53 protein-coding genes, 1 tRNA gene and 2 pseudogenes (2 of these 56 only partly in view) are annotated in these 56,810 nt (G+C 59.7%); 36 read left to right on the top strand and 20 right to left on the bottom strand.

Features of this window, described 5'->3' with window-relative positions:
* From cobT to J2046_RS17130, 3 genes are all read right to left on the bottom strand, one after another.
* A protein-coding gene (gene cobT, locus J2046_RS17140) for a cobaltochelatase subunit CobT (protein WP_210053820.1) crosses the window boundary here: on the bottom strand, positions 1–266 show its 5' end (the start). 1,633 nt of this gene lie to the left of the window's left edge; the window shows 266 of its 1,899 coding nt (coding positions 1–266); its start codon is at positions 264–266; the stop codon falls past the left edge of the window.
* Between the two features lie 18 nt (positions 267–284).
* Positions 285–1,277 carry a cobaltochelatase subunit CobS gene (gene cobS, locus J2046_RS17135; protein ID WP_210053818.1) on the bottom strand — a complete coding sequence of 331 codons (993 nt, stop codon included), beginning with the start codon at positions 1,275–1,277 and terminating at the stop codon, positions 285–287.
* 61 nt (positions 1,278–1,338) lie between these two features.
* The gene (locus J2046_RS17130; protein ID WP_210053816.1) at positions 1,339–1,962 is read right to left on the bottom strand and encodes a J domain-containing protein; all 624 of its coding nucleotides are present in this window, start codon (positions 1,960–1,962) and stop codon (positions 1,339–1,341) included.
* 121 nt (positions 1,963–2,083) lie between these two features.
* On the opposite strand from J2046_RS17130, the gene J2046_RS17125 reads away from it, so the two are divergent.
* Together J2046_RS17125 and J2046_RS17120 are read left to right on the top strand one after the other, a co-directional pair.
* Entirely contained in the window at positions 2,084–2,365 is a 282-nt protein-coding gene (locus J2046_RS17125; protein WP_037157335.1) for a BolA family protein, read from the top strand.
* A 384-nt stretch (positions 2,366–2,749) separates the two neighbouring features.
* Positions 2,750–3,499, top strand: coding sequence for an SDR family oxidoreductase (locus J2046_RS17120; protein ID WP_233469861.1), 750 nt, complete (start codon positions 2,750–2,752; stop codon positions 3,497–3,499).
* A gap of 95 nt (positions 3,500–3,594) precedes the next feature.
* Here the strand turns inward: J2046_RS17120 and J2046_RS17115 are convergent.
* The 3 genes and pseudogenes from J2046_RS17115 to J2046_RS17105 all read right to left on the bottom strand — a co-directional run.
* Positions 3,595–4,467, bottom strand: a pseudogene (locus J2046_RS17115) (HlyC/CorC family transporter); the annotation flags it as partial.
* Between the two features lie 11 nt (positions 4,468–4,478).
* Positions 4,479–5,621 carry a 3-dehydroquinate synthase gene (aroB, locus tag J2046_RS17110; protein ID WP_210053810.1) on the bottom strand — a complete coding sequence of 381 codons (1,143 nt, stop codon included), beginning with the start codon at positions 5,619–5,621 and terminating at the stop codon, positions 4,479–4,481.
* The gene (locus J2046_RS17105; protein WP_210053808.1) at positions 5,618–6,217 is read right to left on the bottom strand and encodes a shikimate kinase; all 600 of its coding nucleotides are present in this window, start codon (positions 6,215–6,217) and stop codon (positions 5,618–5,620) included. Before J2046_RS17105 ends, aroB begins: the two co-directional genes overlap by 4 nt.
* 146 nt (positions 6,218–6,363) lie before the next feature.
* Between J2046_RS17105 and J2046_RS17100 the strand changes: the two genes are divergently transcribed.
* The 5 genes from J2046_RS17100 (at position 6,364) to J2046_RS17080 (ending at position 10,193) form a co-directional block, all read left to right on the top strand.
* A complete protein-coding gene (locus J2046_RS17100; protein ID WP_037157047.1) occupies positions 6,364–6,522 on the top strand; it encodes a hypothetical protein in 159 nt (52 codons plus the stop codon).
* A gap of 12 nt (positions 6,523–6,534) precedes the next feature.
* On the top strand, positions 6,535–7,479 hold the full coding sequence (gene xerD, locus J2046_RS17095) for a site-specific tyrosine recombinase XerD (RefSeq protein WP_210053806.1): 945 nt from the start codon (positions 6,535–6,537) through the stop codon (positions 7,477–7,479).
* 63 nt (positions 7,480–7,542) lie between these two features.
* Positions 7,543–8,496 (top strand): acetyl-CoA carboxylase carboxyltransferase subunit alpha, encoded by a 954-nt coding sequence (locus J2046_RS17090; RefSeq protein ID WP_210053804.1) that lies wholly within the window; start codon positions 7,543–7,545, stop codon positions 8,494–8,496.
* Between the two features lie 180 nt (positions 8,497–8,676).
* On the top strand, positions 8,677–9,963 hold the full coding sequence (locus J2046_RS17085) for a L,D-transpeptidase family protein (protein ID WP_233469854.1): 1,287 nt from the start codon (positions 8,677–8,679) through the stop codon (positions 9,961–9,963).
* Positions 9,960–10,193 (top strand): sulfurtransferase TusA family protein, encoded by a 234-nt coding sequence (locus tag J2046_RS17080; protein WP_210053800.1) that lies wholly within the window; start codon positions 9,960–9,962, stop codon positions 10,191–10,193. The genes J2046_RS17085 and J2046_RS17080 overlap by 4 nt, the downstream gene beginning before the upstream one ends.
* Before the next feature lie 6 nt (positions 10,194–10,199).
* On the opposite strand, the gene J2046_RS17075 is transcribed toward J2046_RS17080, so the two are convergent.
* Both J2046_RS17075 and J2046_RS17070 read right to left on the bottom strand, forming a co-directional pair.
* On the bottom strand, positions 10,200–11,363 hold the full coding sequence (locus J2046_RS17075) for a CobW family GTP-binding protein (protein ID WP_210053798.1): 1,164 nt from the start codon (positions 11,361–11,363) through the stop codon (positions 10,200–10,202).
* Between the two features lie 13 nt (positions 11,364–11,376).
* The gene (locus J2046_RS17070) at positions 11,377–12,495 is read right to left on the bottom strand and encodes a serine hydrolase (protein ID WP_411828511.1); all 1,119 of its coding nucleotides are present in this window, start codon (positions 12,493–12,495) and stop codon (positions 11,377–11,379) included.
* Between the two features lie 156 nt (positions 12,496–12,651).
* Between J2046_RS17070 and J2046_RS17065 the strand changes: the two genes are divergently transcribed.
* Together J2046_RS17065 and J2046_RS17060 are read left to right on the top strand one after the other, a co-directional pair.
* A complete protein-coding gene (locus J2046_RS17065) occupies positions 12,652–13,815 on the top strand; it encodes a M20 aminoacylase family protein (RefSeq protein WP_210053793.1) in 1,164 nt (387 codons plus the stop codon).
* 56 nt (positions 13,816–13,871) lie between these two features.
* Positions 13,872–13,948 (top strand) — tRNA-Arg (locus tag J2046_RS17060).
* A 224-nt stretch (positions 13,949–14,172) separates the two neighbouring features.
* Here the strand turns inward: J2046_RS17060 and katG are convergent.
* The 3 genes and pseudogenes from katG to denD form a co-directional block, all read right to left on the bottom strand.
* Positions 14,173–16,359 carry a catalase/peroxidase HPI gene (gene katG, locus J2046_RS17055; protein WP_210053791.1) on the bottom strand — a complete coding sequence of 729 codons (2,187 nt, stop codon included), beginning with the start codon at positions 16,357–16,359 and terminating at the stop codon, positions 14,173–14,175.
* Positions 16,360–16,744: 385 nt separating this feature from the next.
* A pseudogene (locus tag J2046_RS33865) lies at positions 16,745–16,947 on the bottom strand (alpha-hydroxy-acid oxidizing protein); the annotation flags it as partial.
* A gap of 368 nt (positions 16,948–17,315) precedes the next feature.
* The gene (denD, locus tag J2046_RS17045) at positions 17,316–18,302 is read right to left on the bottom strand and encodes a D-erythronate dehydrogenase (protein WP_037156982.1); all 987 of its coding nucleotides are present in this window, start codon (positions 18,300–18,302) and stop codon (positions 17,316–17,318) included.
* A 174-nt stretch (positions 18,303–18,476) separates the two neighbouring features.
* On the opposite strand from denD, the gene J2046_RS17040 reads away from it, so the two are divergent.
* The 6 genes from J2046_RS17040 (at position 18,477) to J2046_RS17015 (ending at position 24,899) form a co-directional block, all read left to right on the top strand.
* The gene (locus J2046_RS17040) at positions 18,477–19,922 is read left to right on the top strand and encodes an FAD-binding oxidoreductase (RefSeq protein ID WP_210053786.1); all 1,446 of its coding nucleotides are present in this window, start codon (positions 18,477–18,479) and stop codon (positions 19,920–19,922) included.
* 27 nt (positions 19,923–19,949) lie between these two features.
* On the top strand, positions 19,950–20,666 hold the full coding sequence (locus J2046_RS17035; RefSeq protein ID WP_210053991.1) for a FadR/GntR family transcriptional regulator: 717 nt from the start codon (positions 19,950–19,952) through the stop codon (positions 20,664–20,666).
* 144 nt (positions 20,667–20,810) lie between these two features.
* Positions 20,811–22,016 carry a fumarylacetoacetate hydrolase family protein gene (locus J2046_RS17030; protein ID WP_210053784.1) on the top strand — a complete coding sequence of 402 codons (1,206 nt, stop codon included), beginning with the start codon at positions 20,811–20,813 and terminating at the stop codon, positions 22,014–22,016.
* Positions 22,017–22,033: 17 nt separating this feature from the next.
* Positions 22,034–22,567, top strand: coding sequence for a TRAP transporter small permease (locus J2046_RS17025; RefSeq protein WP_210053782.1), 534 nt, complete (start codon positions 22,034–22,036; stop codon positions 22,565–22,567).
* Positions 22,567–23,844: a TRAP transporter large permease gene (locus tag J2046_RS17020; protein ID WP_210053780.1), complete on the top strand. Its 1,278-nt coding sequence runs from the start codon at positions 22,567–22,569 to the stop codon at positions 23,842–23,844. Before J2046_RS17025 ends, J2046_RS17020 begins: the two co-directional genes overlap by 1 nt.
* Positions 23,845–23,891: 47 nt before the next feature.
* On the top strand, positions 23,892–24,899 hold the full coding sequence (locus J2046_RS17015; protein ID WP_210053778.1) for a TRAP transporter substrate-binding protein: 1,008 nt from the start codon (positions 23,892–23,894) through the stop codon (positions 24,897–24,899).
* Between the two features lie 58 nt (positions 24,900–24,957).
* On the opposite strand, the gene J2046_RS17010 is transcribed toward J2046_RS17015, so the two are convergent.
* The 4 genes from J2046_RS17010 to J2046_RS16995 form a co-directional block, all read right to left on the bottom strand.
* Positions 24,958–25,833: a DMT family transporter gene (locus tag J2046_RS17010; RefSeq protein WP_210053989.1), complete on the bottom strand. Its 876-nt coding sequence runs from the start codon at positions 25,831–25,833 to the stop codon at positions 24,958–24,960.
* A gap of 50 nt (positions 25,834–25,883) precedes the next feature.
* Positions 25,884–27,086, bottom strand: a complete 1,203-nt coding sequence (locus J2046_RS17005) for a mandelate racemase/muconate lactonizing enzyme family protein (protein ID WP_210053776.1) — start codon at positions 27,084–27,086, stop codon at positions 25,884–25,886.
* Between the two features lie 212 nt (positions 27,087–27,298).
* Positions 27,299–28,015, bottom strand: coding sequence for a response regulator transcription factor (locus tag J2046_RS17000; protein ID WP_210053774.1), 717 nt, complete (start codon positions 28,013–28,015; stop codon positions 27,299–27,301).
* On the bottom strand, positions 28,012–29,250 hold the full coding sequence (locus tag J2046_RS16995) for a GAF domain-containing sensor histidine kinase (protein WP_210053772.1): 1,239 nt from the start codon (positions 29,248–29,250) through the stop codon (positions 28,012–28,014). Before J2046_RS16995 ends, J2046_RS17000 begins: the two co-directional genes overlap by 4 nt.
* A 239-nt stretch (positions 29,251–29,489) precedes the next feature.
* Here J2046_RS16995 and J2046_RS16990 point away from each other — a divergent pair, with 239 nt between their 5' ends.
* From J2046_RS16990 to J2046_RS16970, 5 genes are all read left to right on the top strand, one after another.
* Positions 29,490–30,506 carry an ABC transporter substrate-binding protein gene (locus J2046_RS16990; RefSeq protein ID WP_210053770.1) on the top strand — a complete coding sequence of 339 codons (1,017 nt, stop codon included), beginning with the start codon at positions 29,490–29,492 and terminating at the stop codon, positions 30,504–30,506.
* Between the two features lie 93 nt (positions 30,507–30,599).
* Positions 30,600–32,063 carry a sugar ABC transporter ATP-binding protein gene (locus J2046_RS16985; RefSeq protein WP_210053768.1) on the top strand — a complete coding sequence of 488 codons (1,464 nt, stop codon included), beginning with the start codon at positions 30,600–30,602 and terminating at the stop codon, positions 32,061–32,063.
* Positions 32,060–33,001, top strand: coding sequence for an ABC transporter permease (locus J2046_RS16980; protein WP_210053766.1), 942 nt, complete (start codon positions 32,060–32,062; stop codon positions 32,999–33,001). The genes J2046_RS16985 and J2046_RS16980 overlap by 4 nt, the downstream gene beginning before the upstream one ends.
* Positions 32,998–33,945, top strand: a complete 948-nt coding sequence (locus J2046_RS16975; RefSeq protein WP_210053764.1) for an ABC transporter permease — start codon at positions 32,998–33,000, stop codon at positions 33,943–33,945. Before J2046_RS16980 ends, J2046_RS16975 begins: the two co-directional genes overlap by 4 nt.
* A gap of 25 nt (positions 33,946–33,970) precedes the next feature.
* Complete coding sequence (locus J2046_RS16970) at positions 33,971–34,888, top strand: SMP-30/gluconolactonase/LRE family protein (protein ID WP_411828510.1); 918 nt, start codon at positions 33,971–33,973, stop codon at positions 34,886–34,888.
* 78 nt (positions 34,889–34,966) lie between these two features.
* On the opposite strand, the gene kdgR is transcribed toward J2046_RS16970, so the two are convergent.
* A complete protein-coding gene (gene kdgR / locus J2046_RS16965; RefSeq protein ID WP_210053760.1) occupies positions 34,967–35,761 on the bottom strand; it encodes a DNA-binding transcriptional regulator KdgR in 795 nt (264 codons plus the stop codon).
* A gap of 191 nt (positions 35,762–35,952) precedes the next feature.
* Between kdgR and bglB the strand changes: the two genes are divergently transcribed.
* The 10 genes from bglB to J2046_RS16915 all read left to right on the top strand — a co-directional run bounded on the left by bglB (position 35,953) and on the right by J2046_RS16915 (position 47,245).
* Positions 35,953–37,071 (top strand): beta-galactosidase BglB, encoded by a 1,119-nt coding sequence (gene bglB, locus J2046_RS16960; protein ID WP_210053757.1) that lies wholly within the window; start codon positions 35,953–35,955, stop codon positions 37,069–37,071.
* Positions 37,072–37,190: 119 nt separating this feature from the next.
* Positions 37,191–38,471: an ABC transporter substrate-binding protein gene (locus J2046_RS16955; RefSeq protein ID WP_210053756.1), complete on the top strand. Its 1,281-nt coding sequence runs from the start codon at positions 37,191–37,193 to the stop codon at positions 38,469–38,471.
* A 68-nt stretch (positions 38,472–38,539) separates the two neighbouring features.
* Entirely contained in the window at positions 38,540–39,433 is an 894-nt protein-coding gene (locus J2046_RS16950) for a carbohydrate ABC transporter permease (RefSeq protein WP_210053754.1), read from the top strand.
* Between the two features lie 19 nt (positions 39,434–39,452).
* Positions 39,453–40,331, top strand: coding sequence for a carbohydrate ABC transporter permease (locus tag J2046_RS16945; RefSeq protein ID WP_411828513.1), 879 nt, complete (start codon positions 39,453–39,455; stop codon positions 40,329–40,331).
* 12 nt (positions 40,332–40,343) lie between these two features.
* Positions 40,344–41,438 (top strand): ABC transporter ATP-binding protein, encoded by a 1,095-nt coding sequence (locus J2046_RS16940; protein WP_210053750.1) that lies wholly within the window; start codon positions 40,344–40,346, stop codon positions 41,436–41,438.
* A gap of 35 nt (positions 41,439–41,473) precedes the next feature.
* Positions 41,474–42,730, top strand: coding sequence for a Gfo/Idh/MocA family protein (locus tag J2046_RS16935; protein ID WP_233469850.1), 1,257 nt, complete (start codon positions 41,474–41,476; stop codon positions 42,728–42,730).
* A gap of 4 nt (positions 42,731–42,734) precedes the next feature.
* Positions 42,735–43,757 (top strand): Gfo/Idh/MocA family protein, encoded by a 1,023-nt coding sequence (locus tag J2046_RS16930; protein ID WP_210053746.1) that lies wholly within the window; start codon positions 42,735–42,737, stop codon positions 43,755–43,757.
* A complete protein-coding gene (locus J2046_RS16925) occupies positions 43,754–44,824 on the top strand; it encodes a Gfo/Idh/MocA family protein (RefSeq protein ID WP_210053744.1) in 1,071 nt (356 codons plus the stop codon). Before J2046_RS16930 ends, J2046_RS16925 begins: the two co-directional genes overlap by 4 nt.
* 223 nt (positions 44,825–45,047) lie before the next feature.
* Positions 45,048–45,833: an SDR family NAD(P)-dependent oxidoreductase gene (locus J2046_RS16920; RefSeq protein ID WP_210053742.1), complete on the top strand. Its 786-nt coding sequence runs from the start codon at positions 45,048–45,050 to the stop codon at positions 45,831–45,833.
* 17 nt (positions 45,834–45,850) lie between these two features.
* On the top strand, positions 45,851–47,245 hold the full coding sequence (locus tag J2046_RS16915) for an FAD-dependent oxidoreductase (RefSeq protein WP_210053741.1): 1,395 nt from the start codon (positions 45,851–45,853) through the stop codon (positions 47,243–47,245).
* 44 nt (positions 47,246–47,289) lie between these two features.
* Here the strand turns inward: J2046_RS16915 and J2046_RS16910 are convergent, their stop codons facing one another.
* From J2046_RS16910 to J2046_RS16900, 3 genes are read right to left on the bottom strand one after another with little or no spacing between them, the layout of a single operon-like run.
* Entirely contained in the window at positions 47,290–47,625 is a 336-nt protein-coding gene (locus J2046_RS16910; protein WP_210053739.1) for a hypothetical protein, read from the bottom strand.
* The gene (locus J2046_RS16905) at positions 47,625–48,491 is read right to left on the bottom strand and encodes a DUF6772 family protein (RefSeq protein WP_210053987.1); all 867 of its coding nucleotides are present in this window, start codon (positions 48,489–48,491) and stop codon (positions 47,625–47,627) included. The genes J2046_RS16910 and J2046_RS16905 overlap by 1 nt, the downstream gene beginning before the upstream one ends.
* A gap of 57 nt (positions 48,492–48,548) precedes the next feature.
* Positions 48,549–49,694 (bottom strand): mandelate racemase/muconate lactonizing enzyme family protein, encoded by a 1,146-nt coding sequence (locus J2046_RS16900; protein WP_210053737.1) that lies wholly within the window; start codon positions 49,692–49,694, stop codon positions 48,549–48,551.
* A 142-nt stretch (positions 49,695–49,836) separates the two neighbouring features.
* On the opposite strand from J2046_RS16900, the gene J2046_RS16895 reads away from it, so the two are divergent.
* The 6 genes from J2046_RS16895 to J2046_RS16870 all read left to right on the top strand — a co-directional run bounded on the left by J2046_RS16895 (position 49,837) and on the right by J2046_RS16870 (position 55,633).
* On the top strand, positions 49,837–50,595 hold the full coding sequence (locus J2046_RS16895) for a FadR/GntR family transcriptional regulator (RefSeq protein WP_210053736.1): 759 nt from the start codon (positions 49,837–49,839) through the stop codon (positions 50,593–50,595).
* Positions 50,592–51,383, top strand: a complete 792-nt coding sequence (locus tag J2046_RS16890; protein ID WP_210053734.1) for an SDR family NAD(P)-dependent oxidoreductase — start codon at positions 50,592–50,594, stop codon at positions 51,381–51,383. The genes J2046_RS16895 and J2046_RS16890 overlap by 4 nt, the downstream gene beginning before the upstream one ends.
* A gap of 156 nt (positions 51,384–51,539) precedes the next feature.
* Entirely contained in the window at positions 51,540–52,787 is a 1,248-nt protein-coding gene (locus tag J2046_RS16885; RefSeq protein ID WP_210053732.1) for an ABC transporter substrate-binding protein, read from the top strand.
* An 11-nt stretch (positions 52,788–52,798) separates the two neighbouring features.
* Positions 52,799–53,728, top strand: coding sequence for a carbohydrate ABC transporter permease (locus tag J2046_RS16880; RefSeq protein ID WP_210053730.1), 930 nt, complete (start codon positions 52,799–52,801; stop codon positions 53,726–53,728).
* Positions 53,725–54,567, top strand: a complete 843-nt coding sequence (locus J2046_RS16875) for a carbohydrate ABC transporter permease (protein WP_210053728.1) — start codon at positions 53,725–53,727, stop codon at positions 54,565–54,567. The genes J2046_RS16880 and J2046_RS16875 overlap by 4 nt, the downstream gene beginning before the upstream one ends.
* Positions 54,568–54,580: 13 nt before the next feature.
* Entirely contained in the window at positions 54,581–55,633 is a 1,053-nt protein-coding gene (locus J2046_RS16870; protein ID WP_210053725.1) for an ABC transporter ATP-binding protein, read from the top strand.
* A 76-nt stretch (positions 55,634–55,709) separates the two neighbouring features.
* On the opposite strand, the gene J2046_RS16865 is transcribed toward J2046_RS16870, so the two are convergent.
* Positions 55,710–56,810: the 3' end of a nitrate reductase gene (locus J2046_RS16865; protein WP_210053723.1), read on the bottom strand. 1,554 nt of this gene lie beyond the right edge of the window; the window shows 1,101 of its 2,655 coding nt (coding positions 1,555–2,655); the start codon falls outside the window, past its right edge; the stop codon is at positions 55,710–55,712.

The following is a 56,810-nucleotide window of genomic DNA, read 5'->3' as shown; positions in this document are numbered from 1 at the left end:
ACATTCGTATCATGGCAGGCGAGCCGCAGCGCCATGGAGTCGCCGAGACCACGGGTCACCGCAAGTTCGTGCGCCGTCGGTCGCTTGGAAATTTCCGGCAGGCGGATACGCTCGCCGGCAAGACCGGGGCGCTCGTTCGCGAACGAAACCTCGACTTCGTTGTCGCCGGCAATCGAGCGAATGCAGCCGGTGATCGCCTGCCGCAACGGCTCGGTATCCACCGGCCCGCCGGTTTTGGCCTTCGAATTGTCTCCGCGCACTGCCATGATGCCGCCTCCGTGCGTTTATGCCCCGAGAACGATGTTGGCTGCGCTTTCCTTCAGCTCGACACCGAAGGCGCGCTGGTACTGCTCGGCGACCAGCGTGCGCTCCAGCTCGTCGCACTTGTTGAGGAAGGTGATGCGGAAGGCAAAGGCGATATCGCCGAAGATCTCGGCATTCTCCGCCCAGGTGATGACCGTGCGAGGACTCATGACGGTCGAAAGGTCGCCATTCATGAAGGCCGAGCGGGTAAGATCGGCAACGCGCACCATCTTGGAAACCGTCTCGCGGCCCTCGGCGGAAGCGCCGAAACTCTTCACCTTGGCGGCGACGATGTCGACTTCCTTCTCATGCGGCAGATAGTTCAGCGTGGTGACAATCGACCAGCGGTCCATCTGCGCCTGGTTGATCTGCTGCGTGCCGTGATAGAGGCCGGTCGTATCACCGAGGCCGACAGTGTTGGCGGTCGCGAAGATACGGAAGGCCGGGTGAGGGCGGATGACGCGGCTCTGGTCGAGCAGGGTCAGGCGGCCGGAGGATTCCAGCACGCGCTGGATGACGAACATGACGTCCGGGCGGCCGGCATCGTATTCGTCAAAGACGAGCGCAACATTATGCTGGTAGGCCCAGGGCAGGATGCCGTCCTTGAATTCGGTGACCTGCTTGCCGTCCTTCAGCACGATCGCGTCTTTGCCGACGAGATCGATACGGCTGACATGGCTATCGAGGTTGACGCGCACGCACGGCCAGTTGAGACGGGCTGCGACCTGCTCGATATGGGTGGATTTGCCGGTGCCATGGAAGCCGGACACCATGACACGTCGGTTATGTGCAAAGCCTGCAAGGATGGCGAGCGTCGTATCGCGGTCGAACAGGTAGTCCGGGTCGAGATCAGGAACATAGGGGTCGCCGTTGCTGTAGGCAGGAACCTGCCAATCCGTATCGATGCCGAAAACTTCCCGGACCGAAACAGTCGTATCGGGCAGATTGGAAATATCTAGATCAATCTTACTCATCATCTCTCCAAGGCACGGGCCGCCGCCCGTCCGTCATCCTCACTGACGCAATTTTTACGGCTTAGCAGAAACCCGCCTGCTTCAACAACTGATATGCTTGAACAACAGCGCGAAAACGTTCTTCCGAGCCGCGATCGCCGCCATTGGCATCGGGATGGTGCTTTTTGACCAGTTCCTTGTAGCGGCTCTTGATTTCAGTCGCTGTCGCATTCCCCGTCAACCCCATCGTGTCGAAGGCCTTTGCTTCCAGCGTCTTCAACTTGCGCTCCTGGGGTGGAAAGCGAGGGCCGCCGGCGCGCGCCTGCGAAACGAAGCCGAACGGATCCCTGAACCGTTGCGCGTGAGCACCGCCGGATCGCACGGTCGAATGAAGTGGAGCCTGCTTGGCCGATTTATTGACGCCGAGCGTCCAGGTCGGGCGATGGCCCGTCACCGCCTCCTTCTGGTACCGGGCGATCTCGCCGTCCGAAAGACCGGAAAAGTAGTTATAACCCTTGTTGTATTCCTTGACGTGTTCGAAACAGAACAGGAAGAACTGGCCTTCCGCGTTGCGGCCCACGGGAGCGCGGTGAGCGCCGGGCTTGTCGCACCCGTCCCACTGACAGGTCGGCGCCTGCGGAGCCGCTTCCTGCTGCCTGTTCCGGCGCGTCCGGATACGATCGAAATATTTGGAATCTAGCTTCATAAGGCCCTCATTATGGGATGGCCGGGAGGATGCGGCAAGAATTGACAAAGCGCTTTCTTACTGGTTTGTGGGATGCCCCTTTGAGGTCGCCGCCGCGACCTACGTTGTCATGGAGCCGAACATGTCCGTCAAAGCCCGGATCGAAGCCACGCTTACCGAAAACCTTGAGCCGGAACGGCTGGTCGTCATCGACGAAAGCCATCAGCATGCCGGTCATCAGCCGCACTTCACCGGCGCCGAGGGGACGCATATGCGTGTCCGTGTCGTCTCAGCCAAATTTTCCGGAATGAGCCGTATCGACCGGCATCGAATAGTGAACGCGCTCCTCAAGCCGGAACTCGACGCAGGCCTACATGCGCTGGCGGTGGAAACTGCAGCACCCGGTGAACCGACGAACTGGTAGCATCGGTTAGATAGGGATGATGAGGCGAGAGGCCAAGGGCCGAATCCTACTCGTTGTGCGATACCCTCTAGCTGGCCCACGTCACGCTTCCCGGCTGAATGACAGGGCAGTGGCCGGTTGACCAATGATTTCCCTTGGGCTAGTGATCAACCTGCAGTGGTCCAAAGCCCATGCCGTAGGCGTTACCGTCATCCAACGCGTCCTTTGTCGAGAAGGTCCCAGCAGGGAGAACTCGGATATGAAGGCGCGCGGTAGGGATTCACTTCGTTACCTGCAGCCTCGTTGTCATCCACCCGTTCCGGGCGGCTGAAGCGTTGTGCTACGTCCGTGACGAATCAGCCGTGGCCTTTCCCGAAACACCTTGGAAGGGTTCGAAAAATGAGAATGACCGACAATACCGTCCTGATCACCGGTGGCACGAGCGGCATCGGCCGCGCGCTTGCCGAAGCGTTCCACGATCGCGGCAACCGCGTCATTGTGACCGGGCGCCGGCAGGATATGCTCGACGAGATCACGCTTGGTCGGCCCGGTATCACCGGACTGTATCTCGATCTGAATGATGCGGTTTCGCTGGCTCGCGCTGCAAGCTCAGTACGCGCGCGATTTCCCCGCCTCAACGTGCTGATCGCCAATGCTGGTATCTCCCGGAACGAAGATATGACGACCGAAGACTGGGATACGGCCGAGGCGGAGGCGATGGTGCAGACCAACATCGTCGGCGTGCTGCGCGCTGTCGCCGCCTTTCTGCCGATCTTGAAGCAGCAGTCTCTGTCGACGATTATGGCGACGAGTTCCGCGCTCGCTTTCCTGCCTCGCGCCGATTTCCCCACCTATTGCGCCACCAAGTCTTTCCTGCATTCATGGTTAACATCGCTACGTCATCAATTGAGCAAAACGTCGGTCGACGTCCTCGAATTGTCGCCGCCCTATGTGCAGACAGAACTGACGGGCGCCGCGCAGGCCGTCGACTCACGTGCGATGCCTCTGGCCGCCTATATTTCGGCGGTGATGGCAATGCTTGAACAGGGCGATCACCCGCGGGGCGAATTGCTGCTCGAACGAGATCAAGCGCGCCGCTGGGCCGAGCGCGACGGAACCTATGACCGCATTTTCGCTACCTTGAACCCTGCCTGAGGAATGAGGTGACCCAACGGCTATGAAGGCGACATCGCCCATGGCCGCTTTGGGCCGAAAGCCAATAACCCGTGGGTTCCCGATTCAACCCAAGCCTACTCCGCCGGCAATGTAGCCTCGTCCGCCGGTCGTATCCGCAGCCGCGTAATGCGGTTCTTCTCGCGCTTCATGACGATGAAACGCTTGTCATAGAAGGTGAAGGCCTGCCGCTCTTCGGGGATGAGTTTCGATTCGTGAATGACAAGGCCGGCAATCGTCGTCGCTTCGGCATCCGGTAAGTTCCAGTCGAGCGCGCGGTTTAAATCGCGGATCGGCACGGATCCATCGACGACGATCGATCCGTCCGCCTCCTGGCGCACACCTTGAATCTCGATGTCGTGCTCGTCGGCAATATCGCCGACGATCTCTTCAAGGATGTCCTCCAGCGTCACGATGCCCTGTACCTCGCCATATTCGTCGACGACGACGGCAAAATGCACCTTGCGGCGCAGGAAGGCATTGAGCTGATCCTTGAGGCTGGTGCTGTCCGGCACGAACCACGGTTTTTGGGCGATCTTGACGATGTCGATGTTGTCCGGCTGCACATTCGGCTCGGCAAGCGCACGCAGCAGATCCTTGGCATGCACGATGCCGATGATGTTCTCCGTCGAATTGCGCCAGACGGGCATGCGCGTATAGGGGCTTTCCAGAACGGTGCGAACAGCCACGTCCGGCGGGTCGTCGGCGTTGACCGCCCGCATCACGGTGCGATGCTTCATGACATCGGAGACTTCCAGCTCTTCCAGCTCGAAGAGGCTGCTCAATCGATCCCGGTCCGGCTTGTCGAAATTGCCCTCGCGATGGAGCGCGTCGAGCGCAGCATGCAGGTCGTCGTGGTTCGAAAGAGCAAGCGTCTCATGAGAGAGCGAAACACCGAACAGCCGGAGAAGCCCGCGAATAAACGCGTTGACGGCACGCGACAGCAGCCCTCCCATCAACGTCATTTCGGTCGCTTTTCCTCCAGAAAACTCAAGACTTCGGACGATGGCACGTCGTTCGCGATAAAGGACTGGCCGATGCCATGCGTGAGGATGAAGGTGAGCTTGCCGCCCTGGACCTTCTTGTCCTGCGCGATCGCCTCGAGCAATTTTTCAGTCGGCGGCAGCTTGCCGGGGATGTCGCTCATCGAAGTCGGCAAACCGACGGCCTTTAGGTGGGCCTCGACCCGCCCGGCATCGTCCGGGCTTGCGAGATTAAGCCTCGCCGAGAACTGATGCGCCAACACCATGCCGATCGCAACACCCTCTCCATGCACGAGCCTCTTGCTATCATATTCGGTCGCCGCTTCCAGCGCATGGCCGAACGTGTGGCCGAGATTGAGAAGCGCCCGACGGCCCGTTTCCCGCTCGTCTTCGACGACGACATCGGCCTTCGCCTGACAGCTCACCGCGATCGCTTCGATCCGCTCCGGGCCGCCTTCGAAGACCTCTCTCCAGTGCTTTTCCAGCCAGGCGAAGAAATCCGGCTTGTCGATCAGCCCGTATTTCGCGACTTCCGCATAGCCGGCGCGGAACTCCCGCTCGGAAAGCGAGTCGAGCGCGGCGGTATCGGCAAGCACGAGGCTCGGCTGATGGAAAACACCGAGCAGGTTCTTGCCGTGATGGGTGTTGATGCCGGTCTTGCCACCGACGGAAGAATCGACCTGTGCCAGAAGCGTGGTCGGGATCTGCACGAAACGTACCCCGCGGCGAACGATACCGGCGGCAAAGCCGGCAAGATCGCCGATCACCCCGCCGCCAAGCGCAATCACGCAATCATTACGCTCTATACGGGCCGAAAGCACCATATCGGTGACGGTTGCAAGATGTTCGAGGCTCTTCGTCTTCTCACCCGCAGGCAGCGTCAGGGAGACCGCTTCGATACCGTCGGTCTGCAGGCTGTCCATCAGGGCTTCGAGATAAAGCGGGTCCACATGTTCGTCGGTGATGATCGCCGCCTTGCGGCCCTTGAGCCGCGACGTGATCTCGCCCCCGGCCCGCGCAATCAGGCCGGGACCGATCAGAATGTCGTAGGCGCGGTCGCCGAGCGGCACATGCACAAGGCGCTCCAGGGATCGCTCGGGAGATCGGGAAGATACGTTCATCGCAGTTCACTTTCACTGGAATGATCGGCCATGCCGACAATGGCGGACAGCACTTCGTTGACCATAACATCCTTGCGGACATTCCCCGACTGGACGGTCAGATCCGCATTGGCATACACCGGATAACGCTGGATCATCAGGTTTTCGAGCGTTTGCCTCGGATTCTCGGTCTTGAGCAACGGCCTATGGTCGCGTTTACTGACACGCTCCCACAAGACATCCAGATCGGCTTTCAGCCAGATGGAAATGCCGCCGTTCTTGATTCGCCTTCGCGTATTCTCGTTGATGAAGGCGCCCCCGCCGGTCGAAATCACGCGCGGTCCATTCCTTAGCAGGCGCTCGATGACGCGGGTCTCAAGTGAGCGGAACTCCGCCTCACCATAGGCCGCGAACAGCTCGCTGATGGTCATGCGGGAGACTTTCTCGATCTCCGCGTCCGTATCCACGAACGGGATGGAAAGGCTCTGCGCCACCAGCCGACCGATCACCGACTTGCCGGCGCCCATCAGACCGACGAAGACGAGATTGCGCTTGCCGAGAACGGCACGCGCCTTTTCGCTGAGGGTCGGTGCGGCGGAGGTTGCAGCTTCTGTCATCGTCAGGTCCGTTTCGAACACGGTATCGACAAATGCCGGGGCAGCGTCAAGCCGTCGCAATACCTAAAGACAGCGGAGGATTGTTTGTTCTTGTTCTTCCATAAACCTTTATCGATATAGTGCGACGCAACCTTGTGGAGTTCCGGATGCCCACCCTTTTTCGTTTCCTCTTCGTGCTGGCGGTGATCGCAGGCATCGTTTATGGAAGCATGGTGGCGCTCGTCATGCTGGTAGAGCCGCGGGAACGCGATGTGACGGTGCGCATCCCTTCTGAGCGGCTGAATCCGGCATCACCTCAACGATAACGGCAAACGGACATGGTCGATCTTTCCCGCGCCCATATCGAAGCCTTTCTCGAAATGATGAGCGCCGAGCGGGGCGCTGCCGGCAATACGCTCGCCTCCTACGAGCGCGACCTCGAAGACCTGCATTCCTTCCTTGCCTCGAGCCGAAAAACTCCGCTCGCCGCCGAAAGTGCCGATCTTGCGGCCTATCTCGCTCATCTGAGCAAACAGGGGTTTGCGGCCTCGTCCCAGGCGCGGCGGTTGTCGGCCATGCGGCAATTCTACAAGTTTCTCTATGCGGAAGGCCTGCGCGGCGACGATCCGACCGCAATCCTCGACGCGCCCAAAAAGGGCCGCCCGCTGCCCAAGACCATGAGCGAGGATGATGTGACCCGGCTGCTGGAACTTGCCGCGAAGGAGGCGGCGGAGCCTGGGCCGGACCAACTTTCCCGCCTCAGGATGCTAGCTTTGCTCGAACTTCTCTATGCCACCGGCATGCGCGTTAGCGAACTCGTTTCGCTGCCCATCAAGGTCCTCGACCAGGAAGGCCGTTTCCTGATGATCCGTGGCAAGGGAAACAAGGAACGGCTGGTACCGCTCTCCCGCTCGGCCATCGCCGCGCTGAAATCCTATGGCGAAGCCCGCGCCGCCATGGTTGCCAGAACCGGAGATAGCCCCTGGCTTTTCCCTTCGTCCGGCAAAGAGGGTTATCTTCCCCGGCAGGTCTTCGCGCGCGATTTGAAAAGCGTCGCCGCTCGGGCCGGTCTCAAAGCCACGACAATCTCGCCGCATGTGATGCGCCATGCGTTCGCAAGCCACCTCCTTCAGAACGGAGCGGACCTTCGCGTGGTGCAGGAATTGCTTGGCCATTCAGACATTTCCACCACGCAGATTTATACGCATGTTCTGGAAGAACGGCTGCGCGAGCTTGTTGAAATGCATCACCCTCTTGCAAAACAGGCCAAAAACCGGGATTAGAAGCCCGACCGCAACGGGGAACTCCGCGTTCCTGAGCTAAGAAGTAACGGGAAACCGGATCTCATGCAGACTTATCTCGATTTCGAAAAGCCAATCTCGGATCTCGAGGGGAAGATCCATGAGCTGAAAAAGCTCGCCTCGGAAGACGAGAGCATCGATACGTCCGAGGAGATCACGAGGCTCGAGGCCCGCGTCAGGGAAGCGACCAGGGAGGTTTACGCCAAGCTCGGAGCCTGGGAAAAGACGCAGGTCGCTCGGCATCCGCAGCGTCCGCATTTCATCGACTATTCGACCCGGCTTTTTACCGATTTCACGCCGCTCGCGGGCGACCGCAACTTCGGCGAGGACGCCGCGATCCAGGCGGGCCTTGCCCGCTTCAACGGCATGCCAGTCGCAATCATCGGCCAGGAAAAGGGCCATGATACGAAGACACGCCTCAAGCACAACTTCGGCAGCCCCCGTCCGGAAGGCTATCGCAAGGCGATCCGCGTCATGGAAATGGCCGGCCGCTTCGGCCTGCCGGTGATCACGCTGGTCGATACCGCAGGCGCCTATCCGGGCGTCGGCGCCGAAGAACGCGGCCAGGCGGAAGCCATCGCCCGTTCGACTGAAATGTGCCTGGCCTTGAAGGTGCCGATGGTTTCAGTCGTCATCGGTGAAGGCGGTTCCGGCGGGGCAATCGCGATCGCCACAGGTAACCGTGTCTACATGCTCGAGCATGCGATCTATTCGGTGATTTCGCCGGAAGGTGCTGCCTCCATCCTCTGGCGTGATTCGACCCGTGCCCGGGAAGCCGCCACGAACATGAAGATCACAGCGGACGACTTGAAGGCGCTTGGCATCATCGACGACATTATCCCCGAACCGATCGGCGGAGCCCACCGCGAACCGGATACCGTGATCGCGGCAACCGGCAAGGTGATTGCTTCAGCCCTTGAAGATCTGGGGCAACTGTCCGGCGACGAACTCAGGTCCGCGCGTCGGCAGAAGTTCCTCGATATTGGCCGCAATCTCTAATCCTTGGACGGCTGCCGCTGAAATTGCCAAATTTGGCCACATTGCTGTAAACAGTGATGTTGGGCGGTTTTGCTGGACAGACGGATAGAAGCGGTTAAGAAGATGTAAAGATTACCGCTTTATTGATCGAAGTCCCGTACCGATCCCGGTCGGCTTTCGAAATCCATGTGGTCCGTTCCGATGCGTCTGATGAAACACATCGCCTTCGCTCTTCTCGTGGCAACCGCGCTGACGGGCTGCAATGACACGCTCGATTCGGCAAGCACCGACCTCAAGAGCGTCAAGAACAAGGTCGAGCAGCCTCTGCCTTCCCGCATCCTTGCAGAGATGCAGAAGAAGAACATGCCGCGCAATTCGCCGATCATGGTCCGCATCCTCAAGGAAGAGGGTAAGCTGGAGGTCTGGAAGGCAAGGGCCGACAACCGCTTCGAGGTGATCAAGAGCTACGACATCTGCGCCTGGTCCGGAAAGCTCGGTCCGAAGGTCAAGGAAGGCGATCGCCAGGCTCCTGAAGGTTTCTATAACCTGACGCCGGCGCATCTGAACCCCTACTCAAAATACTATCTCGCCATCAATACCGGCTTCCCGAACCGCTACGACCAGGCGAATGGCCGCACCGGCTCCAACCTGATGATCCATGGAGCCTGCTCGTCATCCGGCTGTTATTCCATGACGGACGAACAGGTTCTGGAAATCTATGCTTTCGCCCGCGATGCCTTCAAGGGCGGCCAGACGGCCATTCAGCTCCAGGCTCTTCCCTTCCGCATGACCGCGGAGAACATGGTGCGCCACCGCGACAATTCGAACTATGACTTCTGGAAGATGTTGAAGGCTGGCTACGATAATTTCGAAGTCACCAAGCGGCCGCCGGAAGTGGCCGTCTGCGAAAAGAAATACGTCTTCAACCAGCAGGTGGAAGGCAACGGCACGTTCAACGCAGCGTCCGCCTGCCCGCCCATGTCGACCCCGCCGGCGCTGGTGGCTGCATTGGCCTCCTATGGAAAGACCTATGACCTCGCCTATCAAAAGGCCCTCGACAAGTTCGACGGCAAGGTCTGGTACGAGCCTTCCGAAGCGGAACGCAAGGCGGTTGTCGCCGAGAAACGCAAGGGCCGCGACCTAGCCTACGCGCCGACCGGTACCTCGCTTGAAGCCGGCAAACTGATGAGCCAATCGGAATTCAAGGCGATGATGGAGAAACGCATGGCTGCCCAGAACAAGCCAGCCAATACCATGCTCGCTTCCGCCGCTCCCTCGCCGCGTGCCTCCTCCGCCGCCGAGCGGATGAAACAGGACCGCCTGCCGACAGCCAGCACGCCGCCTCAGACACCGGCTCCCACCACAGCAACCGCTCAAGGGACGACAACCGTTCCGATCCCGGAGCAGAACCCGCTTGCCTATGCGGCACCGCAGCAGGTCACGGAAGTCAAAAAGAAGCCGTTCTGGAAATTCTGGAGCACGGAATGAACTCCACCGCTGACGGCCTCTACGACCTGAGAGGCCTGAAGTGTCCCCTGCCCGTGCTGAAAACGCGGCGGCGGCTGAAAAGCATGGAAAGCGGTGCCGAACTCCTGATCGAAACGACCGACCCGCTGGCCGGCATCGACATCCCGCATTTCTGCACCGAAGAAGGTCATGAGCTCATCCGCTCGGAAAAGACCGGAGCCGGCCACCGTTTCCTGATCCGTAAAGGATAGCCGGATTTACATCCGGAGCCCGGGAACGGAGAGCGGATTATCTTCCAGCGCCGCTCGATCCGGCCGGTCGATACGCGGTTGTCCGGTGAAAGCGGCGAACAGATCCGATACGAAAGCCTCCGGCAGGTCTTGGGTGATCAGCACCATGCGGGTGCGGCGATCCGAACCTTCCGGCCATTTCGGCAGCCGCTGCGGGGGATGGAATACGCTCTGTACCCCATGCAGCACCAGCGGCCGGTCGGGATTGTCCGAGAGCGCCACGACCGCCTTCATCCTGAGCAGCTTTTCCCCATGCGCCGAGCGCAGCAGATCGACGAACATCTCGATCGCCATCGGATCGATCGGCTTGTCGTGGCTGATCGAGAACGAGCGGATATTCTCGCCGTGGCGGGTCACGTCATGATGATGGTGGTGATGGTGCCCATGCCCATGATGATCGTGTCCGTGATGTTCATGGTCGTGATGGTGATCATGATGCTCTTCGGCATCGTTCGCCATCTCGTCGTGCAGCCAACGATCCACGTCAGCGATCTTGGTCGCCGGATCGTAGAGCCCGTTTTCCAGGATCGACGCAGTACCGGCTTCCGCGCCGTCGCCATCGACGACCGGCGCTCGCGGATTGAGGGTTGCGAGCCGGGATTTGAGGGCGGCAATCTGGGTTGCATCGGCCATCGAAAGTTTGGAAATGATGAGCCGGTCGGCGACCGCTGCCTGTTTCACCGCCTCCTGATGACGATCGAGCGTCGAGAGCCCGTTGACCGCGTCCACCACCGTGATCACGCCGTCAAGCTCGAAATTCTGCGCGATCACGGGATTGCCCATGACCGATTGCATGACAGGAGCGGGATCGGCAAGGCCGGTCGTCTCGATCACCACGCGGCGAAAGGGCTTTAGCCGGCCGGTCTGGATGCCATCCATCATATAGGCCAGCGAATCGACCAGTTCACCGCGGACGGTGCAGCAGAGGCAGCCGTTGGAAAGTTCCACCAGGGCGTCACCCGAAGCCTCGACCAGGAAATTGTCGATACCGACTTCGCCAAACTCGTTGATGATGACGGCCGTGTCGCTTGTCCCCGGATCCTTGAGGATGCGGTTGAGCAACGTCGATTTTCCCGCACCGAGAAAGCCGGTGAGGATGGAGACCGGAATCCGGCCGCGGAGAGAGGACATCAACTATTCCACTTCAGAATGTCGGGCGGGGCTGCGGAATCGGCACATTGGCGATCTCTTTCCTGCCCTTGGTGGAAGCGACCTTGTCTTTGGCGGGTGCAATGTCCTCGCCTCCGAACAGAACCCCCACGAAGCTGTAGACCGGCGGCCTGGTCATCTCGTGAATATAGGGCGAGTGCAGCACCATGCGGCCGGCATCGTCGCGATTTTCGCTGCGCACCTTGGCTGCCTTCGGATTGCAGATCTCCGCGCTGACATCGTTGACTGTGGCCGTGTCGCCATAAGGAGCCAGAGAGGCAAGCGGCACGCCCTGGCTCGGCGAAGATGTCAGCCCCTTTTGCAGAAGATTGGCCGTATCGTCCGCACGGCCGGCCAGGCTGTCCGATCCCAGCACGACGGAAATCACCGTGCGGCCGTCACGCGTCGCCGAGCCGACCTGGTTGAAGCCGGAGGCGCAGATGAAACCGGTCTTCATGCCGTCCGCGCCATCAAAACGGCCGATCAGCGTATTGAAGTTGGCATACTGCTTGTTGCCGGTATCGATGCCTTCCAGCGAGAAATAACCCTGGTATTCCGGAAAATCCTGTTTCAGCCGGAGAGACAGCAGTGCAAGGTCGCGGGCCGTCGTATACTGGCCCTTTCCCGGCAGGCCATGCGGGTTGATGAAATGCGTCGACGTCATGCCAAGGGCCTTGGCCTGCGCATTCATCATCGCCACGAACTGGTCGGCGGAACCGCCGACGGTCTCGGCAACCGCGACGGCCATGTCGTTGGCCGATTTCACAAGCAGGATCTTCAGCGCGCTGTCCATGGTGAGCCTGGAGCCGGGCTTGAAATACATCTTGCTTGCTGGCTGCTCGGTCGCCTTCTTGCTCATGATCACCGGCGTATCGAGCGTGAGCTTGCCGCTCTTCAGCGCCGTGAAGGTGACATAGGCCGTCATGAGTTTGGTCAGCGAGGCGGGATACCACTTGAGGAAGGCATCCTCGTGGGCAATCACCCTGCCCGTCCTCACGTCGACCACCATCTTCGGGTTGGCAGCGGCACTTCCAGCCGACAGGAGCAAGCCGAAGGCCGTGAAAGCGGAAATCAGCCGGGCAGTGGCCCCAGGTCGAACGGGTGAAATCGGCAAGGTCATCCCTCGTTGTTGCGGCTTAACGAGTGTGGCGCATATTCGGCCTATGTGGCCAAGCAATGGCAAAGAAGATTGATTGCGTCAATCAGGACAGGCACTATCTGCAGGGGAGGACGATTCATAACCGCGTGAGCAACAAAAACAGGGAACCCTATGCCAATCTTGAACCGGGCCGCCGAGCTTCAGACCGAAGTCAGCAGATGGCGACGATATCTTCACGAAAATCCCGAAATTCTTTACGACGTCGAGAACACCGCCTCTTTCGTTGAACAGAAGCTGAAAGAGTTCGGTGTCGACGAGGTAATCACCGGCATCGGCCGGACCGGCGTCGTCGGCATCATTCGCGGCAAAGGCCCGGCTAGCCGCACGATCGGGCTTCGTGCAGACATGGACGCTCTGCCGCTCGATGAAATCACCGGCAAGGCCTGGGCTTCGAAAACACCCGGCAAGATGCATGCCTGCGGCCATGACGGGCACACGTCCATGCTGTTGGGTGCGGCAAAATACCTCGCCGAAACCCGCAACTTCAACGGCAGCGTTGTCCTCATCTTCCAGCCTGCGGAGGAAGGTGGCGCCGGCGCACTCGCGATGATCGAGGACGGCATGATGGAGCGCTTCGGTATCGAGGAAGTCTATGGCATGCACAACATGCCGGGCATTCCGGTCGGCCAGTTCGCCATCCGCAAGGGAGGCATCATGGCCGCGCCCGACCGCTTCACCATCACCATCAAGGGCCGCGGCGGCCATGCAGCCCAGCCGCACAAGACGATCGACCCGATCTTCATCGGCTCGCAGCTCGTCGGCAGCCTGCAGGCGATCGCCGCCCGCAATGCAGATCCACTTCGCTCGGTCGTCATCTCCGTGACGCGATTCGATGCCGGTACGACGCACAACATCATCCCGGATGAGGCAACCCTCTGGGGTACAGTCAGGACGCTGAGCGAGGAGACGCGTGATCTTGCTGAAATGCGTATCCGCCAGATCGTGGAGGGTATCGTCAGTGCACATGGCGCGGAAGCGAACATCGAATATGAACGCAGATGTCCGGTCACCACGAATCATGATCAGGAGACGGAACATGCAATCAGTGTCGCGACCGGGGTTGTCGGCGTCTCCAACGTGGATACCAATGTCGATCCCGCAATGGCCGGCGAGGATTTTGCCTTCATGTTGAAACGGCGGCCCGGAGCCTTCATCTTCATTGGCAACGGCGATACGGCAGCTCTCCACAATCCGCATTACGACTTCGACGATGAGGCGATCCCTTACGGCATTTCCTATTGGGTGCGGCTCGCCGAGCAGCGATTGACGGAGTAAAGCTGCGGAAAAGACTTGGCTAAATCAGGCGGCTTTTGTATGGATGTCGCCTGAGTGGTCCCGTAGCTCAGCAGGATAGAGCACCAGATTCCTAATCTGGGGGTCGCGCGTTCGAATCGCGCCGGGATCACCAATCCAACCGGGGTGTTCCTATAGACGCTGAGCCACTTGGGCTCCCGGATACCTTCGTCCAAAACTGCCGATGATATGTGGGATGATTGACCATCATCTTCTTCACGTCGCGCCGCTTAATGCGCCGTACGATCCCGCGGCCAGCGAGATCCGGGGAGGAAATCCGATCCGGCGAGGGATGCCTGGGCGCGGCCGAGAAGCCGCGCCCAGGCAGGGCTTTTGTCATCAGATCAGATCAAAACGATCGGCGTTCATGACCTTGTTCCAGGCGGCAACGAAGTCCTTCACGAACTTTTCCTTGGCATCGGACTGCGCATAGACTTCGGCGATGGCCCGAAGCTGAGAATGCGAGCCAAAGATGAGGTCCACGCGCGTACCGGTCCACTTCGGCGCCTTCGTCTTCCGATCGTGCCCCTCGTAGACGCCGTCCTTGCCGGGAACCGGCGCCCATTCCGTATTCATGTCCAGCAGGTTGACGAAGAAGTCGTTCGTCAGGGCTTCGGGTTTGTCAGTGAAGACACCATGCTCCGGCTGTCCGGCCTTCAGCACACGCAGGCCGCCGACAAGCACCGTCATCTCCGGCGCAGTCAGTGTCAGCAGCTGGGCCCGGTCTACAAGAGCCTCTTCCTGCTGCATGAACTGGATCCTGCCGTTATTGACATAGTTGCGGAAACCGTCGGCACGCGGTTCGAGCGGTGCGAAGGAAACGGCGTCGGTCTGTTCCTGCGATGCATCCATGCGGCCCGGCGTGAACGGCACGGTGATGGCGTGTCCGGCGGCCTTGGCAGCCTTCTCGACACCCGCAGCGCCGGCAAGAACGATCAGGTCGGCGAGCGAGATCTTCTTAGCGCCGGTCTGGGCAGCGTTGAAGTCCCTCTGGATGCCTTCGAGGACGCCAAGAACCCTGGCGAGCTGTGCCGGCTGGTTCACTTCCCAGTCTTTCTGCGGGGCAAGGCGAATGCGTGCGCCATTCGCACCGCCACGCTTGTCGGAACCACGGAAGGTCGACGCCGAAGCCCAGGCGGTCGAGACCAGTTCCTGCACCGAAAGGCCCGTAGCAAGGACCTTGGCCTTCAAGTCGGCGATGTCCTTGTCGTCCACGGGCGGGTGGTCTGCGGCCGGAATCACGTCCTGCCAGATCAGGTCCTCGGCCGGCACTTCCGGGCCGAGGTAACGCACCTTCGGTCCCATGTCGCGGTGGGTCAACTTGAACCATGCGCGGGCGAAGGCATCCGCAAATTCGTCGGGGTTTTCGAGGAACCGCCGCGAGATCTTTTCATAGGCAGGATCGAAGCGCAGCGACAGGTCGGTGGTCAACATCGTGGGGAGATGTTTCTTCGACGCGTCATAGGCATCCGGGATGGACGCCTCCGCGTTCTTCGCCTTCCATTGATACGCACCGGCGGGGCTTTTCGTCAGTTCCCATTCGCAGTTGAACAGGTTCTCGAAGAAGTAGTTGCTCCACTTCGTCGGGGTCTGCGTCCAAGTCACTTCCGGACCGCCGGTGATGGCATCCTTGCCGACACCGGTGCCGAACGTGCTTTTCCAGCCGAGTCCCTGGTCTTCGATAGCACCGCCTTCCGGCTCGGCACCGATGAAGGACGGATCGCCGGCACCGTGTGTCTTGCCGAAGGTGTGACCGCCGGCAATCAATGCCACGGTCTCTTCGTCGTTCATCGCCATGCGGGCGAAGGTCTCGCGGATGTCGCGCGCGGCAGCAATCGGATCGGGATTGCCGTTCGGCCCTTCCGGATTGACATAGATGAGGCCCATCTGAACGGCCCCGAGCGGCTCTGAAAGCTGCCGTTCACCGCTATAGCGTTCATCGCCTAGCCAGGTGCCTTCCGGACCCCAGAAGAGCTCTTCCGGCTCCCAGGTATCGGCGCGACCGCCAGCGAAGCCAAAAGTCTTGAAGCCCATCGATTCCAGGGCAACATTGCCCGTGAGTATCATCAAGTCCGCCCAGGAAATCTTGTTGCCGTATTTCTGTTTGATCGGCCACAGCAGGCGGCGGGCTTTGTCGAGGTTGGCGTTGTCCGGCCAGCTGTTGAGCGGGGCGAAACGCTGCTGGCCGGCACCGGCACCGCCGCGGCCATCGGTGATGCGATAGGTGCCGGCACTATGCCAGGCCATGCGGATGAACAGGCCGCCGTAGTGGCCGAAATCTGCAGGCCACCAGTCCTGTGAATCCGTCATCAGCGCATGAAGGTCTTTCTTCACGGCGTCGAGATCGAGCGTCTTGAATTCTTCGGCATAGTTGAACGCCTTGCCCATGGGATCGGACAGGCCAGAATTCTGATGAAGAATCTGGACGTTCAGCTGGCTAGGCCACCAGTCGCGGTTGGATCTGCCGCGAGGCGTATGGCCATGTGCGACGGGACATTTGCCCGCGCTGTCGGTTTTGGTGTCCATCATTTCCTCCTTGATTTCTCAATGTCTGCATCCAGAGGGGAGTAGCGTCGCCGACCAATCGGTTAGCTTCAGCTCAATATCGACCTTTTGCGTGAACCTTCACACGTATAAGATTTTTGGCCTCCGCTCGGTTAAGCAAGAGACACCGGCGACCACCTTCCCTTGCCTTCCTTCATATCGGAAGCGACTGATAAATTTAAGTTGGATTTACTGATCGTTGCGATAAGAAGGCCTTATGAAAAATTATGCCATGCCGTCATGGCCAATCACCCGCCGGCAGCGAAAAACAATCGGATCTCGGTTCCGATTGAAAAGCAGGCCTCGGCGCTGCTTATGGTCTCTTGTCCTGCGCGCAATTCCACTGCGATCGGCAGCTATATCGGCCTCAACGGAACCTTAGGTTCTGGCGCGCAAGTTTTTCGACTGAGGAGCAGCATCAGCTTCATGTCGCGCTCGATTTCGATGTACGTCAGTTCCAAGGCGCGCTCGACGCCAGACTGCCCGGCCGCCGCGAGCGGGAACAGGTATAGCGGCCAAGCCCGGGGGCTCTTTGGCTCCCAGCGAGAGCGCCTTCGTCATGCCAATACCATGAACCGGGTAAGGCGGCACTTCGCATGCATTGGCATCATCGGCACTTCCTTCACCATCGGTGAAACATACGGCATAACATCACCGGGCGGTGCTGTGCCGGCGATCGTCAGATTGGTGATGAAAACCTCACCGAAATGCACCAAGTCGATGTGCACTCCGTCATGATCGGCAGCAACATGGGTGTCAGGAGGATGGCGCCGCCGATCCCTCGATCGCCGTACCGATGATAATCAGCACCATACTGATGAGCACCGGCATCGTCAGCGGATCGAACGTCTTCGCAGTCGTAGCCGATATGAGAATACGGCCATGCGGATCTTCATCTCTAAATGCCGGGCCCAATCGAAACAGCCGCATTCTCGCGTTCAACCGCCAATGGACACCAACTCGTCCTCGATGTGAACCCGGATGATTTCGTCGAAATTTTTCTCAGCCGTAAAGCCCAATGCCGTAGCCCGCTTCGCTTCGAACCCAGGCGCCCAACCCGCGACCATCTTCATGATCATCTCGTCCGGAACGCGCCGGATCAGTCGCACCGCCCTTTCGCCTGCCGCACGACGGAGCGCTTCGATCTGTTCGCCGACCGTGGCGCTGACACCGGGCATGGAAAGGTTGCGATGTGGTCCGACCTCATCAAGGTCCAGTTTTGCCGCGTGGATCAGATAGCCGACTGCCGATCGGGGCGATGTATGCCAGTGGCGTACATCTTCCGATACCGGCAGGATTGCCTCCTGTCCGATCAGCGGCTCGCGCAGAATATTGGAGAAGAAACCCGATGCAGCCTTGTTCGGCTTGCCCGGTCGAATGCAGACGGTTGGCAGGCGAATGCCGATGCCGTCGAAGAAACCGCGGCGCGTGTAGTCGGACAGAAGCAGTTCCGATATGGCCTTCTGCGTGCCGTAGCTGGTGAGCGGCGTAAGATGAAAATCATCGGGAATCGGGAAAGGTAGTGGCGCCCCCACAACCGCGATCGATGAGGTGAAGATGACGCGCGGCCTGTACCCATCCTGGTTATGCGCGACGCGGACAGCATCAAAGAGATAGCGCGTGCCGTCCAGATTCACCCGGTATCCCTTATCGAAATCGAGCTCGGCTTCCGCGGAAACGATCGCTGCAAGATGAAAGATCATGTCCGGCCTGGATTCGATGAGCTGCTCCGCCTCTCCGGGGGCCGAGAGATCGGCTTTCCGGGTCACGACGCTTCCGCCGAAACCTTCCGGATGTTCCGGTTCCACGACATCCACCAGTGTCAGCTTCTCGATGGGTTTTTCGCCGATGCCGCCATCTGCAATGAGGCGCGCCGCAAGTTTGCGACCCACCATACCGGCCGCTCCGATAATCAGGATATGCATGAAACCTCCCGTTTCCACTGGCGCCGCTCATCTTCGCAGCTTTGAGAAATTATCTTGTATGGTTGTCTGATAACCTTATATGCTTCATTTGGAAATAGGATAGTTGGACGTGCCGCGCATGACGCAGAACGAAATCGACCATCCTTGGGGCGGATGATCCAAAGGATTAAGAGCATGACAGTCGCGGAAACGGATGGGATTGGTGAGCACCGCCTCGCCCTGCAATCGGCGCTTGGGGATGATATTGTCCTGACTGATGCCGACGCGATGGCGCACTATTGCCGCGATTGGCACGGCGATGTGACAAGTGGTGCGGTCGCTGTCCTCAGGCCGCGGTCCACGGAAGATGTCGCCGCGTCCGTGAGGATTTGCCGTGCACTTGGGCTCGGGATCGTTCCGCAGGGGGGTAACACCGGCCTTGTTCTGGGTGCCATTCCCGATATGCCGGAACGGCATGTCGTCCTCAGCCTTGAACGCATGAATCGCATTCGAAAGATCGACGCGGACGACTTTTCAGCCGTGGTCGAGGCTGGCTGCATCCTTTGGGAAATGAAGGAGGCAATCGCCGAGAAAGGTATGTTCTTTCCTCTGGCGCTGGGCGCCCAGGGAAGTTGCCGGATCGGCGGCAATGTCTCCACCAATGCAGGCGGCATCAACGTGCTCAGGTACGGCATGACGCGCGAGCTCGTCCTCGGGCTGGAGGTCGTCCTGCCGGACGGTTCGATCTTTGACGGTCTTTCTACCCTTCGCAAGGATAACCGTGGTGTCGACCTCAAGCAGCTCTTCATCGGCGCAGAAGGCACGCTCGGCATTATCACAGCGGTTTCCATCAAGCTGATGCCTTATCCGGACAAGGTCGCAACCGCTCTCCTCGGCCTTGCTTCGCTGCAAGACGTAATCAGCCTGTATCGCCGTGCGCGGCGGGACTGCTGCGACTTGATGTCGGCCTTCGAATTCATGCCGCCGCTTGCCTTCACGCTGGCGCGCGAAGCCATGCCCGATCTGCCGATTCCGATTGCCCCCGATTATCCCGCTTATGTCCTGATGGAGATATCCGGTTCCGGCCTCGTCGACATTGACGATCTTATGCAGCGTTTCCTTGAGGGCGTCATGACGGATGGCCTGGTGGTCGACGGCACGATTGCCGCATCGCAGGCCCAGGCCCGGAACCTGTGGCTGATTCGTGAGGGCATGAATGAAGGACAAGCCAAGCGAGGATCGCATATGCGCAGCGATATTTCTGTCTCGCTTTCGCAGCTCGCATCGTTCGTCGCCGATGCGGAAGCGGCTATCCTTCAGGCGCTTCCCGATTGCATCAGCGTCTCCTACGGCCATGTGGGTGACGGCAATGTCCATCTGAATGTTCTGCCGCCCGTCGGCCTGACGCCAGGCGAACGGGCCGAACGCATCTACCAGGCAAAGACAGTGCTAAACGAGGTGGTTGACCGTTATCATGGCAGTATCAGCGCCGAACATGGCATCGGACGCCTCAAACGGCCTGATTTCGACGAACGGCTCCCCGAGACCCACCGGAAACTATTGACCGCGGTCAAGCACGCCATCGATCCGGGCCTGATGATGAACCCTGGATGCCAGTTGAATTTCCAGCCGAAGTCGTAGAAGACCTTTCGGGAAAGGAAGATGAAGGTGGCGGTGGCAGATTTCAGTCAGATCAGGCGAAGCGAACATCTCCCGGCGCGCATCGCCGCCGAGATAGGCAGAGAAATCAGCGAGGGCCGCATAGCGCCGGGGCAGAAACTTCCGACGGAACATTTGCTGGCAAAGACGTTCGGCGTCAGCCGCTCGGTGGTGCGTGAGGCAATCGCGCAGCTCCGCAATGAAGGCCTGGTCGAGACCCGACAAGGCATCGGGGCCTTCGCCACGGAGATCGAGCGGCGCCAGTCGATCCGAATCGAACAGGGCAACCTCTCCGACCCCGATAGCTTCCGCAGCCTCTTCCAGTTGCGCATGGCCCTGGAGGTGGAAGCTGCCGGATTGGCGGCAATCCATCATACGCCCGATGATCTCGCCAGGCTCGATGAAGCGCTGGCGCAGATGACGGGAGCCGAGAAATGGACCGAACAAGGCATCGTCGCCGATCTCGCCTTTCACCGTCTGGTCGCGTCCGCAACGCGGAATGAATATTTTCTCCAGTTCATCAGCTTCATTGCCGAGCGTATCCACGTCGCCATCAATGCCGCTCGCGCGACAGCCATCTTGGAAGAGATTGTGGAAATCACCATCGCCGAGCATGTCGCAATCCGTGATGCAATCGCCACGCGTGATCCTGCGAAGGCGAAAAAAGTCATGCGACACCATCTCGAGGGTGCTGCCAGCCGACTCAATCTGCAGCTGGAAATGTAATAGCATCCAGTCTTCGTTCGGACCTCGTCATCTCTTAGATCGATCTATAATTTCGGGGATGGTTTGGTACACGCGCTGGACACGGTGAAAAAGTCACACTAAAACCTAGCAGAGAATGTTGTCAGACATCCTGACAATAGATCGATGGAGTGGAGGCTCGGCATCGATCAAGTGAAGGAGGATCATCGCGTGAATATCGAACGGGCGCTGGCTCCTGAATCTATACTGCCCCTGGATGCGGCGGATGCGCTGCTTGTCGGCCGCGCCTGGTCCAAGGCCCTAGGCGGTCCCTGCCCTGTCCTTCTCTCCTCAGGTCATCTGTTCGACCTTTCTCCGGTCGCGCTGACAATGTCGGGGCTTCTGGAAATCGAGGACCTCGCAAGCAAGCTGAAAGATGCCTCGCGCTTCGCCGAACTTGGCAGCCTCGCATCGTTTCTCGACGGCACTGCGGGCGAACTCCTTGCGCCCGCTGATCTGCAAGCGGTCAAGGCGGCCGGCGTCACCTTTGCCGATAGCATGCTGGAACGCGTCATCGAGGAGCAGGCGAAGGGTGATCCGCTGCGCGCCCAGGATATCCGCAGCCGGCTGGCGCCAGTCCTTGGCGATAATCTGAAAGGTCTCGTTGCGGGTTCGGAAAAAGCTGCGAGCGTCAAGGCCCTGCTGCAGGAAATGGGACTCTGGTCTCAGTACCTCGAAGTGGGCATCGGCCCTGACGCGGAAATCTTCACGAAAGCACAGCCGATGTCGTCGGTGGGTTGCGGGGCGCTCATCGGCATCCATCCGAAGTCCGATTGGAACAATCCCGAACCGGAAGTGGTGCTCGCGGTTACTTCGAAGGGCATGATCGTTGGCGCAACACTTGGCAACGATGTCAATTTGCGCGACTTCGAAGGCCGTTCTGCTCTGCTTCTCAGCAAGGCCAAGGATAACAATGCCTCTTGCGCCATAGGCCCCTTCGTTCGCCTCTTCGATGGCAACTTCACCATCGATGACATCAAATCAGCGGAAATCTCACTGGCGGTCGAGGGTACGGACGGTTTCACCATGACCGGCATCAGCCCCATGCAGGCGATCAGCCGCTCGCCGGAAAATCTTGTCTCCCAACTTCTTAACCGCAACCATCAATATCCCGACGGCGTACTGTTCTTCCTTGGCACCATGTTTGCGCCCGTTAAGGACCGTCGTGGCAAAGGCCTTGGCTTCACCCATGAGATCGGTGATCGCGTGGAAATCTCGACGCCGAAGCTGGGGCGTCTAGTTAACTGGGTCGAACATAGCGACAACTGCCCCGAGTGGAATTTCGGTTTGACGGCATTGATGAAGAATCTTGCCGGACGCGGCCTCTTGTGAGGAAAAGGGAGGAGCGAATGCAAAAGACGATCGATCTTTTTTATAAGTTTCTGGAACTGCTGCTGATCTTCCTGTTGTCGGGCATGGCAATCATGGTTTTCGTGAACGTCGTGCTCCGCTACGCATTCAATTCCGGCCTGACGGTGTCGGATGAAATGTCCCGTTACTTCTTCGTCTGGCTGACCTTCATCGGTGCCGTCGTCGGCTTCAGGGAATACGGCCACATGGGCGTGGAGACGGTGGTTGCGCTGTTCGGCCGCAAAGGCCGCATCGTCTGCATGATCGTCAGCAATCTCGTGATCATCGGCTGTTCTGGCATTTTCTTTTGGGGAACATGGAAGCAACTGCCTATCAATGCCAGCATGAGCGCCCCGGTGACCGGCCTTTCCATGGCATGGGTCTATGGCATCGGCTTCTTTACAGGTGCCGGTTGCGTGATAATCGCGCTTGAACGCCTTGTTCGCCTTGTCACCGGTCGCGTAACCGAAAAGGAACTCGCCGCCTTCGCCGGCGAAGACATGTCCCTCGAACATCTTTCGGAGCGTGGCTGATGACCCTTCTTGTCTTCATCGCTTCACTGCTCGGAGCCATGGCGATCGGCGTTCCTGTCGCTTTTGCACTGATGTTCTGCGGTGTGATCCTCATGTGGTTCATGGGGATGTTCAACAGCCAGATCATAGCGCAGAACATGATCATCGGCGCGGACACGTTTACGCTTCTCGCCATTCCGTTCTTCATCCTCGCCGGCGAACTGATGAACTCCGGCGGCCTTTCAAAGCGCATCATCGAGTTCGCGATCGCCTGTGTGGGCCACATCCGCGGCGGTCTCGGTGTCGTCGCCATCATGGCGGCCATCATCATGGCCAGCATTTCCGGATCGGCAGCTGCCGACACGGCAGCCCTTGCCGCGATCCTGATCCCGATGATGGCCAAGGCCGGATACAACGTGCCCCGATCTGGCGGCCTGATTGCCTCGGGCGGGATTATCGCACCCGTCATCCCGCCCTCCATGGCCTTTATCGTCTTCGGTGTCGCCGCCAACGTTTCGATCACGCAGCTCTTCATGGCCGGCATCGTGCCGGGCCTCATCATGGGCCTCTCGCTTGTCGCCACGTGGCTGGTCGTCGTCCGCAAGGACAATGTCGCACCGCTGCCGAAGGCCTCCACCACTGACCGGCTCAGTGCCACCGGTCGCGCCCTCTGGGCACTTGGCATGCCGGTCATCATCCTCGGCGGTATCAAAGCGGGCGTGGTGACGCCTACCGAAGCTGCCGTCATCGCTGCGGCCTACGCCCTGTTCGTCGGGATGGTGGTCTACCGGGAGCTGAAACCGAAGGATCTCCCACGCGTCATCCTGCAAGCGGCAAAGACGACATCGATCATCATGTTCCTCGTCTGCGCGGCGCTCGTCTCCGCCTGGCTGATTACGGCTGCCAACATTCCGGCCGAGGTTACACGCTATATTGCGCCATTGATCGATCGGCCAAAACTTCTCATGTTCGTCATCATGCTGCTGATCCTCGTCGTCGGCACGGCACTCGATCTGACACCCACCATCCTGATCCTAACGCCGGTGTTGATGCCGATCATCAAGCAGGCGGGTATCGATCCGGTCTACTTCGGCGTTCTCTTCATTATGAATTGCTGTATCGGTCTCATCACGCCGCCCGTCGGCGTCGTGCTGAACGTCGTCAGCGGTGTGGGGCGCATTCCTCTGGGTAAGGTGGTAACCGGCATTCTGCCGTTCCTCGCAGCCCAGATCTGCGTACTTATGCTGCTCGTCCTGTTCCCAGACATCGTCATCGTGCCAGCACGCTGGCTGCATTGAGGGAATAAAGTCTCAACGTCTCAATCAACCATCCACGGGAGGATACCATGAGACAACTTTTACTTGCAACAACCGCAATCGCATTCGCCGTTTCGGCATCCGCTCCGGCTTTCGCCGAATTCAACGAGCGCAATATCCGCGTCTCGAACGGCATCAATGCCGACCACCCGGTCGGCAACGGCATCAACGCGATGCAGACATGCCTTGACGAGAAATCCGGCGGGAAGCTGAAGCTCACCGCCTTCTGGGGCGGCGCGCTGGGCGGCGACCTTCAGGCCACCCAGGCTCTCCGTTCCGGCGTGCAGGAGGCGGTTGTAACCTCGTCTTCGCCGCTTGTGGGGATCGTCCCGGCACTCGGCGTCTTTGACCTGCCATTCCTCTTTGCCAATTCCGAGGAAGCCTACAAGGTGCTCGACGGCAAGTTCGGCGACATGATGAACGAGAAGCTCGATGCCGCCGGCCTCGTCAATCTGGCATATTGGGAGAACGGCTTCCGGAACCTCTCCAACTCAGTCCGTCCGGTCAACAAATGGGAAGATCTGCAAGGCATGAAGGTTCGCGTCATGCAGAACAATATCTTCCTCGACACCTTCCAGAATCTCGGCGCCAATGCGACGCCGATGGCTTTTGGCGAGGTCTTTTCCGCACTTGAAACCAAGGCAATCGACGCACAGGAGAATCCCTACGTGACGATCGATACGTCGAAATTCTTCGAAGTGCAGAAATATGTGACCGAGACGAACCACGCCTATACGCCGTTCCTGTTCCTCTTCTCCAAGGCCATCTTCAACACCTACACGCCGGAAGAACAGACTGCCCTGCGTGAATGCGCGGTTGTCGGTCGCGATGAGGAGCGTAAGGTCATCCAGGAACTCAACAAGAAGTCGCTGGAGAAGATCAAGGCGGAAGGCCTCGAGGTCAATGCGCTCTCCCCCGAGGAGCAGGAGCGCATCCGTGAAAAGTCCATGGTCGTCTACGAAAAGCACAAGGCGGAGATCGGGGCGGATGTCGTCGACGGCATTCTCGCCGAATTGAAGCAGATTCGCGGCAAGTAAGCGACAAGCTGCTCGACAATCGGAAGCCTGCGGTTTCGCCACCGCAGGCTTCTTGCTTTTATTCGGGGATGGACGGCAGGACCGTCTCGCGCTTCTTGAGCATCTGCTCGCGAATGAAGATGAACAGACCTGAAGCGACGATCAGCGCCGCCCCGATCAGCATGCCGAAACGAGGCACATCGCCAAAGAAAATCCAACCGAAAACCACCGCCCAGAGCAGCAATGTATATTGAAGCGGCGCGACGGTTGCTGCGTCGGATATCTTGAGCGCCCGGTTCACCAGCATGTGTGCTGCCATGGCGACGATGCCGAGCAGTCCGAGAAGGACGAGATCACGGCTGGATGCGATCGGTGACCAGTCCACCGGCGCGAAAACAAGGCCTGCCAGACCTGCACCCGCGACCTGAAAGAAGACGAGGGTGCTGTCCGGCGTGCCCCGCAGGAAGCGGCCGGAAATCAGCATAAATGCAAAAGCCGCACTCCCGACAATCGAGATGATCGCCGGCATCGTGAACATGGCGCTCGAAGGCTCGAGCGTGATGATGACGCCGATGAAGCCGACGGCGATTGCCGTCCAGCGCCGCCAGCCGACCTTCTCTCCAAGCAGGAAGGGTGAGGCGGCCGCCACATAGATGGGCGCAGCCAGCCAATAGGTCATGACGTCTGCGAGCGGCAGATACATGACGGCGTAATAGAAGCAGAAGACTTCGGCTGTCGAGAACGCCACCCTGGCAAACTGCATAACCGGTCGGTCGACCCTGAGAAGATTGCTCAGACCGGCCATCCAGACCATGGGAACAAGGATGACAAGCGCAGCAAGACTGCGGATCAGGATGACCTGGCCGAGCCCGTAGCTCGCGACGAGCCACTTCCCCATCGCATCGTTGAGGGCGAACATGAGCATCCCGAGAAGCATGAGAAACGGGCCAGTCATGCTCGTGATCCTGAGCGCCGTCGCGGTCGAAGTATTCATTCGGATTCACCTTAGAGATCGGATGCGTCGGAGGTCCGGCGGCTGACAGTGAAGGCACGGTCGATCTCTGGATTGAGCTCCATGCCGAGACCAGGCCCCGGAGGCACGGTGATCATGCCGTTTTTCACCTCCGGCAGCGCCGTTACGAGATCGCGATACCAGGTGCGATAAAAGGCACGGACGCTCTCCTGCACCAGCGCATTCGGCGCATTGAGCGAAAGATGAGTCGAGGCGCAGAGAACGACCGGACCGGTGCAATCATGCGGAGCGACCGGCAGATGCCAGGCCTCTGCCATGGAAGCGATTTTGCGCGCCTCGGAGAGCCCGCCGCACCAGGAAATGTCGAGCATGACGATGCCCGCAGCGCCGGTTTCCAGATAGTCGCGGAAACCCCAGCGCGTGGCGAGTGTTTCGGAGGCCGAGATCGGCGCCGGCGACACTTCCGCATAACGCTTCAGGCTGGAAAGACTATCCATCTTGATCGGATCTTCGTGCCAAAAAGTCCTGTAAGGTGCCAGCTCCCTCGCAATCTGCATGGCCGGCAGCAGCTGCCACATCGAGTGGAATTCCACCATGATATCGATCCGGTCGCCGACTGCATTGCGGATCTTCTCGAACGGCTGCAGCGCAAGCTTCAGATCGGAAGCGGAGATATACTGGCCTTTGGTCTTCTCAGCGGCCGCATCGAAGGGCCAGATCTTCATTGCTGTGATGCCCTCTTCGAGCAGCGACTCCGCCAATTCGTCGGCGCGATGCAGGAAGCCGTTCAAATCGTCATAGGCCGTGCCGCCCGTCAGTCCGTAGTTGGCTGTCGCCTGGCCGGTGTTTTTCTTGATATATTCGGTGCCTGCGCAGGTATTGTAGGTGCGGATTTCATTCCGGGTGAAACCACCGAGAAGCTGCGCAATCGGCTGGCCTGTCGCCTTGCCAAAGATGTCCCAGAGCGCGATGTCGAAGGCGGAATTGCCGCGTACCTCGGCTCCGGATGACCGGAAGCCGACATAACCGACCAGTTCTTGCGCGAGGAGATCGATCTGCAGCGGATCGCGGCCAATCACGCGCGGCGCGACATATTCGTGGATATAGCTTTCAACCGTTTCCGCACCAAAGAAGGTTTCACCGAGACCTGTGATTCCCTCGTCAGTATGGACAAGAACCCAAAGCAGGTTCGAGCGCTCCGCCACCCGCACAGTCTCCAGTCTGGTGATCTTCATGGCTCTCCTCCTTGATGAAATTCACGCGCGACCTTGCTAGGGGAAGATCGCCGATACTGGAAGGCGATTTCCTTCGAAAATCCGTCGCAAAGCCCGGTCGCTACAAAATAGTGACGGCAGAACAACATCAATGCCGGTCGGCCGCAAACCAATCGACAGCCAACGGAGAAAACGAGGTACTGGATGCGAGATCTGCGCCGGCGCCTATCCGATCAGGACTGTACAAAATCTCGTAACTCGCGTTCCGCCCTTTCCAGTGCGCTTGTATTCAAGATCTTTCGAAGAAGCGCCACAGCGACGGCCCGCATTCTGAGATTGTACCAGCCTTCGGTCTGCGCATTCGGTATCTGATAGATTTCAAGCTTCTCATAAAGCTGCTGTAGCCGGTTCTGAACGCTTCGCAGCGAGAGCTTCTTCCGCCGGGCGATCGCCTTGTCGGTCAAACCAAGCGCCACATCCACCAGAATCTCATATTCCGCGTCGCTCAATCCGTGGGCGTTTCCGAGGCTTTTCTGCTGGATTCCCCTCACTTCGCGATCGATCACACATTGGGATTCCATAAAGACGCTTCTAAGGGCTAGCTTCAGCCGTTCATCCGATGCGGATTTCAGGACGTAGCCATAGGTCGCTCCTTCCGGAACGATCCTTGAAACACCCCGGACATAGGCCTCATCGGAATAGTTGGACCAGAACAGGATTTTGGTGTCAGGCCTCTCCCGCCAGATCGTTCTGGCCGCTTCGATGCCATTGCGTTCGCTCATCTGCAGGTCCATGATCACATGCTCCATGCGCGACTTTCGGGCCTGGATCTCACCGCTTAGACCGTTTTCCGCCTCCAGCACCATGTCGCATTCCGGCAGTGCGGCACGCACTGCCTCATGCAGGTAGGACCGATGCAGCGGATCATCCTCGACGATCAGCACTTTCATGGCAAGTTCTCCGAAATGTCGCTCTGATCGATCGGCAGCGTTACTCTAACCACTGTCCCCCGACCGCTGGTGTTCCGCCCGATTTCAAACCGCGCAGAAATCAAGCGTGCGCGCGTTTTCATGTTATCAATTCCGTGGCCTGCCCTGTCACGCAGCTTTTTTATCCCTACGCCATCGTCGATTACCTCGATCGATAACATCCGTTCGAATGTGCGCAGATGCACCAGGATTGATGTGGGTTGCCCGTGGCGAATCGCGTTGTTGACGGCTTCCTGGACGATCCGGAAAAGCGCCGTCGCCACCGTCTGCCCGATATTGAGAAGCGCCCCGTCGCTCTCATCGAGTATCCTCCACTCGACAGGCAGGCCGCTCTCCCGCACGGAACGATCGAGATGGTTTTCGATCGCCTCCGTCACTCCGAACAGCTGCAGAACCGACGGTTTCGCCTCTTCGATGATCTGGCGAAGGTCGTGAAGGCATTGCTGCAACATGCGACAGAGCGGTTCCAGCGTTTCACCCGATATTTCCGAAAGGCATGTCAGCCGTTCCATTCGTCGCGTCAGGCGCGTCAGGTCGGCAAGGGTCTGGTCATGCAGGTCCATGCCGATCCTCTGCCGTTCGATCTCCAGCGCCTCGGTCAGTTTCAAGGCGCCGTGTCTGAGCCCCTCTTCGCGGGCACGCGCTTCGGCCTCAACGATCGCCGAATGCTTGGCCTGCTCGGCGGCACGTAGGGCAAAGAAATAGGGGGCAAGTAGGTCAGCGATCGAACGAGCATTCTCGACATCCTGCATCGTATAGCTATCAGCCTCGTGGCAGGAGCAGCTCAACGCACCGATAATATCGCCCTGCACCCTTAGCGGCACATGCAGACGGCTGCGCAACGACAGTTCGATGATCGGGCTCGAAAAGGCTCCTTCGAAGTGGAACCGGGGGTCGGAGCAGGCGTCTGGCGACAGCAGGAAATCGACTTCGCCCGACAACAGGGTCCGGATCGGGCTACCGGTCAGCAGCGCCGGCGGCTGTCTGCTCCAGGCGGTTTCAAGGCCGCTTTCGTAGGCGATGTGATATTTGCCGTCCAACATCTTAATACAGACATCGAGATGGTCATGCGGAATGATGTGACTGATCTCGGCGGCGACCGCCTGTATGATGGAATGGAAATCGAGCTGACCCGCCAGCAGCCGCGAGATACCAAGATAGCGGTCGAAAAGCGTGCTTCGGGCCGGATCGAGCATGTCGGACCTCCTCCCAGTCCTCAACCTCATTAAGCGCTTTGCTGTCGGACTTGTCTTGCGGGAACCCGCAGATTCTGCGCGAATGCCCGCAAAAAGGTTGCTTGAATGCGCCTATACAACACCCGATTTCTCCTCCATGCTCGCTTTACTGGGCAAATGAAGCTCAGTGCAATCACTATCTCCGAAATACCGTTGAGGAGCGGAACGGAGAAGATCTCGTGGGTGCTAGGGAGGAAATCATGATCATCAGAAAGATGCTTTTTGCATCTGTCGCCGTCGCTTGCGTCGTTGGGCCGATTTCTGCCCTCGCCGACACCGCCGACAAGAAAATCGCCCTGTCCAACAATTATGCCGGCAATTCCTGGCGACAGGCCATGCTGACAAGCTGGGACAAGATCACCAAGGATGCCGTCGCCAAGGGCGTCGTCGCGGCAGCTGATCCGTTCACCACCGCAGAAAACCAGGCGACCGAACAAGCCGCGCAAATCCAGAACCTCATTCTGCAGGGCTATGACGCGATCGTCGTCAATGCCGCGTCCCCGACCGCTCTCAATGGCGCGATCAAGGAAGCGTGCGACGCCGGCATCATCGTCGTTTCCTTCGACGGCATTGTGACCGAGCCCTGCGCTTGGCGGATCGCCGTCGATTTCAAGGCGATGGGCGAGAGCCAGCTGGACTATCTCGCAAAGAAACTCCCGAAGGGCGGCAACCTTCTCGAAATACGCGGTCTGGCCGGCGTTTCGGTCGATGACGAAATACATGCAGGCATCGAAGCGGGCGTCGAGAAGAACCCGCAGTTCAAGATCGTGGGGTCAGTCAACGGAGACTGGGCGCAGGACGTTGCGCAGCGCGCAGTCGCCGGCATTCTGCCGAGCCTGCCGGAAATTGCGGCCGTCGTGACTCAGGGCGGAGACGGTTATGGCGCCGCTCAGGCCTTTGCCGCAGCCAACCGTCCCACTCCAACCATCGTGATGGGCAATCGCGAGGACGAACTCGTCTGGTGGAAGCAGCAGAAGGACAAGAACGGCTACGAGACGATGTCCGTATCGATCGCGCCGGGCGTCTCGACGCTTGCGTTCTGGGTCGCTCAGCAGATCCTCGACGGAAAGGAAGTCAAGAAGGATCTCGTCGTTCCCTTCCTGCGCATCGATCAGGATAACCTCGAAACCAACCTTGCCGGCACCCAGAAGGGCGGCGTGGCGAATGTCGAGTATTCGCTGGAAGACGCCCAGAAGGTGATTGCGAGCGCTAAATAGGGCCACTCGCCCCATAGGCTGGACGCGGTGCAGTTCGAAGCCGCGTCCGGTATTTCATCGGCCTGCCAACCAACCCTCTATGACGAACACCACATGACTGACGGAATGCCGAAAACAGAGGTGGTTGCAGCTCGAGGCATCAAGGTGACGTTCGGCGCCGTCAAAGCATTGGACGGCGTGGACCTCACCATCCATGCAGGCGAGTGTGTAGGTCTGGTCGGGCACAACGGCGCAGGCAAGTCGACCATCGTCAATGTGATTAACGGAAGCCTCACCCCGCATGCCGGCACCGTCAGCTATGGCGGCAATGCCGGGCAGCACGGGATTTCGGTGGCGCGTGCCAACGGGATACGATGCGTATTCCAAGAGTTGTCGCTTTGCCCCAACTTGACGGTCAGCGAGAACGTCAGGATCATGCATGGAGACTTGAAAGGCTGGAACTGGCGCAGTCGGGCGCTCGCCCTCATCAAGGCGCAACTCAAGGAGATCTTTCCCGGTCACAACATCGATTGCGACAGCACGATCGATGATCTCTCGATCGCCGAGCGGCAAATGGTAGAGATCGCCATCAGCTTCGCCGGCATCGGCCAACGACCGAAGCTCATTATTCTCGACGAACCCACGTCGTCGCTGGATGCCGGGCTTGCGGCTCAGCTCATGGCCTATGTCCGCCGTTTCGTCGCCGAAGGCGGCTCAGTCCTGCTGATCTCGCATATCCTGGGCGAAATCCTTTCGACCTCCGACCGGATCGTGGTGATGAAGGATGGACGCGTTGTCGCTGATCGCATGGCCTTCGAATTCAATAGCCGCAGCCTCGTCGAAGCCATGGGCAGCGTGGTGCGCGAGCGGGAGTGGCAACGTTCAACCGCCATGAAAGCAGGCTCGCCGGTTCTTTCGATGTCGCCCCGGCGCGGCCATGGCCTGGCCTTCGAAGCCTATCGCGGCGAGATCGTCGGTCTTGCGGGCCTCGGCGGCCACGGACAGACGGAGGCGCTTCTCGAGCTCTATCTCTCTCGCAACAGCAACTGGTGGGCGGCCCGTCGACGCGAAACTGCGTTCGTGGCGGGCGACCGCAGTCTCAACGGTGCGTTTGCGCTGTGGAGCATCCTGAAAAACCTCAGCATCACCTCGCTTGGAGAGCTCTCCTCCCGCGGCATGATCGACCGCGGTCGTGAGGACAGGCTCGGGGAAGACTGGAAGAAACGTATCGAGATCCGCACCCCCGACATGCAAAACCGCATCTTGTCGCTTTCAGGCGGCAACCAGCAAAAAGTCCTGTTTGCCCGGGCACTGGCGACCGCGGCAGGAATCGTGCTGATGGACGACCCTATGCGCGGAGTCGATGTCGGCACCAAACAGGAAGTCTACGAAATCCTGCGCACCGAGGCGACGTCAGGCCGAACCTTCGTCTGGTACTCGACCGAAATGGACGAAATACGCCTCTGCGATCGGGTCTATGTTTTCCGCGAAGGTGCAATCGTCGCTGAACTTGTTGGTGATGACATCACCGAAAAGCACATACTGGCGGCGTCCTTTAGCGAAGGGAAAGCTGCATGAAGCTTTCCTCCGGCACCCTCCGCCTGATCATCCCCGCGGTGTCGCTTGCACTGTTGTTGGCAGCCGTCTTCTATATGCAGCCACGCGCGATGAGCTATACGGGTCTCAATCTGCTCTTCAATCTCGCCGTGCCGATCGCGCTCGCGACCGTGGCGCAGATGCTGATCATGGCGGTCAATGACCTCGACCTGTCGATGGGTACATTCGTCAGCTTCTGTGCCTGCGTCACGGCGACCTTCCTGCAAGCTTCGCCCGCGATGGGCGTCCTGATCTTCCTGGGTGCGATCGCCGCCTATGCGGCCATGGGTATGATCATCCATGTCCGGGAACTCCCCTCGATTGTTGTGACTCTCGGCATGAGCTTCTTCTGGGGCGGCCTTGCCGTGCTGATGCTACCGTCTCCGGGCGGTGAAGCTCCGGGCTGGGTGCGTTGGCTGATGACCTCGAAGCCGCCCTTCGTGCCGATGGCAATCGTTGCTAGCGTCGTGATCGCAGCCGTCACCCATTTCCTCATCATGCGCTCTTCCTTCGGCGTACTGATCCGTGGCGTGGGCGGTAATTTCCGCTCTGTCGAGCGTGCGGGCTGGTCGGTGATCCGCATCCGGGCCGCGACCTATGCCCTGGCGGCTCTCTTCGCCGTGCTCTCGGGCATCGCGCTCGTCGGCCTGACAACCTCGGCCGACGCCAACATTGCTCTCCGCTACACATTGCTGTCGATCGCCGGGGTGATCCTCGGCGGCGGAGAGTTCGTCGGTGGCAGGGTCTCGCCGATCGGGGCCGTCATCGGTGCGCTGACTCTGGCGCTGGCCGGCTCCTTCCTGTCCTTCATGCGCATTTCGCCGGACTGGCAGATCGGCGCGCAGGGCGCGATCCTGATCGTCGTGCTGGCGCTGCGCCTCTTTCTGAACCGTTTGGAGCGGCGGGAGAAAATTCAATGAACGCGCCCCGCCTCCTTCTCTCCAAGCCCTGGATCTGGTCTTTCGTCGCCACAATCACGGTCTGGATCATTACGGTGCTCTTCACCGGCGGCGCAAGCTCGCTCGGCCTGTCTCAAGCGGCCCTAACCTTTGCCGCCTTCTCGGTCATCGTCGGCATCGGTCAGATGTTCGTCATCACGCTTGGTCCCGGCAATATCGACCTTTCGGTGCCCGCCACCATGACACTCTCCGGTACGCTGGCACTGAAGCTGATGGATGTTCAGGATAGCATGATCGTCGTCGGCCTGTTGCTCTCCGTTCTGCTCGGCACCGTGCTCGGCATCGGCAACTACGCACTTATAAAGCTGCTTCGCATCCCGCCGATCATCGCGACGCTCTCCATGAGCTTCATCGTTCAGTCGACAGCGATCTGGGCGAACCGCGGCCTGCGCATCAAGCCCCCGGAAGTTCTTGCAAGCTTCACCACATCCAGCCTCTTCGGCATCCCGAACGTGGCAATCGTCGCCCTTGCCCTTTCCGCTATCGCATGGTTGCTGCTGGAAAAGAGCATCTACGGCCGCTGGATATCGGCGATCGGACAGAGCACGTTCGCGGCCCGGATGACCGGCATTCCCGTCGATGGCACACGGCTTGTGACCTATATGCTCTGCGCCGTGCTCGCCTCGATCTGCGGTTATCTGCTCGCCAGCTTCTCGGGCGGTGCCGCGCTTAACATGGGAGCGGAATACCTGTTGATGTCGATTGCGGTCGTCGTTATTGGCGGTACTGCGGTCGCTGGCGGCAATTCCAACATTCCGGGCATCTGGGGCGCCTCGCTTTTCATGTTCCTGGTGGTATCGATGCTGAACACCTATGGTTTCGGCGCGGGGTTCCGCCTTATCCTCACCGGCCTCATCATCATTGCCGTCATCCTCATGGCCGGCGGCCGCCAATCCACCCGATGAAACACCTCCCGATCGGATGACAACCATGCCGCAAACGCCTTCCATTTACGAAATCCATGACGAACGTTTCCGACAGCTGATCGTCTCCAGCGCGCGCCTCGAAGAGCTTTATTCAGGGTGCCGCTGGGCCGAGGGACCGGTCTGGTTTTCCGATCTCAACTGCCTGATCTGGAGCGACATTCCCAACCAGCGCATGCTGCGCTGGACGCCGGATGGCGGGGTTTCGATCTTCCGCTCGCCCTCCAATTTCGTGAACGGCAATACTCGGGATCGGCAGGGTCGGCTCATTTCCTGCGAGCATGGGGGCCGCCGCGTCGTGCGCACGGAGATCGACGGGACGCTCACCGTGTTGGCCGACCTGTATCAGGACAAACGGCTGAATTCACCAAACGACGTGGTCGTGCGCTCGGATGGCAGCATCTGGTTCACCGACCCAACTTACGGCATCAAGTCGGACTACGAGGGCTATCGGTCGGAGCCCGAACAGGCGACGCGCAATGTTTACCGGCTCGATCCTGAGACGGGAGAACTGGAAGCTGTAGTGACCGATTTCGGCCAGCCGAACGGCCTCGCTTTTTCGCCCGATGAGTCGAAGCTATACATCGCGGATTCTGCTTCGAGCCATGACGTCAAGGCACCCCGCCATATCCGTGTCTTTGATGTCATCGAAGGCAAGCGGCTCAACAATAGCAGGGTCTTCTGCAGTCTCGACAATGGTCTGCCGGATGGTTTCCGGGTGGACGTCGAAGGCAATGTCTGGACGAGCGCTGGAGATGGCGTGCACTGCTTCTCACCGGAAGGCAGGCTTCTCGGCAAGATTCTGGTGCCGCAGACGGTGGCGAACCTCACCTTTGGCGGGCAGCGGAAGAACCGCTTGTTCATCACCGCCACTACCTCCCTTTACTCCGTTTACGTGGCGACCAACGGGGTAGCTCTTGGCTGAACTGCGCGGGTTCGCGATGACCTGGAGCGAGCGAAAGAGGACCGGGCTGGATATCTTACCCAGTCAGGCGATCCTTCGTCAGCCCTTCTCCGGCCGGTAGCCCAAGGCGCTGGAAGCTGTCATGCCCGCTGTTGTGAGCAGGCTCACATATTCCGACTTCCTTCCTTCATCGAAGCGAAAGAGGGGAAAGGAAATCGACATGGCGGCGATCGGCTTGCCCATGTAATTGAAGATTGGCGCCGCCATGCAGCGCACGCCCGCCTCGCTCTCTTCCACTTCTTCGGCAAAGCCTCGGTCGCGGGTGAGTCGCAACTGGGCGAACAGTTCTTCCCGATCCGTGATGGTCCGAGGCGCCAGTTTGGTGAGTTCCATCTTGCCCACCCGCTCGCGGAGCTCATCGTCGTCTCGCCAGGCAAGCAACGCCTTTCCGAGCGAGGTACTGTGCAGTGGATTGCGAAGTCCAAGCGTCGACTTCATCGAAAGACTGTAGGCGGAATCGTATTTATGGATGTAGACGACCTTCTGGTCCCGATCATCCAGAATGCCGAGGTTGATGGATTCGCCCGTGGCTCGGGAGAGCTTGCCCATTGCCTTGTCGGCCGCCCGCAACAGGTCTGCCTGTTCGTTCAAGGATCTGGCTCCGAGACTGAACAGTTTCAGTGTCAGACCATATTTCTCCGTCTCCGGATCCTGCTCCACATAACCGAGGTCTACCATCGTCTGCAGCAAGCGATGCGCGGTCGTCTTGGATGTCATCGCCCGCTGAGCGAGGTCAGCAAGACTTATCCTCTTTTCCTCGACGAGAGCCTCCACAACGGCGAAGACCTTGAGGACAGCGGCAACATTTTCCGTTTTGGAGCCAGCGTCTGACATTTTAAGTGTTCTGAATTTTTCGAAATCATATTCTGAAATTTGAGCTCGCCTATGTCAAGACGTGGTCGGGCAGGCCCATGTGCCTTTTGCAGCATCGCATCAAGCAGTAAAAACAAGGTTGAAAAGCCTTTAGGAGTATGGTTTCCTAATTTCCGGAATAGCATTCCGAAATATTGGGGAGAAAATCAGACATGCACCCGCTGCTGAGGCAGAAGCAACCCCTTATCCAGCGCGATCATGTGTGCGATCTCATCGATCGGCTGACCGACAACCTCATCCATATCGAGGATCGTACGGGCGAATTTCTCCTGCACCTCAATGACGGACGTGTCATCGATACGAAGGGCTGGGCCGGATGGGAATGGACCCACGGCATCGGCCTTTATGGCCTGTTCAAGTATTGGCAATTGACCGGTAACCAGGACGCGATGGGCATCATCACGGACTGGTTCGACGCCCGGCTGGAAGAGGGCACGCCCACCAAGAATGTCAACACCATGGCCCCCTTCCTGACACTGGCTTATCTTTACGAACTCAAACCGGCCCCGCACTGGCGGCCTTATCTGGAGACCTGGGCCGAGTGGGTGATGCATGACATGCCGCGGACCCGCGAAGGCGGCCTTCAGCACATTGTCTACAACAACGTCAACGACCAGCAGATGTGGGACGACACGCTGATGATGAGCGTTCTGCCGCTCGCCAAGATCGGCCTTATCCTTGATCGCCCGGAATTCGTCGAGGAGGCGAAATACCAGTTCCTGGTCCATGCCCAATATCTCTGCGACACGGAGACCGGCCTCTGGTTCCACGGCTGGACCTTCGACGGCAATCACAATTTCGCCCGCGCCCGCTGGGCCCGCGGCAATAGCTGGATCACAATCGCCATTCCCGAGTTCATCGAGTTGTTGGACCTGAAGGAGAGCGATCCTCTGCGTCGTTATCTCGTGTCGCTGCTTCGGCGTCAGGCAACATCCCTGCAGCAATACCAGCACGCGTCAGGCCTCTGGCATACGCTGATTGACGACCCATCGAGCTATCTGGAGGCATCGGCGACGGCCGGATTCGCATACGGCCTCATGAAAGGTGTGCGTAAGCGATATCTTACCGAGGATTATCTGGAAACCGCCGAACGCGCCATGAAAGGGGTTATCGACAACATCGGTCCCGACGGCGAATTGCAGCAGGTGTCCTTCGGCACGGCCATGGGCCACGACCTCGATTTCTACCGGCAGATCAAGCTGACTTCCATGCCTTATGGACAGGCGATGGCCATGCTCTGCCTGACCGAACTTCTGCGCAGTTACATCTAGGCGCTGCCCGAAGGAAGATTGGAGCGTTTCCGCCAGGAGGGGCCGGAACGCGAGAAGTCTCGAGTGATACCGAACATCTGGTGCGAAAGAGGCACGTCGGATTAGAGGAGGAGGATGACATGACCAAACTGAGAAGAAGAGCCCTCTTGGGCGCGATAGGCGCGGCAACCGCCGCTGCTGCATTTCCGATGCCAGTGATCGCCGCAGATCGGTCGATCCGACACTACTGGTGGGGGAATCCCGAACGTGACAAACGCACCTTTGCCGTAATCGACACCTTCCAAAAGAAGAACCCCGGAATCGAAGTTTCCGGTGAGACGATAGGCTGGGGCGATTATTGGACCAAGATGGCGACCCAGACCGCCGGCCGGAACATGGCCGATCTGGTGCAGATGGATTACCGGTTCCTGTTCGAATATGTCCATCGCGGCGCGCTCAAGCCGCTTGACGAATTCGCCGGCAAGAACCTCATGATCGCAGATTTCGATCAGGGGCCACTCGACGGCGGCAAGGTCGATGGCAAGCTCTATGCACTCAACATCGGCTCCAACAGCCAGGTCATGGTGCACAATACCCGCGCCTTCCAGGAAGCCAGTGTCGATGTCGACCTGATCAACTGGACCTGGGACGACTTTTCCAAGGCCTGCGAAGCGATCACCTCCAAGTCCGGCGGCAAGATGAAGGGCTCGGACGATCTTTCCCTGATGATCGAAGCCTTCGAAGCCTGGGTGCGCCAGAACGGCCGAGAATTCTATGGGCCGGACGGGAAGGTCACCGCGACGGCCAAGGACGTGTCCGGATGGTGGCAGTTCTGGGCCGACCTGCGCAAGGCCGACGTCGTGCGCGACAAGAACAAAACCGTCATTCTCGATCCGCCGATTGCCGAGTCGGGCGTCCCCGTCGGCGACACCGCCATGTCGCATTTCTGGTCCAACCAGCTTGTCGGAATTCAGGCGGTATCGAAGGACAAGATCGGCGCCGCGATGATCCCCCACAAGCCTGGCGGCAAGCCGGGCCAATTCATCAAGCCGTCCATGTTCCTGTCGCTCACTCGTGACGCAAAGGACACGGAAACTGCGATCGCCTATATGAACGCCTGGGTCAACGATCCGGAAATCACCAGCATTCTGGGCCTGGAGCGCGGCATCCCCTGCTCGCCGAAGGTCCGCGCCGCACTGGCGCCGAAACTCACCGAAGTCGAAAAACTGTCGGTCGATTATTTCGATGCGATCCAGAGCAAGGTCGGGCCGCTCCCCCTCCCCGCGCCCAAGGGTGCCGGCGAGGTTCGAGACGCCTTCATGCGCACCGGCACCGACGTAGTGCTCGGCAAGATGGAGGTCGCGGAAGCCGCTGGCATGTTCATCCAGGATGCACAGGATATCGTCGACCGCGCCCAGTAGTGACCGCCTGAACCGAGGCTCCGGCTGTTCCATCCGGGGCCTTCCCTTCCGACAGCAAGGTTGTCTCGATGAAGCGTTTCTTTGCCCGCAATGCGCCGGCCTATGTTTTTCTTCTGCCCTGGCTGGTCGGGTTTTTCCTACTTGCCTTGGGGCCTATCCTGGCGTCGCTTTATCTCTCGTTCACCCGCTATGACATGGTGAGCGACCCACGCTGGATAGGTTTGGGTAATTACGAATATATGTTCACGCGGGACCGGCGCTTCTGGAAGGCACTGGATGTGACCTTCACCTATGTGGTGTTGGCGGTGCCGGCGCGCCTGATCGTGGCGCTCGGCGTCGCCATGCTGCTGGACCGCGGGCTGCGCACCATCGGCCTCTATCGGGCGATCTTCTACCTGCCGTCCCTGCTCGGCGCCTCGATCGCGATCGCCATATTGTGGCGCCAGCTCTTCGCCGAGGATGGCGTCGTCAACCAGGTTCTGGCCCTCGTCGGAATTCAAGGTGCCGCCTGGATCACCGATCCCGACACCTCGCTTTACACTCTGGTGATCCTCGCCATGTGGCAGTTCGGCTCGCCGATGCTGATCTTTCTGGCCGGCCTCAGAGGCATACCGCGCGACCTCTATGAGGCAGCGGAGATAGACGGAACGCCGCGCTGGCGCCAGTTCACGCGGATCACCCTGCCCCTCCTCGCGCCGGTCATCTTCTTCAACCTGGTGCTGCAGACGATCGAAGCCTTCAAGACCTTTTCGAGTGCCTTCATCATCTCCAACGGCACCGGAGCGCCGGCCGACAGCCTGCTGTTCTACACAGTCTATCTCTTCAACGAAGCCTTCAAGTTCTTCCGCATGGGCTATGCATCTGCGCTTGCCTGGGTGCTTCTCGTCATCATCGCGATCTTTACGGCGATCGCCTTCTTCACCTCGAAATACTGGGTGCATTATGAGAACGAGCGCGATTGACATGGAGGTGTCTGTCGAGATGGAGGAAGCCGCCAAGATTGCGCATGAAATGCGCTTGCGCCGCGACAAGCGGGCGCGCAACGGACGCATCCTGAAGCACATCTTTCTGATCGGCGTTTCCTGTGTGATGCTCTATCCGCTGTTCTGGCTGCTCGCTTCTTCCTTCAAGCCGGAGAACGAGATTTTCGGGAGCCTGACGCTCTGGCCGTCGGAGTTCCGCTTCGACAACTACACCGAGGGTTGGAACGCGCTGCCGCAGTCCTTCACACTCTTCTACGTCAACTCGGCGATCGTCACTGCCCTCTCGGTGATCGGCAACCTGATCTCCTGCTCCTTCGCGGCCTATGCCTTCGCCAGGTTGAGCTTCACGGGCCGCCGTTTCCTCTTTGCGCTGATGATGATGACCTTGATGATCCCCTATCATGTGGTCCTCATTCCCCAATATGTGCAGTTCCTCCGGCTTGGCTGGGTGGATACCTATCTACCGCTGGTCGTGCCCCGCTTCCTGGCCTCGGACGCCTTCTTCATCTTCCTGATGGTGCAGTTTTTCCGTCAATTGCCCCGAGAGCTGGACGAGGCCGCGATGATCGACGGCTGTTCGCCCTTCAAGATTTACCGGGCGATTATCCTGCCGCTTTCCCTGCCCGCGATGGGCACGGCCGCTATCTTTTCACTGATCTGGGTGTGGGAGGACTTCCTCGCACCGCTGATCTACCTCAACGACATCAAGAGCTATACCGTGCCGCTGGCGCTGCGCCTCTTCCTCGATCAGGAAGGCAAGTCGGCCTACGGCCAGATGTTCGCGATGTCTGTGCTTTCACTGGTGCCGGTCGTGATCTTCTTCGTCCTGTTCCAGAAACTCATCGTTCGTGGCATCGCCACCTCCGGCATGAAATAGGAAACAAGACGCATGGCAGGATTGACGCTTCGAAACGTCGGCAAGCGCTACGGGGCGCTGTCCATCATCCAGGGTTTGAACCTCGATATTCGCGACGGCGAATTTCTTGTCCTCGTCGGCCCTTCGGGCTGCGGGAAATCCACCCTTCTTCGCATGATCGCCGGCCTGGAGGACATCAGCGAAGGAACAATCGCCATCGGCGGACGGATCGTTAACGACCTGCCCGCCTCCAAACGCGAGCTGTCGATGGTGTTTCAGAGCTATGCGCTCTACCCCCACATGAACGTCAGGAAAAACCTTGCTTTCGGCCTGCAGAATTTCAACGTTCCGCGCCAGCAAGTGGAACACCGGGTGGCCGAGGCAGCTCGCATCCTGCAGATCGAGCAGTTGATGGACCGCAAGCCGCGCCAGCTTTCCGGCGGGCAGAAGCAACGCGTGGCGATCGGCCGGGCGATCGTGCGCGAGCCGCAGCTTTTCCTCTTCGACGAACCGCTTTCCAACCTCGATGCCGAGCTGCGTGTGCAGATGCGGGCCGAACTGGCTTCCCTCTATACGCGTCTCGGAACGACAATGATTTATGTGACGCATGACCAGGTGGAGGCCATGACCATGGCAAGCCGCATCGTGGTGCTGAGGGGCGGCAAGATCGAGCAGGTCGGAACGCCACAGGAGCTCTACACCCGGCCCCAGAACCTTTTCGTTGCCGGCTTCATCGGCTCGCCCAAGATCAACATGCTGCAGGCAAAGGTGTTACATGAGGCGGGCCGGACCTTCGTCGACATTGCCGGCCTGCCCCGGTTCGCCATTCCTGCTCTTAGAGCGACGAGCGAAGCCATGACCTTGTGCGTGCGCCCTTCGTCATTGCAGGTGGGCGACGGCGATGTCACGACCGAGGGAACGATCCGGCTTGTGGAATATCTTGGTAGCGAGACGTTACTGCATGTGGCCCTGCCTTCGGGCCAGGTGCTGCTTGTCAGCGATAGCGGCCGCAATCCCTATCGCATGGGCGATCCGGTGACGATCGGCTTCGACCTCTTCGACCTCCATTATTTCGACAGCGCCGGTCAGCGCGTCGAGCCCACTCAGAACGAAAGCCTGGTCCAGTGAAGATTGCCATTGTCGGATGTGGTTCGCGGCATCAGATGTTCCGCGATTCCGTGATCGAAGATTACGCAGACAAGCACGAGATTGTCGCGCTCTGCGACAGCAATGCCCATCGATTGGGAGAAGCAGCCAAGGCAGTCCCCAAGCCGGGAACGAACGGCGTCGCGACCTATCTTGCTTCCGATTTCGACCGCCTGATTGCGGAACAGAAGCCGGATACGGTGGTCGTGGCAACGCCCGACTTCCTGCATGCCGACTATATCGTCCGCGCTTTCGAAGCCGGCTGCGATGTCATCTGTGAAAAACCGCTGACGATCGACCTCACCCGCCTGAAGCAGATTATCGATGCCCAGAGGCGGACCGGCCGGAAGGTCACAGTCACCTTCAACTACCGGTATTCTCCCGCCCGCACCCAGATCAAGGAGCTTATAGCCTCCGGCACGATCGGGACGGTGACGGTCGTCGACTTCCGCTGGCATCTCGACCGCGTTCATGGCGCCGACTACTTCCGACGCTGGCACCGGCAGAAGGAAAATTCCGGTGGGCTGCTGGTCCATAAGTCCACGCATCATTTCGACCTGCTCAATTGGTGGCTCGGCTCGGCGCCGACCGAGGTTCTGGCATCCGGCAAGCGGGTTTTTTATCGCCCGGAAATGGCGGCCGAACTGGGACTTGCAGGCCGCGGTCCGCGTTGCACAGGCTGTCCCGTGGCCGACAGATGCGATTTCGAGCTCGATCTGTCGGCGGACGAAAATCTGCGCGCGCTCTACGTCGAGGCAGAAAGCGAAGACGGCTATTTCCGCGACCGCTGCGTCTTCGACGAGGAGATCGGCATCGAGGATACGATGCAGGCGCATATTCGCTATGCGTCCGGCGTCACCGCCAACTACACCCTGACCGCCTATTCGCCTTGGGAAGGGCTGGAGATCAAATTCCAGGGAACCAAGGGCGACATCACCCATCGCCATGTCGAGGTCCACGGCGTGTTCGGCGGCAAACGCGCGCATGCGAACGAAGATGCGATCACCACCGAACTGCATCTGGCCGGCGAGCCGCCACGCCTGGTCCAGGTTCCAATGGCGAAGGGCGACCACGGCGGTGCCGATCCGGTCATGCTCGGATATATCTTCGATCCGGAAAGCATGGAGCCGGACCGCTATGGCCGCGCTTCCGACCATGTCGCCGGCGCATGGTCCATTCTCACCGGCATCGCCGCCAACGCCTCCATCGAGACCGGCTCGCTCGTCAACATCCAGTCGATGCTGCGGGCCCGCGGCATCCACCTCAAAGGATAGTCCCATGGCCTTCGACCTCCGCATCGGCGTCATCGATATAGACCATGGGCACATCTACGGCATGATCGAAGGCATGCGGGAGGCCAATGCCACGCTCGTTGCATGGACAACGGGCGATGAGACCCCTAATGAGGCACGCAAGACCTTCCGGGACACCTATCCGGATGTACCGCTTCGATCGACGCAGGCCATTCTGGAAGAGGCGAGTATCGATCTCATTCTCTCCGCGGGCATCAACAGCGAACGCGCCGGGGTTGCGATTTCCGCCATGTTGCACGGTAAGGATGTGCTGGTCGATAAACCCGGCTGCACGAGCCTGAAGCAGCTTGCGGATATCCGCACGACTGTGGCGGAGACCGGACGTCGTTGGCTTGTCTCTTTCTCCGAGCGTGTGTCCGTTGAAAGCGCCACTTTGGCGGACCGCCTGATTGCCGAAGGCCGGATCGGAACGGTGGTCCAGACGGTGGGGCTCGGGCCGCACCGTCTCAATGCCCATCTCCGGCCGGGCTGGTTCTGGGACCGGACGCGATGCGGCGGCATCCTGACCGATATCTGCGCCCATCAATTCGACCAGTTCCTGCATTTCACCGGGTCCACCGAAGCTCGGGTGATCTCGGCTCACGTTGCCAATGTTGCGAATCCGGATCGGCCGGATTTCCAGGACTTTGGCGAAGCGCTGCTGGAAGGCAGTGGGGGCCGTGGTTATGCACGGGTGGATTGGCTGACGCCACATGGCCTTCCCGTCTGGGGAGACGGGCGAATGACAATTCTCGGGACCGACGGCTATATCGAACTGCGCAAGTATATCGACATTGCGGGCCAACCCGGTGGGGATCACGTCTTTCTCGCCGACAAATCCGGCGTCCAGCGGTTCGATGCCAAAGGCGCGGGCAAGCCTTTCTTCGGAAGACTTGCCGCCGATGTGAAAAACCGAACCGAGACCGCCATGTCTCAATCCCATGCGTTCCTTGCGACCGAACTTGCGCTGCAGGCACAGTTTTTGGCGGAAGGCGGCGCAACTCGATGAGCGATCGCATCCGCGTGGCAGTCGTCGGGGCAGGCATCGGCAAAGCCCACGTGGCCGCTTATGCGACGCTGCCGGAATTATTTGCGGTGCGCTATGTCTGCGATCTCAACCTAGCCCGCGCGGAAGAGGCGGCCGGGCAAGCACCTGGCAGCCGGGCCATAGGAGACATAAACCAGGTTCTCTCAGATCCCGAAGTGGATCTCGTCGACATCTGCCTGCCACCCCAACTGCATGCCACAATGACTATGGTCGCGCTGGAGGCCGGGAAGCACGTGGTCTGCGAAAAACCGTTGGCGGGCTCGATCGCCGACGTTCGGCGCATTGCTGACCTCGCGGCGAAGATGCGCAGACAGGTCTTCCCGGTATTTCAGTATCGCTATGGAGCCGGCTATCGTGCAGCGCACGAGTTGAAGATACGCGGCTTGTTGGGAAAGCCCTATTTGGTGGCCTTGGAGACCCATTGGCAGCGTGGCCCCACCTATTATGAGGAGCGGTGGCGAGGCACCTGGAAGGGAGAGCTCGGTGGAGTCCTCGTCAGCCACGCTTGCCATATCCATAATCTTATGACCCACCTTGTCGGCGATGTCACCGAAATAGCAGCCTTTCTGGACACGCGCGTCAATCCCGTGGAGACCGAAGATTGCGCCGCCCTTTCCATGCGCACCAGCGAGGGAGCCCTGGTCACCTCCTCGGTCACATTAGGTGCCGCGGGAAACAGCTCACGACTTCGGATGTGCTTCGAGCATGTTACTGTAACCTCGGGCACGGAACCTTACCAGATCGGCGCGGGTCCCTGGATTTTCACGTCAACCGATCCGTCACGACAGGCCGAGATCGATGCGGCCGTCTCCGATATTCCGGGGATGCTTTCGAGATTCCCCGGCCTGTTTGCCGACATCCACGCCTGCCTCACGGGCCAGCCCGACCTCTATCTGCCGACGCTTCAGGAGAGCTATCACTCGATTGAGCTCATTACCGCGATCTACGCCTCGGCTCGCCAAAATCAAATCGTGCGGCTGCCCCTTGGCTTGGATCATCCCTTGGCGGCGGGATGGATGCCGCAATAAAAGCAGGCACTCAAGCTTCAATCGCAGGCCGATTTGCGGCTCATAGGTATCCGCGGCAGTGGCGCCGGATCACGCGTGGCAAAAAACCGCGGAAAGCACTCTTTACAACTAGAAAACATAGTTGCTAAGTTATCTCCCAGGTTAGACGGCATCACCCCTGGATCGGTGCTGTTCATCCACCCCTGTCTTTCCCAGCCGCGCTTCCAATCAAGGACATTTACCGATGACCCAAGCCTATACGCCCTTTGCCGATGACAGTTACGCCGGGCGAACCATACTGATCACCGGCGCCGCGAGCGGCATGGGGCTGGAAACTGCCCGCGCTTTTGCCGCCAAGGGAGCAGAAGTGGTGATGGCCGATCGCGACGAGGCGGGGCTCGAGCGCTATGGTTCGGAGTTGCGAAAAGGCGGAGCCAGGATTCATACCGTGAAGGTGGATGTCAGCAATCCCGAGAGCATTGCTGAGGCTTTCGCCTATTGCGATGCTCATCTCGGGCGACTGGACAATATCGTCACCTGCGCCGCAATCATCACCGCCAAGCGCCTCTTCGAACAGGACTGGGGCCATTGGCAGCGCGTGCTGAACGTCAATCTGCTTGGGACCTTCTTTACGGTGCAGGCCGGCGTGAAGCGCATGCTCGAAAATCCTGCGGGCGGCAACATCGTCTGCGTGGCCTCGGATGCCGGCGTTCACGGAGGCGGGGGACTGATCGCCGACACCGCCTATGCAGCATCGAAGGCTGCGACACTGTCGCTGGTCAAGTCCGTAGCGCGTGAACTTGCCGGCAAGAAGGTCAGGATCAATGCCCTCAACCCCGGACCAACCGATTCCCCCATGCATGCTCATATCGATCCTTCGCTGAAGGAGCGCATCGCTGCAAATCTGCCCATGCGGCGGATGGGCAGGCCGGAAGATATGGCCGCCGCCATCCTGTTCCTCTGCTCGGATGCGTCCAGCTTCGTCTACGGCGCGGCGCTCGACGTCGACGGCGGCTCGATGTTTCGCTGATACCGGAGGGCAATGGGATGGAGGAGATTGAGCAGCGCTACGCCTATTCGGCCGATATTCCCGAATTCGATGACGTCGACGTGCTCGTCATCGGAGGCGGACCTTCGGGAATATCGGCCGCCGTGGCGGCGGCACGCCTCAATGTGCGAGTTCGCCTGATCGAACGCTACGGCTTTCTCGGAGGAAACCTGACAGCGGGTCTCGTCGGCCCTTGCATGACATCCTATTCGCTCGACGGGAGCCAGCAACTCATCCGCGGCGTATACGAGGAATTCGTGCAGCGCATGATGGCGATTGGGGGTGCCCTGCATCCGAGCACCATTCCGGCCGGATCCGCCTACAGCGGCTTCATCGTCTACGGCCATGACAAGGTCACGCCCTTCGAGCCGGAGGCAGCAAAGGTGGTGGCTCAGCGTATGTGCCTGGAAGCCGGTGTCGATCTACTGCTGCATACGATGGTCGTTGATGCCATTGTCGACGACTACGAGGCGATCAACCCGCGGATATTGGGTGTCGTCTGCGCGGGCAAAGGCGGCCTGAGGGCCGCCCGCGCGAAGGTCGTGGTGGATTGCTCCGCCGATGGCGATGTCGCCCATTTCGCAGGCGTGCATACGCGACAGGGGCGAGACAGCGACGGCCTTGCCCAGCCGCAGACCCTGTTCTTCCGCGTCCAGAACGTCAACGATCAGGTGGTTGAGGAATACGTCCGGTCTCACCCGGAGGACTACCGGCCTTATGCCTCGATTGTCGCGAAGGCGACCGCGGAAGGCCGCTTCCCGGCCCCACGGCGTGGCATCGGGCTCTACAAGACCATGGAGCCCGGCGTCTGGCGCATCAATACCGGCCGTGTGCTCCGCCGTAACGGTACTGATGCAAAGGAGCTGACCCTGGCGGAGCTCGAAGGCCGCGAGCAGACCTTGGCATTGCTCGACTTCTTCCGCAACAATCTCCCCGGTTTCGAAAAGGTCGAACTCAGGGATACCGCAACGCAGATCGGCGTTCGAGAGACGCGCCGCATCGATGGCGACTATGAATTGACCCTGGACGACCTCCGTTCGGGCCGCTCGTTCGAAGATGTGATTGCCCTTTGCGGCTATCCCCTCGACATTCACGATCCGACAGGATCGGGCGGCGGAACGGGTGGCGATGCACCGGCCACAGCCAATATCTACCGGATACCCTACCGTGTAATGCTGCCGCGCTATCACGATGGCCTTCTCGTATCAGGCCGGGCAGTTTCAGCCACCCATGAGGCACTGAGCGCCATCCGCGTCATGCCGCCCTGTTTCGCACTCGGACAGGCCGCCGGGATTGCTGCCGCGCTCTCGGTGGGCAACCGGGCGAGCCCGCGGCATGTCGATTACGAAGACCTGCGACGCGAGCTTCTGGCCCAGGGCGCCTATCTCGGCTGAGGGGGACGATAAGGGGGCAGAGATCTCTCTGCCCCCTTATCGTTTCAGGCTTTTAGATGCAGCGTAACCAGCACGGTACATTCTGCGCCATCCTCGAAACGAGTGGCGACGCGCAACCAGTTTCCGAAGCCTTTGAGGCGGGCGACAGCGATGCCGTCGCGCTGCAAAGGCATGGCGAATTCCGTTCCCTCCGGCACCCAATGCATGCCATCGGGGGAAATCTCGACCCAGCCCTTGGGCATCTTTCCGACCGGATCCTTAAGGGCGCGGACAAAGAAGACGGCTTCATGCGCCCAGCCGGCTTCATGGGGCTCGCTCGCGGCATCGCCGCTCCAGCGCTCGTTGCGGGAAACGACGGCGGTGATATTTTCGGGCAGCATCAGAAATCCCCCGAAATGCAAATAGAATCCACATACAGGAAGGCGCGTTTGGCGACATCTGTCTCGGCGAACAGGCAGAAATTCAGCATGCACCACAGGTTCTTCATGGCCGGAATGCGGATCGAATCGAAGTTCGAGAGATCGAAGCTGCGGTCGTTGCACTGAAGACCGAGCGCCTTCATCGAGACGAGATCGAAGTCGAAGCGCAGGTAGCTCCAGTTCACTTTGGTCGGAATTTCGTTGTAGCAGAGTCGTTGCTCGCCATCCGGCAGATCGAGCCATCCCCCGGGGGCAAGGTGATAGTGGCTGACTGTCTTGTCCTCGCTACCGATCGGCATGAGGTGCGTGGTCTCGCGCTTGTATTGCCATTTCTGCAAATGCTTGCCGTCGAGCGCGTTCAGAAAACGCAGATGAGGCATGACACGTTCACCATCGCCGTCACGGTCGCCGCATTGAAGGTCGAACAGCAAACCGACCGAGCGCACATCGGTCTCGGAGAGTTTCAGCTCTGTCGCTTCAGGTTTGAAGGTGAAGAAGAGCTCGAAGCGGATCGGCCCACGCCTGCGAAACGTGTGGCGTTTGATCGCGACGTTCTGCGCGCCAGGCCGGGCCCTCGTGGCAATTTTCAACGCATAGGAGGAATCCATGCCGCCATGGGAGCCGGCATCCCAATGCCCCAGAGTCGAGAGCATGGCGCTGGAATGCTGGGCATAGCCCGGCAGCATGGAATCGAGACTGTCCTCATAATTGCCGACAAGCTGCGACCAGCCGCAATGGCCGCGCGAAAAGTCGTCGAAGGAGAGGATGCGCGGCAGCGGGTCGAACCGGCTCAGCGCGGGATCGGCCCGGAGCATGGCCAGGCGCATTGCCTCGGTCATTTTGGCCATGGGGAAGTGAAAGGGTGTCGTCATCGTGTCATGGCCTCACTGCACGCGGAGCCGCTTTACGGCGCCCCAATTGATTTCAATGCCGAGGCCGGGGCCATTCGGAACATCAAGCGTGCCATTTTTCTGCCGCAGGCAACCCGGGTGGAGATCAGCGAGCTCGCGCTTGAAGGGACTCAGGTCGCATTCGCATTCCATGACCCGAAAATTCGGAAGTGCGGCCGCCAGATGAACGCTTGCCGTTTCGCAGATAATGCCGGACATGCCGATGTGCGGAGCATAAGCGACATCATGCAGGCCGGCATAATCGGCCATGCGCCGCGTCTCGGATATGCCGCCGGCGCGGGCGACATCCGGCTGGAGGACGGAAAGGGTGCGGCTGGCGACGAGCCGCTGTGCCTGATCGGCGGTGAAGTTGCTTTCGCCGGCAGCGATCGGCACATCGCAACGCTTGCGCAATTCTTCGTAGCCCTGTTCGTTTTCCGGCGCCAGGGGTTCCTCGAACCAGAAATAGCCATTGGCAGCCAGCGCCCGCCCGACCTCGATCGCCTCATCGAGATTGTAGGCCCAGTTCGCATCGACGCAGAGGCCGATATCGTCGCCGGCGCGCTTGCGCAAACGCTCGATACGCCGGCAGGCTCCCTTCACCGGCTTCGCTATCTTCACCTTGATACGCGGAAACCCTTCGTTGATATAGCGCTCCAATTCCCTGTCGGCCTCGGCGTCGTCTACCCAGTTCACGGCGGCGGCATAGACATCGATTCGCTCGCGCCCCATGCCGCCGAGCAGTTTGGCGACCGGAAGGCCCGCCGCCTTTCCGAGAATGTCCCAAAGCGCGATATCGATTCCCGCGATCGCTTCGATCAGCATGCCGCCGGCGCGGCCGGAGAGCGAGCGGCGCATGGATTGCCACAATGCACCGATGTTGCGTGCATCCTGCCCGACAAGGCGAGGCTTGAGCGAGGTTTCTATCAGTTCCGCATAAGCCTTGGGTGAGAACCGCGCGAGCGTCTCGCCGACGCCGATGATACCGGCATCGGTTCGCAGCTCGACCAGCACGATCGAAACCTGACTGTAGGTGCCCCAGGACGTTACCGTCGGCTTCGGCAGCGTCTGACTCAGGGGGTGGGCGATCACATCCGTTATGCGGATCGCCTCCTTGGCTGCAGGATGCGTGGGCTCCATCGGCTTTATTGTCCTCCACAATTCAGTCGCCGCTTTCGGGCGGTTTTGCTAGTTTTAGCGATCAGCTATCATCTTGGCAACTGATAAACCTAGTTGCTAAGTTACAAACTGTTGTGCTATTGTTAAAAATATGAGGAAACAGATGACCGCCAATCCGGAACGGAAACCCGTATTCACATCCAAGCCAGCCAGCCCGTCACGGCTGGCGGACGGGGTGTCCGACGCGATCGCAGCCGCCCTGTTCGATGGTCGCATTTCGCCCGGCGAACCTCTGCCGCCGGAAGGTGAAATCGCCAGGGAATTCGGCGTCTCCAAGCCAATTGCGCGCGAGGCGCTGCGCCAGTTGACGGCCGCCGGGCTGATTTTCACCCAGCAGGGCAAGGTGGCGCGCGCCAAAGCCCTCAGCGGCGAGCCGATGGATCGCATCTATGGCTATGCGGTACGTTCCAGCCTGAAGCGTCTGCAGGAAGCCAACGAGATGCGCCGGGTGATCGAGGCGGGCATCGCCCGGCTCGCCGCTGAGCGGCGTGATCCGGAAGGCCTTGAAGCCATGCGACAGGGGCTGATCGACATGCGGGCATCGCTGCATGAACCTGCCGGCTTCACTGCGGCCGATATTCTTTTCCACCTCGGCCTTGCCATGGCCACAGGCAACGCCATGATCCGCGTGCAGATGGAAGGCATGCGCTCCGTGCAACGCGAGGTTTCCGAACTGTTTTCGCGCCGGGCCAACCGCAGCGATGCCGATTGGCGCGCCACGATCGCCCGCCACCAGGCGATCTATGACGCGATTGCCGCCGGCGATGCCGATCTGGCCGAGCAGAGCATACGGGTTCATTTCGACGCTGCCGACATCGCATCACTGGAAGTTGCCGACAAGTTAGGCGGCGGTGCGTCATGACATCGCCGCGTTTCTCGCTGAAGGGCAGGCGCGCGCTGGTGACCGGCGCAAGTTCCGGCATTGGCCGGGCTGTGGCACTCGGACTCTTCGAGCAGGGCGCCGACGTCATCCTTCACCATTTCGGCAACGAAACGGGTGCAAGAGAAGTAGCTCGCGTGATCGGCGATGACACCCCGGTGCTTGAGGCAGACTTTACCGATCAGCGGGCCATAGCGACATTTGCAGATAATGTGGTCAACCAGTACGGCCCGATCGACATTCTGATCGCCAATGCCGCCATCGAACGCCGCTTGCCCTGGCAGGAGGTGGATGACGCCCATATTGATGCCCATGTCGCGGCCAACTTTTCGGCGCTGCTGACCCTCACGGGCAAGCTTGTTCCGCCAATGGCGAAACGCGGCTGGGGCCGGGTGATTGCGACCGGCAGCATCATGGCGACGCGGCCCCGGGCCGAAACCGTGGTCTACGCATCGCTCAAGGCGGCACAATTGACGGCGGTGCGCGCCATTGCTCGTGACGTCGGGCATCGCGGCGTTACACTCAATGTCGTTTCGCCAGGCGCCATCCAAATCGAGGCCAACGCCGAACGCTACAGTGATCCGGAATTCCTCAAGGCGGTTACGGCCAAAATCCCCTTGGGCCGACAGGGCCAGCCGGAGGATCTGGTCGGAGCTTTCGTTTTTCTCTGCAGTGATGCTGCAAGCTACATCACGGGCGCGAACATTCCGGTCGACGGAGGATGGTCGGTCGGCGATGCGCCCGGCACTCTTCCCGGAGCGTCCGGATGATCGGCGCGCGCGGGATTTGAAGACAATCGCGGCGGATCTATTCGCCGCAAGGGTGGCCTGTTCAAACAGGCCGCAGCGAACTGCCCGCAATCGGAGGGAATGCCAAGGCATTCACTCGATGAGGGTTGATTTCCAGCGACCAAAGGGGAGGAAACCATGAGGGCCGCACTAGCAGGTATAGCAGCATCCGCTCTGACATTATGCGCAATGACGTCCACCGCCGTCGCGACGGATCTCCGCATGACGGTATGGACCGGCAGCGAGGTGCATCTCAAAATGCTCAACGGCATCGCCGAAGGCTTCAAGGCCAAGCATCCCGATGTCAACGTGAAATTCGAGACGGTGCCGGTCAACGACTACACCCAGAAGCTGACCTTCCAGGTTGCCGGCGGAAATCCGCCCGACATTGCCTGGATGATGGAGGATGCGGCGCCGGCCTTCGAGAACGCCAACCTCTTGATGGATCTCGGTCCGACGCTCAAAGCCACCGAAGGCTATGATTTCGCCGACTTCTCTCAGCCGGCAATGGGCCTCTGGCAGAAGGACGAAACGGTATACGGCATTCCCTTCTCCACCTCGCCCTTCATGATCTATTACAACAAGGACATGTTCGACAAAGCCGGCCTCGAAGATCCGCTGGCGCTCGCTGCAAAAGGCGAGTGGAACATGGACAGGTTCCAGGAGGTCGCCAAAAAGCTGACCGCGGCCAATCCCGGCAAATGGGGTTTCGAGTTCAAGGACGGCGAAGGTTATGCGTCACGCATGACCCATGCCTTGTTGCCCCCGATCAGGGCCTATGGTGGCGACATCTGGTCGAACCATGAATGCGGCTTCGACAAGCCCGAGGCAATCAAAGCGGTTAAGCAGTTGCATGACATGGTCTTCAAGGACAAGTCGATCGTGCCGCCCGGCGAACAGGGTGACTATTTCTCCGGCAATTCGGCAATGACGGTGAACCAGATCTCGCGCGCATCGAAGATGGCGGAAGCCGGCTTCAAGTGGGGCATCGCACCGCTGCCGTCCGGACCCGGTGGTGAATCGCCCGTGATCGGCCAGGCCGGTCTTGTCGTCTTCGCGCAAGGCAAGAACAAGGACATTGCTGCCGAATTCATCGCCCATATGACCAGCAAGGAGAATGTCGCCATCATGGCGCAGTTCTTCCCGCCGGCACGCAAGAGCGTGCTTGAAAGCGACGCCTTCATTAACGGCAACAAGCTCATTCCGCCGGAAATGATGAAGAATGTCGCGGCGGCAATCGCCAATGGCCGGGTGCATCCTGCTCATGAAAAGTCGCCGCAGATTCTCGCCGCCATGGCGCCCCGCGTCGATGCCCTGTGGAAGGCGAATGCCGATGTCGACGCAGCCATCAAGGGAATCTGCTCGGCGATCCAGCCGCTGCTCTGACACGACCGAAGATGACCGATATCATTCACAACCTCAAGACGACGCGCACTAGCCAGAAGCCCTGGCTGACGTTGAAAGCAAGGGAGATGATGGAGGCGTGGCTGTTTGTCAGCCCGTCCTTCATCGGCTTTCTTATCTTCTTCCTCGGCCCTTTGTGCGCTGTTGTCTATTACTCGCTGACCGAATGGAACCTGCTGACCCAGCAGGCGACATTCGTCGGCCTGCGCAACTTCGAGAATGCGTTGCTGGAGAACCCTGATTTCTGGCATGTCGTACGCAATTCGGTCATCTTCGCACTCGGCCTCGTGCCCCTCAACATGGCGCTGGCCCTGACGCTTGCGCTTGCGCTCTCGCGCCCCTTCTTCGGGGTCGTATTCTTCCGCACGGTGTTTTTCGCACCGGTGATTACTTCGGCGATCGCCTGGGCGATCGTGTGGAAATTCCTGCTGCAGGGTGAAGGCGGCTTCATCAATCAGGTGCTGGCTCTGGTGGGCATCACCGGACCCAACTGGCTGCGTGAGCCCGGTTGGGCGATGGCAGCAGTGATCATCACCCGCGTCATCAAAATGGTTGGCCTCAACATGATCCTCTACATTGCGGCGTTGCAGGCCATTCCGCGGGATTATGAGGAGGCCGCGCGTCTTGAAGGTGCCTCACGCTGGCAGATCTTCAGCATGATCACCTGGCCGCTTCTCGCGCCGACGACACTTGTGATCATGGTCATCACCACCATCGGCTCGTTCAAGGTGTTCGACCACATCTATCAGATGACGGGTGGTGGCCCGGAAAACGGCACACTGGTGCTCGCCTTCTACATCTACCAGCAGGGTTTCAAGTTCTTCAACGTCGGTTATGCCTCGACGCTTGCCATGATCATGTTCGTCATCGTCATGGCGCTGACCATCGTGCAGGTGATGCTGAGACGAAAGGGCATGGAATGACACAGCGCCAGATCCAGATCCTTTATCGCGCCTGCTGGACGATAGCCTTGCTGATTGCCGCAATCCCTTTCGTCTTTCCATTTATCTGGATGGTCTCGGCGGGCTTCAAAAGCGTGACTGAGATTTTCGGCGCGCCCACGCTTATTCCGCGTGTCTGGCGCTGGCAGAATTTCATCGAGGTCTTCACCTATCAGCCCTTTGCGCGGCAGTATTTCAATTCGCTCTACATCGCGATCCTGGTGACGGTGCTCACCCTCGTCATCGCCTCGCTCGCAGGCTACGCGCTGGCGCGCATGCGCTTTGCGGGTGCCGGGTTGCTGATGCTGTTCCTCATCTCCGCGCTGATGGTGCCGGAAGAGGTGACGATCATCCCGAACTTCTTCCTGATGCGCTGGGCAGGTCTAATGGACACGCACTGGCCGCTGATCCTATTGCCGACCTTCGGCCCCCATGGCGTGATGGCGACGTTCCTCATGCGACAGTATTTCCTCGCGCTACCGAAGGAACTGGAGGAAGCCGGCAAGATGGACGGCCTTTCCCGCTTCGGCGTCTGGTGGCAGATCGCACTGCCGATGTCGCGCCCGGCGCTGGCGGCCGTTGCGATCATCACCTTCCTCTTCTCCTGGAACCTGTTCCTGGAGCCGTTGATTTTCGTGAGTTCGCTGGAGATGTTCACACTGCCGCTCGCGCTCTCCAATTTCAACGACAGCTACGGTTTACCCCTTTGGAACCTGCAACTCGCCGCAACCAGTCTCGCAGTGGTGCCGATCCTGATCGTCTATCTGATCGCGCAACGACAAATCATCGAGAGTTTCGCGCTTTCCGGCGTGAAGGGATGAGAAAGCTATTCCCATGACCAGTCTTTTGCTCAAAGGCATCGAAAAACACTTTGGCAGCGTCAACGTCATCCGCGGCGTCGATCTCAGGATTGATGACGGCGAGTTCGTCGTGTTCGTCGGCCCTTCCGGCTGCGGAAAATCCACGCTCCTGCGGCTTATTTCCGGGCTCGAACATATCAGCGACGGGGAGCTGATGATCGGAGACCGGCTGGTGAACGAGGTCCAACCCTCCGAGCGTGGTGTTGCCATGGTCTTTCAGTCTTATGCCCTTTATCCCCATCTGACAGTCAGGGACAACATGGGCTTCGGCCTGAAGGTGCGCAAAGTACCGGCAGGGGAGCGCCAGCGGCGCATCAACGAGGCAGCCGCTACGCTCAAGCTCGACGCCCTGCTCGATCGCTACCCGCGCGAACTCTCCGGCGGCCAACGTCAGCGCGTGGCGATCGGGCGTGCTATCGTCGGCAATCCGGACGTGTTTCTTTTCGACGAGCCGCTTTCCAATCTCGATGCCGAGTTGCGCGTGCACATGCGCTCCGAAATCGCAGCCCTTCACAAGCGGCTGTCGACCACGATGATCTATGTCACTCACGACCAGATTGAAGCGATGACGCTGGCTGACAAGATCGTGGTGCTCCGCGACGGGCGGATCGAGCAGGTGGGCTCACCACGTGAGCTTTATGAAAGGCCCGCCAATATGTTCGTCGCCCAGTTTATCGGCAGTCCCAAGATGAACGTGCTGCCGGCAGCCAATGCACAGCTGCTCACTCCCGCGGCCGTTGTTCCGGCTTCGGCTGAGAGCGTGGGTGTGCGCCCCGAGCATCTGAAGGTGAGCAAAGCTCAAGACGGCATCGTGCGCGGCAAAGTAAGCCTCTGCGAATATACCGGTGCCATCACGCTTCTCCATGTCACGCTGCCGGATGGACAGCTGTGCCTGGTGACCAGCGACGACCATATGGCACCATCCCTCGGCAGCGAGATCGGACTCACGGCGCAAGCGGAAAAACTGCATTTCTTCGATCACCAGGGCCGCAGGGAAAAGCCGGTGTCCGACGTTGGAGTTCAATAACCGACGCAGGAAAACGCCTGCCCGGCAAGCGCCACGATCCACGGCACACCTTAATCGCCTCGACGATCCCGTCGGATCATTCCGCTGCCGCTGCAAGGCAGCCGTTGATGATCCCCCTGATCTCGGCGCGGCATGAGCCGCAATTCGTCCCGGCTTTGGTTTCTCTCCCCACCGTATCAACGCTGTGGCAACCGCCACGAATGGCGGAGATGATGCGGTTCACACCAACCGAGAAGCAGGAACAGACAGTCGCACCGGGATCCGGCTGATCGGCACCCGGGCGCCCGGCAACGACAGCAAAGCGCCTGCGGAGATCAACATGCTTGGCGGTAAGTTGATCAACCGCCCAGTTGCGCGCGACTGCAACCGGCTCGCGTGCGAGAAAAAGCGCGGCAATCAGACTTTCGCCCTCGAAGAAGGCAAGCCGGAGATCCCCGGACTGAGCATCGGCATAACCCAGCGGTTCGATCTCGTCAGGGATGCCAAACGCGGTACGGCACCAGCCCACCCAGTCCTCGATCGCATCCACGAAAGCGAACTCTATTCGCCAGCCGCCGGCCGCCTTGGCGAGTGCCCAGTATTCTGCCTGCGAAACAACTGGCCTACTGACGGAAATCGCGAAACCATAGAATGCAGCCTTGAAGGGGCGGACAGCAATTGCGACGTTCTTGGAGGCCGGCTGACCGGAGAAGGGGTCGGTAACGGGTGCGACCAGCGCATCGATACGGGCCTTGGCAGCGAACTGGTCGTTCCAGTGCATCGGCACGAAGACATTTCCGCGCGCCTGCCGTTCGGTCACCAGGGTCCGGACCATCGCCTTGCCATACGGACTTTCGAGTTCGACCAGACCGGCATCCCGAATGCCCAGTTCCATCGCGTCCGCCGGATGGATTTCCGCGAAGGGCTCGGCGATGTGGCTGCCAAGCCGAGCGCTTTTGCCGGTTCGCGTCATCGTGTGCCAATGGTCGCGGATGCGGCCGGTGTTCAGTGTCAACGGGTATTGCTCATTGGTGCGACTGGTGGCAGGGGCCTGCACGGCTATGAACCGCGCGATGCGATCGGAGTGATAGAATCCGCCGTCTGCAAAGAAACGGGTCACGCCAGGTTTCATGCCAGCAGACCGCGGCCACTGAAAAGGGGCGATGGCGTCATAGGCGGGACGATCGATTCCGACATA

Origin of the sequence: Neorhizobium petrolearium (assembly GCF_017873175.1) — a bacterium.
Classification (GTDB): Bacteria; Pseudomonadota; Alphaproteobacteria; order Rhizobiales; family Rhizobiaceae; genus Neorhizobium; species Neorhizobium petrolearium.
The sequence above is the reverse complement of the archived record's forward strand: the minus strand, read 5'-3'. Positions and strand labels throughout refer to the sequence as shown.

Bases quoted from the DNA above. Each gene is read 5' to 3' on its own strand.
- J2046_RS17120 (WP_233469861.1), top strand. From the start codon at position 2,750: ATGACCGACAATACCGTCCTGATCACCGGTGGCACGAGCGGCATCGGC.
- J2046_RS16980 (WP_210053766.1), top strand. From the start codon at position 32,060: ATGAAGCTTTCCTCCGGCACCCTCCGCCTGATCATCCCCGCGGTGTCG.
- J2046_RS16950 (WP_210053754.1), top strand. From the start codon at position 38,540: ATGAAGCGTTTCTTTGCCCGCAATGCGCCGGCCTATGTTTTTCTTCTG.
- bglB (WP_210053757.1), top strand. From the start codon at position 35,953: ATGCACCCGCTGCTGAGGCAGAAGCAACCCCTTATCCAGCGCGATCAT.
- J2046_RS17015 (WP_210053778.1), top strand. From the start codon at position 23,892: ATGAGACAACTTTTACTTGCAACAACCGCAATCGCATTCGCCGTTTCG.
- J2046_RS16920 (WP_210053742.1), top strand. From the start codon at position 45,048: ATGACCCAAGCCTATACGCCCTTTGCCGATGACAGTTACGCCGGGCGA.
- J2046_RS17125 (WP_037157335.1), top strand. From the start codon at position 2,084: ATGTCCGTCAAAGCCCGGATCGAAGCCACGCTTACCGAAAACCTTGAG.
- kdgR (WP_210053760.1), bottom strand. From the start codon at position 35,761: ATGTCAGACGCTGGCTCCAAAACGGAAAATGTTGCCGCTGTCCTCAAG.
- J2046_RS16970 (WP_411828510.1), top strand. From the start codon at position 33,971: ATGCCGCAAACGCCTTCCATTTACGAAATCCATGACGAACGTTTCCGA.
- J2046_RS17030 (WP_210053784.1), top strand. From the start codon at position 20,811: ATGGAGTGGAGGCTCGGCATCGATCAAGTGAAGGAGGATCATCGCGTG.
- J2046_RS16955 (WP_210053756.1), top strand. From the start codon at position 37,191: ATGACCAAACTGAGAAGAAGAGCCCTCTTGGGCGCGATAGGCGCGGCA.
- J2046_RS16975 (WP_210053764.1), top strand. From the start codon at position 32,998: ATGAACGCGCCCCGCCTCCTTCTCTCCAAGCCCTGGATCTGGTCTTTC.
- J2046_RS16935 (WP_233469850.1), top strand. From the start codon at position 41,474: ATGTTCCGCGATTCCGTGATCGAAGATTACGCAGACAAGCACGAGATT.
- J2046_RS17020 (WP_210053780.1), top strand. From the start codon at position 22,567: ATGACCCTTCTTGTCTTCATCGCTTCACTGCTCGGAGCCATGGCGATC.
- aroB (WP_210053810.1), bottom strand. From the start codon at position 5,621: ATGAACGTATCTTCCCGATCTCCCGAGCGATCCCTGGAGCGCCTTGTG.
- J2046_RS16875 (WP_210053728.1), top strand. From the start codon at position 53,725: ATGACACAGCGCCAGATCCAGATCCTTTATCGCGCCTGCTGGACGATA.
- J2046_RS17040 (WP_210053786.1), top strand. From the start codon at position 18,477: ATGACAGTCGCGGAAACGGATGGGATTGGTGAGCACCGCCTCGCCCTG.
- cobS (WP_210053818.1), bottom strand. From the start codon at position 1,277: ATGAGTAAGATTGATCTAGATATTTCCAATCTGCCCGATACGACTGTT.
- J2046_RS17080 (WP_210053800.1), top strand. From the start codon at position 9,960: ATGAACTCCACCGCTGACGGCCTCTACGACCTGAGAGGCCTGAAGTGT.
- J2046_RS16880 (WP_210053730.1), top strand. From the start codon at position 52,799: ATGACCGATATCATTCACAACCTCAAGACGACGCGCACTAGCCAGAAG.
- J2046_RS16870 (WP_210053725.1), top strand. From the start codon at position 54,581: ATGACCAGTCTTTTGCTCAAAGGCATCGAAAAACACTTTGGCAGCGTC.
- J2046_RS16995 (WP_210053772.1), bottom strand. From the start codon at position 29,250: ATGCTCGATCCGGCCCGAAGCACGCTTTTCGACCGCTATCTTGGTATC.
- J2046_RS16940 (WP_210053750.1), top strand. From the start codon at position 40,344: ATGGCAGGATTGACGCTTCGAAACGTCGGCAAGCGCTACGGGGCGCTG.
- J2046_RS17005 (WP_210053776.1), bottom strand. From the start codon at position 27,086: ATGAAGATCACCAGACTGGAGACTGTGCGGGTGGCGGAGCGCTCGAAC.
- xerD (WP_210053806.1), top strand. From the start codon at position 6,535: ATGGTCGATCTTTCCCGCGCCCATATCGAAGCCTTTCTCGAAATGATG.
- J2046_RS17100 (WP_037157047.1), top strand. From the start codon at position 6,364: ATGCCCACCCTTTTTCGTTTCCTCTTCGTGCTGGCGGTGATCGCAGGC.
- J2046_RS16930 (WP_210053746.1), top strand. From the start codon at position 42,735: ATGGCCTTCGACCTCCGCATCGGCGTCATCGATATAGACCATGGGCAC.
- J2046_RS16910 (WP_210053739.1), bottom strand. From the start codon at position 47,625: ATGCTGCCCGAAAATATCACCGCCGTCGTTTCCCGCAACGAGCGCTGG.
- J2046_RS17065 (WP_210053793.1), top strand. From the start codon at position 12,652: ATGCCAATCTTGAACCGGGCCGCCGAGCTTCAGACCGAAGTCAGCAGA.
- denD (WP_037156982.1), bottom strand. From the start codon at position 18,302: ATGCATATCCTGATTATCGGAGCGGCCGGTATGGTGGGTCGCAAACTT.
- J2046_RS16895 (WP_210053736.1), top strand. From the start codon at position 49,837: ATGACCGCCAATCCGGAACGGAAACCCGTATTCACATCCAAGCCAGCC.
- J2046_RS16915 (WP_210053741.1), top strand. From the start codon at position 45,851: ATGGAGGAGATTGAGCAGCGCTACGCCTATTCGGCCGATATTCCCGAA.
- katG (WP_210053791.1), bottom strand. From the start codon at position 16,359: ATGGACACCAAAACCGACAGCGCGGGCAAATGTCCCGTCGCACATGGC.
- J2046_RS17025 (WP_210053782.1), top strand. From the start codon at position 22,034: ATGCAAAAGACGATCGATCTTTTTTATAAGTTTCTGGAACTGCTGCTG.
- J2046_RS17105 (WP_210053808.1), bottom strand. From the start codon at position 6,217: ATGACAGAAGCTGCAACCTCCGCCGCACCGACCCTCAGCGAAAAGGCG.
- J2046_RS16990 (WP_210053770.1), top strand. From the start codon at position 29,490: ATGATCATCAGAAAGATGCTTTTTGCATCTGTCGCCGTCGCTTGCGTC.
- J2046_RS17000 (WP_210053774.1), bottom strand. From the start codon at position 28,015: ATGAAAGTGCTGATCGTCGAGGATGATCCGCTGCATCGGTCCTACCTG.
- J2046_RS16890 (WP_210053734.1), top strand. From the start codon at position 50,592: ATGACATCGCCGCGTTTCTCGCTGAAGGGCAGGCGCGCGCTGGTGACC.
- J2046_RS16900 (WP_210053737.1), bottom strand. From the start codon at position 49,694: ATGGAGCCCACGCATCCTGCAGCCAAGGAGGCGATCCGCATAACGGAT.
- J2046_RS16885 (WP_210053732.1), top strand. From the start codon at position 51,540: ATGAGGGCCGCACTAGCAGGTATAGCAGCATCCGCTCTGACATTATGC.
- J2046_RS17010 (WP_210053989.1), bottom strand. From the start codon at position 25,833: ATGACTGGCCCGTTTCTCATGCTTCTCGGGATGCTCATGTTCGCCCTC.
- J2046_RS17085 (WP_233469854.1), top strand. From the start codon at position 8,677: ATGCGTCTGATGAAACACATCGCCTTCGCTCTTCTCGTGGCAACCGCG.
- J2046_RS16905 (WP_210053987.1), bottom strand. From the start codon at position 48,491: ATGCGCCTGGCCATGCTCCGGGCCGATCCCGCGCTGAGCCGGTTCGAC.
- J2046_RS16985 (WP_210053768.1), top strand. From the start codon at position 30,600: ATGACTGACGGAATGCCGAAAACAGAGGTGGTTGCAGCTCGAGGCATC.
- J2046_RS17130 (WP_210053816.1), bottom strand. From the start codon at position 1,962: ATGAAGCTAGATTCCAAATATTTCGATCGTATCCGGACGCGCCGGAAC.
- J2046_RS17090 (WP_210053804.1), top strand. From the start codon at position 7,543: ATGCAGACTTATCTCGATTTCGAAAAGCCAATCTCGGATCTCGAGGGG.
- J2046_RS16945 (WP_411828513.1), top strand. From the start codon at position 39,453: ATGGAGGAAGCCGCCAAGATTGCGCATGAAATGCGCTTGCGCCGCGAC.
- J2046_RS16925 (WP_210053744.1), top strand. From the start codon at position 43,754: ATGAGCGATCGCATCCGCGTGGCAGTCGTCGGGGCAGGCATCGGCAAA.
- J2046_RS17075 (WP_210053798.1), bottom strand. From the start codon at position 11,363: ATGTCCTCTCTCCGCGGCCGGATTCCGGTCTCCATCCTCACCGGCTTT.